General features: G+C 68.7%; 53 protein-coding genes and 1 tRNA gene (2 of these 54 only partly in view). 20 read left to right on the top strand and 34 right to left on the bottom strand.

Going from position 1 to position 55,868, the window contains the following annotated elements; genetic code table 11:
* Positions 1-100, bottom strand: the 5' end (the start) of a protein-coding gene (locus MARPU_RS02680; protein WP_005222630.1) for a hypothetical protein. It extends 407 nt beyond the left edge of the window; 100 of the gene's 507 nt are visible here — the first part of the coding sequence; the start codon lies at positions 98-100; the stop codon falls past the left edge of the window.
* 123 nt (positions 101-223) lie between these two features.
* On the opposite strand from MARPU_RS02680, the gene MARPU_RS18065 reads away from it, so the two are divergent.
* Positions 224-355, top strand: a complete 132-nt coding sequence (locus MARPU_RS18065; RefSeq protein ID WP_005222628.1) for a hypothetical protein — start codon at positions 224-226, stop codon at positions 353-355.
* Between the two features lie 4 nt (positions 356-359).
* Here MARPU_RS18065 and MARPU_RS02675 read toward each other — a convergent pair whose 3' ends face one another.
* Genes MARPU_RS02675 through cbiM form a run of 5 tightly spaced genes read right to left on the bottom strand, consistent with a single transcriptional unit; the run spans position 360 to position 4,667 of the window.
* A complete protein-coding gene (locus MARPU_RS02675) occupies positions 360-1,394 on the bottom strand; it encodes an MlaD family protein (protein ID WP_005222620.1) in 1,035 nt (344 codons plus the stop codon).
* Positions 1,391-2,131, bottom strand: a complete 741-nt coding sequence (locus MARPU_RS02670) for an ABC transporter ATP-binding protein (protein ID WP_232229489.1) — start codon at positions 2,129-2,131, stop codon at positions 1,391-1,393. Before MARPU_RS02670 ends, MARPU_RS02675 begins: the two co-directional genes overlap by 4 nt.
* An 8-nt stretch (positions 2,132-2,139) precedes the next feature.
* Positions 2,140-3,303 (bottom strand): ABC transporter permease, encoded by a 1,164-nt coding sequence (locus MARPU_RS02665; protein WP_005222616.1) that lies wholly within the window; start codon positions 3,301-3,303, stop codon positions 2,140-2,142.
* Positions 3,296-4,036 carry a cobalt ECF transporter T component CbiQ gene (cbiQ, locus tag MARPU_RS02660; protein WP_005222614.1) on the bottom strand — a complete coding sequence of 247 codons (741 nt, stop codon included), beginning with the start codon at positions 4,034-4,036 and terminating at the stop codon, positions 3,296-3,298. Before cbiQ ends, MARPU_RS02665 begins: the two co-directional genes overlap by 8 nt.
* Before the next feature lie 4 nt (positions 4,037-4,040).
* Positions 4,041-4,667: a cobalt transporter CbiM gene (cbiM, locus tag MARPU_RS02655; protein ID WP_005222613.1), complete on the bottom strand. Its 627-nt coding sequence runs from the start codon at positions 4,665-4,667 to the stop codon at positions 4,041-4,043.
* Between the two features lie 266 nt (positions 4,668-4,933).
* Here cbiM and MARPU_RS02650 point away from each other — a divergent pair, with 266 nt between their 5' ends.
* From MARPU_RS02650 to MARPU_RS02640, 3 genes are read left to right on the top strand one after another with little or no spacing between them, the layout of a single operon-like run.
* Positions 4,934-6,925 (top strand): ATP-binding protein, encoded by a 1,992-nt coding sequence (locus MARPU_RS02650; RefSeq protein WP_232229488.1) that lies wholly within the window; start codon positions 4,934-4,936, stop codon positions 6,923-6,925.
* Complete coding sequence (locus MARPU_RS02645; RefSeq protein ID WP_005222610.1) at positions 6,922-7,353, top strand: response regulator; 432 nt, start codon at positions 6,922-6,924, stop codon at positions 7,351-7,353. Before MARPU_RS02650 ends, MARPU_RS02645 begins: the two co-directional genes overlap by 4 nt.
* Positions 7,354-7,357: 4 nt before the next feature.
* Positions 7,358-10,705 (top strand): EAL domain-containing protein, encoded by a 3,348-nt coding sequence (locus MARPU_RS02640; RefSeq protein WP_005222608.1) that lies wholly within the window; start codon positions 7,358-7,360, stop codon positions 10,703-10,705.
* Here MARPU_RS02640 and truD read toward each other — a convergent pair.
* From truD to MARPU_RS02605, 7 genes are all read right to left on the bottom strand, one after another.
* Positions 10,702-11,763 (bottom strand): tRNA pseudouridine(13) synthase TruD, encoded by a 1,062-nt coding sequence (gene truD / locus MARPU_RS02635; RefSeq protein ID WP_005222607.1) that lies wholly within the window; start codon positions 11,761-11,763, stop codon positions 10,702-10,704. The two genes, MARPU_RS02640 and truD, sit on opposite strands and share 4 nt — an antisense overlap.
* Entirely contained in the window at positions 11,760-12,230 is a 471-nt protein-coding gene (gene ispF, locus MARPU_RS02630; RefSeq protein WP_005222606.1) for a 2-C-methyl-D-erythritol 2,4-cyclodiphosphate synthase, read from the bottom strand. The genes truD and ispF overlap by 4 nt, the downstream gene beginning before the upstream one ends.
* A 70-nt stretch (positions 12,231-12,300) precedes the next feature.
* Positions 12,301-13,011, bottom strand: coding sequence for a 2-C-methyl-D-erythritol 4-phosphate cytidylyltransferase (gene ispD, locus MARPU_RS02625; RefSeq protein WP_005222605.1), 711 nt, complete (start codon positions 13,009-13,011; stop codon positions 12,301-12,303).
* Positions 13,008-13,304 (bottom strand): cell division protein FtsB, encoded by a 297-nt coding sequence (gene ftsB, locus MARPU_RS02620; protein WP_005222604.1) that lies wholly within the window; start codon positions 13,302-13,304, stop codon positions 13,008-13,010. The genes ispD and ftsB overlap by 4 nt, the downstream gene beginning before the upstream one ends.
* Positions 13,305-13,363: 59 nt before the next feature.
* The gene (gene eno / locus MARPU_RS02615; RefSeq protein ID WP_005222603.1) at positions 13,364-14,641 is read right to left on the bottom strand and encodes a phosphopyruvate hydratase; all 1,278 of its coding nucleotides are present in this window, start codon (positions 14,639-14,641) and stop codon (positions 13,364-13,366) included.
* 88 nt (positions 14,642-14,729) lie between these two features.
* Positions 14,730-15,575, bottom strand: a complete 846-nt coding sequence (kdsA, locus tag MARPU_RS02610; protein ID WP_005222601.1) for a 3-deoxy-8-phosphooctulonate synthase — start codon at positions 15,573-15,575, stop codon at positions 14,730-14,732.
* Positions 15,575-17,218: a CTP synthase gene (locus MARPU_RS02605; RefSeq protein ID WP_025275074.1), complete on the bottom strand. Its 1,644-nt coding sequence runs from the start codon at positions 17,216-17,218 to the stop codon at positions 15,575-15,577. Before MARPU_RS02605 ends, kdsA begins: the two co-directional genes overlap by 1 nt.
* A gap of 260 nt (positions 17,219-17,478) precedes the next feature.
* On the opposite strand from MARPU_RS02605, the gene MARPU_RS02600 reads away from it, so the two are divergent.
* Both MARPU_RS02600 and fnr read left to right on the top strand, forming a co-directional pair.
* A complete protein-coding gene (locus MARPU_RS02600) occupies positions 17,479-17,892 on the top strand; it encodes a sulfur globule family protein (protein WP_005222597.1) in 414 nt (137 codons plus the stop codon).
* Between the two features lie 203 nt (positions 17,893-18,095).
* Positions 18,096-18,854 (top strand): fumarate/nitrate reduction transcriptional regulator Fnr, encoded by a 759-nt coding sequence (gene fnr / locus MARPU_RS02595; protein ID WP_005222595.1) that lies wholly within the window; start codon positions 18,096-18,098, stop codon positions 18,852-18,854.
* 99 nt (positions 18,855-18,953) lie between these two features.
* Here fnr and dnaQ read toward each other — a convergent pair whose 3' ends face one another.
* Genes dnaQ through MARPU_RS02580 form a run of 3 tightly spaced genes read right to left on the bottom strand, consistent with a single transcriptional unit; the run spans position 18,954 to position 20,877 of the window.
* A complete protein-coding gene (gene dnaQ / locus MARPU_RS02590) occupies positions 18,954-19,685 on the bottom strand; it encodes a DNA polymerase III subunit epsilon (RefSeq protein ID WP_005222594.1) in 732 nt (243 codons plus the stop codon).
* Between the two features lie 6 nt (positions 19,686-19,691).
* On the bottom strand, positions 19,692-20,123 hold the full coding sequence (gene rnhA, locus MARPU_RS02585; RefSeq protein WP_005222591.1) for a ribonuclease HI: 432 nt from the start codon (positions 20,121-20,123) through the stop codon (positions 19,692-19,694).
* Positions 20,116-20,877 carry a class I SAM-dependent methyltransferase gene (locus MARPU_RS02580; RefSeq protein WP_005222588.1) on the bottom strand — a complete coding sequence of 254 codons (762 nt, stop codon included), beginning with the start codon at positions 20,875-20,877 and terminating at the stop codon, positions 20,116-20,118. The genes rnhA and MARPU_RS02580 overlap by 8 nt, the downstream gene beginning before the upstream one ends.
* Positions 20,878-21,054: 177 nt before the next feature.
* Between MARPU_RS02580 and MARPU_RS02575 the strand changes: the two genes are divergently transcribed.
* The 5 genes from MARPU_RS02575 (at position 21,055) to MARPU_RS02555 (ending at position 25,898) form a co-directional block, all read left to right on the top strand.
* Positions 21,055-22,506, top strand: a complete 1,452-nt coding sequence (locus tag MARPU_RS02575) for a LysM peptidoglycan-binding domain-containing protein (protein ID WP_005222586.1) — start codon at positions 21,055-21,057, stop codon at positions 22,504-22,506.
* A gap of 20 nt (positions 22,507-22,526) precedes the next feature.
* Entirely contained in the window at positions 22,527-23,114 is a 588-nt protein-coding gene (locus MARPU_RS02570; protein WP_005222583.1) for a L,D-transpeptidase family protein, read from the top strand.
* Between the two features lie 126 nt (positions 23,115-23,240).
* Positions 23,241-23,330: transfer RNA gene (locus tag MARPU_RS02565), tRNA-Ser, on the top strand.
* A 187-nt stretch (positions 23,331-23,517) separates the two neighbouring features.
* Positions 23,518-24,825: a tRNA (N(6)-L-threonylcarbamoyladenosine(37)-C(2))-methylthiotransferase MtaB gene (gene mtaB, locus MARPU_RS02560; protein WP_005222582.1), complete on the top strand. Its 1,308-nt coding sequence runs from the start codon at positions 23,518-23,520 to the stop codon at positions 24,823-24,825.
* Between the two features lie 710 nt (positions 24,826-25,535).
* Complete coding sequence (locus MARPU_RS02555; protein WP_005222581.1) at positions 25,536-25,898, top strand: endonuclease domain-containing protein; 363 nt, start codon at positions 25,536-25,538, stop codon at positions 25,896-25,898.
* A gap of 87 nt (positions 25,899-25,985) precedes the next feature.
* On the opposite strand, the gene murI is transcribed toward MARPU_RS02555, so the two are convergent.
* From murI to MARPU_RS02540, 3 genes are all read right to left on the bottom strand, one after another.
* Entirely contained in the window at positions 25,986-26,819 is an 834-nt protein-coding gene (murI, locus tag MARPU_RS02550; RefSeq protein WP_005222580.1) for a glutamate racemase, read from the bottom strand.
* A 421-nt stretch (positions 26,820-27,240) separates the two neighbouring features.
* Complete coding sequence (xthA, locus tag MARPU_RS02545) at positions 27,241-28,059, bottom strand: exodeoxyribonuclease III (protein ID WP_005222578.1); 819 nt, start codon at positions 28,057-28,059, stop codon at positions 27,241-27,243.
* Between the two features lies 1 nt (position 28,060).
* Entirely contained in the window at positions 28,061-28,378 is a 318-nt protein-coding gene (locus MARPU_RS02540) for a hypothetical protein (RefSeq protein ID WP_005222576.1), read from the bottom strand.
* A 224-nt stretch (positions 28,379-28,602) separates the two neighbouring features.
* On the opposite strand from MARPU_RS02540, the gene MARPU_RS02535 reads away from it, so the two are divergent.
* A complete protein-coding gene (locus MARPU_RS02535) occupies positions 28,603-30,360 on the top strand; it encodes a SulP family inorganic anion transporter (RefSeq protein WP_005222575.1) in 1,758 nt (585 codons plus the stop codon).
* On the top strand, positions 30,357-31,022 hold the full coding sequence (murU, locus tag MARPU_RS02530; protein WP_005222574.1) for an N-acetylmuramate alpha-1-phosphate uridylyltransferase MurU: 666 nt from the start codon (positions 30,357-30,359) through the stop codon (positions 31,020-31,022). The genes MARPU_RS02535 and murU overlap by 4 nt, the downstream gene beginning before the upstream one ends.
* Before the next feature lie 57 nt (positions 31,023-31,079).
* On the opposite strand, the gene MARPU_RS02525 is transcribed toward murU, so the two are convergent.
* The 3 genes from MARPU_RS02525 to MARPU_RS02515 form a co-directional block, all read right to left on the bottom strand.
* A complete protein-coding gene (locus tag MARPU_RS02525; RefSeq protein ID WP_005222573.1) occupies positions 31,080-32,705 on the bottom strand; it encodes a c-type cytochrome in 1,626 nt (541 codons plus the stop codon).
* Between the two features lie 34 nt (positions 32,706-32,739).
* Entirely contained in the window at positions 32,740-33,285 is a 546-nt protein-coding gene (locus MARPU_RS02520) for a cytochrome b (protein ID WP_005222571.1), read from the bottom strand.
* A gap of 171 nt (positions 33,286-33,456) precedes the next feature.
* Complete coding sequence (locus MARPU_RS02515) at positions 33,457-34,473, bottom strand: extracellular catalytic domain type 1 short-chain-length polyhydroxyalkanoate depolymerase (protein ID WP_005222570.1); 1,017 nt, start codon at positions 34,471-34,473, stop codon at positions 33,457-33,459.
* Between the two features lie 297 nt (positions 34,474-34,770).
* On the opposite strand from MARPU_RS02515, the gene moaA reads away from it, so the two are divergent.
* Positions 34,771-35,793, top strand: coding sequence for a GTP 3',8-cyclase MoaA (moaA, locus tag MARPU_RS02510; RefSeq protein WP_005222569.1), 1,023 nt, complete (start codon positions 34,771-34,773; stop codon positions 35,791-35,793).
* A gap of 14 nt (positions 35,794-35,807) precedes the next feature.
* Here the strand turns inward: moaA and MARPU_RS02505 are convergent, their stop codons facing one another.
* Positions 35,808-38,228 (bottom strand): diguanylate cyclase, encoded by a 2,421-nt coding sequence (locus MARPU_RS02505; RefSeq protein WP_005222568.1) that lies wholly within the window; start codon positions 38,226-38,228, stop codon positions 35,808-35,810.
* A gap of 133 nt (positions 38,229-38,361) precedes the next feature.
* Between MARPU_RS02505 and mobA the strand changes: the two genes are divergently transcribed.
* From mobA to MARPU_RS02475, 6 genes are all read left to right on the top strand, one after another.
* On the top strand, positions 38,362-39,000 hold the full coding sequence (gene mobA, locus MARPU_RS02500) for a molybdenum cofactor guanylyltransferase MobA (RefSeq protein ID WP_005222550.1): 639 nt from the start codon (positions 38,362-38,364) through the stop codon (positions 38,998-39,000).
* A gap of 340 nt (positions 39,001-39,340) precedes the next feature.
* A complete protein-coding gene (locus tag MARPU_RS02495) occupies positions 39,341-40,255 on the top strand; it encodes a PEP-CTERM sorting domain-containing protein (protein WP_005222549.1) in 915 nt (304 codons plus the stop codon).
* 292 nt (positions 40,256-40,547) lie between these two features.
* Positions 40,548-41,021, top strand: a complete 474-nt coding sequence (locus MARPU_RS02490; protein ID WP_005222548.1) for an Hsp20 family protein — start codon at positions 40,548-40,550, stop codon at positions 41,019-41,021.
* A gap of 139 nt (positions 41,022-41,160) precedes the next feature.
* Positions 41,161-42,519, top strand: coding sequence for a Do family serine endopeptidase (locus MARPU_RS02485; protein WP_005222547.1), 1,359 nt, complete (start codon positions 41,161-41,163; stop codon positions 42,517-42,519).
* Between the two features lie 4 nt (positions 42,520-42,523).
* Positions 42,524-43,486 (top strand): DUF72 domain-containing protein, encoded by a 963-nt coding sequence (locus tag MARPU_RS02480; protein ID WP_005222546.1) that lies wholly within the window; start codon positions 42,524-42,526, stop codon positions 43,484-43,486.
* Positions 43,483-43,743, top strand: coding sequence for a hypothetical protein (locus MARPU_RS02475; protein WP_005222542.1), 261 nt, complete (start codon positions 43,483-43,485; stop codon positions 43,741-43,743). Before MARPU_RS02480 ends, MARPU_RS02475 begins: the two co-directional genes overlap by 4 nt.
* A 6-nt stretch (positions 43,744-43,749) precedes the next feature.
* On the opposite strand, the gene galE is transcribed toward MARPU_RS02475, so the two are convergent.
* From galE to MARPU_RS02420, 11 genes are all read right to left on the bottom strand, one after another.
* On the bottom strand, positions 43,750-44,763 hold the full coding sequence (galE, locus tag MARPU_RS02470) for a UDP-glucose 4-epimerase GalE (protein WP_005222539.1): 1,014 nt from the start codon (positions 44,761-44,763) through the stop codon (positions 43,750-43,752).
* 50 nt (positions 44,764-44,813) lie between these two features.
* Complete coding sequence (locus MARPU_RS02465) at positions 44,814-45,272, bottom strand: protein YgfX (protein ID WP_005222537.1); 459 nt, start codon at positions 45,270-45,272, stop codon at positions 44,814-44,816.
* Between the two features lie 76 nt (positions 45,273-45,348).
* Positions 45,349-45,618: an FAD assembly factor SdhE gene (locus MARPU_RS02460; RefSeq protein WP_005222535.1), complete on the bottom strand. Its 270-nt coding sequence runs from the start codon at positions 45,616-45,618 to the stop codon at positions 45,349-45,351.
* Between the two features lie 84 nt (positions 45,619-45,702).
* The gene (locus MARPU_RS02455) at positions 45,703-46,395 is read right to left on the bottom strand and encodes a succinate dehydrogenase iron-sulfur subunit (protein ID WP_005222533.1); all 693 of its coding nucleotides are present in this window, start codon (positions 46,393-46,395) and stop codon (positions 45,703-45,705) included.
* A 127-nt stretch (positions 46,396-46,522) separates the two neighbouring features.
* Complete coding sequence (sdhA, locus tag MARPU_RS02450) at positions 46,523-48,286, bottom strand: succinate dehydrogenase flavoprotein subunit (RefSeq protein ID WP_005222531.1); 1,764 nt, start codon at positions 48,284-48,286, stop codon at positions 46,523-46,525.
* A gap of 8 nt (positions 48,287-48,294) precedes the next feature.
* Positions 48,295-48,639 carry a succinate dehydrogenase, hydrophobic membrane anchor protein gene (gene sdhD, locus MARPU_RS02445; RefSeq protein ID WP_005222529.1) on the bottom strand — a complete coding sequence of 115 codons (345 nt, stop codon included), beginning with the start codon at positions 48,637-48,639 and terminating at the stop codon, positions 48,295-48,297.
* Positions 48,636-49,019, bottom strand: coding sequence for a succinate dehydrogenase, cytochrome b556 subunit (gene sdhC, locus MARPU_RS02440; protein ID WP_005222528.1), 384 nt, complete (start codon positions 49,017-49,019; stop codon positions 48,636-48,638). The genes sdhD and sdhC overlap by 4 nt, the downstream gene beginning before the upstream one ends.
* Positions 49,020-49,195: 176 nt before the next feature.
* Complete coding sequence (locus tag MARPU_RS02435) at positions 49,196-50,128, bottom strand: lysylphosphatidylglycerol synthase transmembrane domain-containing protein (RefSeq protein ID WP_005222527.1); 933 nt, start codon at positions 50,126-50,128, stop codon at positions 49,196-49,198.
* Complete coding sequence (locus MARPU_RS02430; RefSeq protein ID WP_005222526.1) at positions 50,125-51,051, bottom strand: lysophospholipid acyltransferase family protein; 927 nt, start codon at positions 51,049-51,051, stop codon at positions 50,125-50,127. Before MARPU_RS02430 ends, MARPU_RS02435 begins: the two co-directional genes overlap by 4 nt.
* Positions 51,051-55,052 (bottom strand): translocation/assembly module TamB domain-containing protein, encoded by a 4,002-nt coding sequence (locus tag MARPU_RS02425; RefSeq protein WP_005222525.1) that lies wholly within the window; start codon positions 55,050-55,052, stop codon positions 51,051-51,053. Before MARPU_RS02425 ends, MARPU_RS02430 begins: the two co-directional genes overlap by 1 nt.
* Positions 55,049-55,868, bottom strand: partial view of an autotransporter assembly complex protein TamA gene (locus tag MARPU_RS02420; RefSeq protein ID WP_232229487.1) — the 3' portion only. The gene runs 884 nt beyond the window's last position; the window shows 820 of its 1,704 coding nt (coding positions 885-1,704); its start codon lies beyond the right edge, outside the window; its stop codon occupies positions 55,049-55,051. Before MARPU_RS02420 ends, MARPU_RS02425 begins: the two co-directional genes overlap by 4 nt.

The raw sequence follows: 55,868 nt of genomic DNA, 5'->3' as shown, positions 1-55,868 counted from the left end.
GCCAGGCGGCCGGCAGCGCAACCAGCACCGCGACGATCGTCCAGATCAGGATCGGGCGGGCGCGCCGGCGTCCATCCCTGGTACTCCCGGAATCGGTCATGGCAAGCCTCCATCGAGACGGGTTCAAAATATTAGATTTCTCTTATATTATTGATTCGACCGATCCGCGCCAGGGACGGTGAGATTCTTCGATTCGATCCACCACCAACCCAGGAGCCGTAACATGGGTATTCTCGGAGCCCTGGCACTCGCCGCTGTCCTCTTCGGCGGGGTCCAGACCACACTCGCACCCCAGTCACCCCAGACCCAGGACATCCAGGCGCAGACCGTCACCACGCCCGTGTCACCGGACTGAGCACTCACTTGCCGCGGAGCAATGCCTCGGGGTGGCGCTCCAGATAGTCGGCCAGCTCGCGCAGCGCACGCACCGAGCGCGTCAGCTCGGCGAGCGCGCGGTCGAGTCGCACGCGGGTGCCATGCCCATCCTCGACCAGTCCATCGAGATGGCGCAACGTCTGGCTGGCCTGCCCCAGGGTGCTGCGCGCGGCACCGGAGAGCGGTCCGACCTCGGCCTCGAGCGTCTCGGCCAGCCGGGTCAGGGCCGCGCTGGTCTCACCGATACGGGTGGCGACCGGCACCACCTCACCATCGATACGCCGCGCCAGGCGCTCATAGGCGACCAGGGTCTGGTCGAGCCGTCCGACAAGCGGCGGCAGCCGCCGCTCCAGGGTCTCGGCCAGGGCGCGGATTCCGGTCAGGGTGGCGTCGAGATTGCCCATCAGTGCGCCGGCCTCGTCCGAGCCGAGCAAGGTGCCGAGACCGCGCAAGGCAGCGCTCGCCTCATCGACCAGCTCGTCCAGACGCAGGTTCCCCAGCATCTCGCCGAGCTGGTCGCGGATCGCCGGCAGCGCCGGCACCACCACATCCCCCCCGTCCTCGACGACAGGCACCGTGGGGGCCTCGCCGACCAACGTCGGATCCAGGTTCAGCGCGACCACGTACTGACCGGTGACGAAACTCAGCGACTCGAGCCGAGCGCGCAGCCCACGCCGGGCCACCAGCTCGCGCAGCACCACGCGCGCATCGCGTGGTTCGGCGCCCTGGCTGATCCGCACCCGCTCGGGCCAGACCTCATAGCGCACCGGGATGCGTACCGCACCGTCGGCGGGCGAGAAGTCCAACTCGATGGCGGTCACCTGGCCCACCGCGACCCCCTGGAACTGCACCTCGGCGCCGACCGACAAGCCCTGCACCGAGCCGGGGAAATAGGTCAGCAGGCCAACCCGCTCACGAAACAGCGCCCCGCCACCGAACAGGATCAGCGAGAGCACGAACAGCGCCAATGCGCCGAGCACGAAGGCGCCGATCAGCGAGGGACTGGCGCGACGACTCATGCCGCCCCCCGACGCAGGAAGGCGCGCACCCGCGCATCGGCGGCATGATCGCGCAACCAGCGCGGATCGCCGGTGGTGAGCATGGTGCCACGCTCGGCATCGAGGAAGACCGCCTCGTCGGCGATGGCGAAGATGCTCGCCAGATCATGGGTGACCACCACCATGGTGGCGCCGAGGCTGTGCTTGAGTTCGACGATCAGCTCGTCGAGCAGGCACGCGCTCAGTGGATCGAGCCCGGCCGAGGGTTCGTCGAAGAACAGCACCTCGGGGTCGAGCGCCATCGCCCGCGCCACCCCGGCGCGCTTGCGCATGCCGCCGCTGATCTCGGCCGGATAGAGCGCCCCGCACCCGCCCAGCCCGACCAGCGCGAGCTTGTAGTCGACCAGCTCACACACCTGGCGCGGCCCGAGGTCGGTGTACTGCTGCAACGGCAAGGCCACATTCTCCTCCAGCGTCATCGAACTCCACAGCGCCCCGCCCTGATACATCACCCCGTGACGGCGGATGCGCCGCTCGCGCGCCGCCGGCGAGGCCTCCCAGAACGACTCGTCGTCGAACAGGATACGCCCGGCCAGCGGCGCCAACAGCCCGGTCATGGCGCGCATCAGCGTGCTCTTGCCGCAGCCGCTCCCGCCCATGATCACGAAGATGTCGCCGCGCCGGATCTCCAGATCGAGATCGCGCTGCACCGCGCGCGCGCCATAGCCGACGCTCAGCCCCTCGAGACGGATCTGCACCGCTCCGCTCACAGCCCCACCGCGTCGAACAGCACCGTCAGCACCGCCGCGGCGATGACGATGTGGAGGATCGCGGTGACCACCGCCGAGGTGGTGGTAGCGCCCACCGCCGCCGCGTCGCGCCCGCTCTGCATCCCCCGCAGACAGCCAGAGACGGCGACCACCGCGCCATAGACCCCGGCGCTGATCAGACCCTGGACGAAGTGGTTCCAGCCCACCGCCTGGACGGTCTGCACCGCGTACTCGGTCGGGTTGATGCCACCGACCACGGCGGCGGCGAAGGCGCCGCCGAGGATGCCCATGAGATCGGCATAGAGCGCGAGCAGCGGGGTCATCGCGATCAGCGCCAGCAGCCGGGGCAGCACCAGGAACTCGACCGGGTCGATCCCCAGGGTGCGCAGCGCGTCGATCTCCTCGTTGGCCTGCATGCTGCCGAGCTGGGCGGCGAAGGCCGCGCCGGTGCGCCCGGCGAGCACGATGGCGGTGACCAGGGCGCCGATCTGCATCACCACCGCCAGTCCCACCAGGTCGGCGACATAGATGCGCGCGCCGAAGCGCGCCAGCTGCTGGTCGCCGATATAGCCGAGGATCAACCCCACCAGGAAGCTCACCAGGCTGACGATCGGCAACGCCTCGGCGCCGACCTGCTGGACGATCAGCCAGAACTCGGCGCGTCTGAAGCGCGCCCGCCCCCGCGCCAGCCGCCCCAGCGCCAGCACCACCTCGCCGACGAAGGCGAAGAGCGCGCCGCTCGCGCGCGCCGCGTCGATCACCCGCGCGCCGAAACGGGCCAGCAGGCGCGGGCGCGGGCCTGTCTCGATGGGAGGAGCGGACTGCAGGGGCACCGCCTCGGCCAGCGTCAGCAGCGTGACCACGCCCTCGGGCAATCCTGCGAGCGCCAGTTCGATGTCGTGCGCCCGGCAGTGCGCGCGCACCGCCAGCAGCAGACTCGGCAGACTCGAGTCCCAGCCCCCGAGACCTGTGGTGTCGAAGGCCAGCTCGTCCACCTGCTCGCGCGCGAGACGTACCACCACCGTCTCGGCCGACGGCGGGGCGTTGGTCAGACGCCACTCGCCGGAGAGACGCAACACCGCGCCCGCACCCGTCCTCATCAGTTCGACGCGGGCCGGCGACGAGCCGGCGCGCGCGCTCACCCCATCCCCTTCAACCATGCTCCAGCACCATCAACACCGCGAGCAGCAACGCGAACCCGACCGCGAACCCGAGATCAGCGCCACGCAGCGGCGCCAGCTCGGGTAGCGGCATGCGCCCGGCATAACCTCGACAGCGCATCGCCGCCCCCACCCGCTCGGCGCGCTCGAGCGCGCGCACCAACAGCATCCCGACGAGGAAACCATAGCTGGTCAAAGTATGAAGATCGCTGCGTGGGCGAAAGGCACGGACACGCATCGCAGCACGCAACCGCGCCTGTTCGCGCTCGAGCACATCGAGATAACGCGCGCTAAGCAGCAGCAACTCGACCAGCGCACCGGGCACCCGCAGCGCGCGCAACGCGGCACCGAGCCCGCCCGCGCCGACCCCGGCGAGCAGCGCCAGCGTCACCAGCGCCACCGCGCTGGCGCGCGCGGCGATCACCGCGGCGAGGACCAGCCCCTGCTCGCTCAGCACTAATCCACCGCCCTGCCACAGCGGCTGGCCCGCAACGGTGAAGGGCAGCAGGCCGAGGGTGAGCAGCATCAAACCCTCGAAGACCAGCAGCAGACGCGCCAGACGGCGCGGCGCGATGCCCGCCCACCGTGTCAGCAGCACGCCGGCGAGCAAGGCAGCAGACAGCGCCGTCCCGCCCTCCAGCCCCACCACCACCAGCGCCCAGCCCAGGCAGCAGAGTAGCCGCACCCGAGGATCGAGCCCGTGCGACGCGACTCCGGCACGCCCCCCCGGCATCGCCTCAACAGGCACGCGCCGAACGCGCCAACAGCTCGGGCCGGACCGTCCACAGCAGTCGCAGTGCCGCGGCCGTCACCACCGCCTCGATCAGTGCCACCGGCAGCTGCGCGATCAGCGCCAGACGGGCCGCCGCCCACAACCCCTCGCCACTGGCCGCCAGCGACCCGGCCACCAGCAGTGCCGAACCGGCGAAGGCACCCGCGCCCACCAAGGCGCCGAGCGCAACCAGCAGCCAGGACGACAGGCCGGGGCGCAGCCGCGCCAGCACCATGCGTGCAGCCAGCCCGACGAGCAGCGCCGGCAACGCCAGATTGAGGGTATTGGCCCCGAGCACCGTCAGCCCGCCATAGCCGAAAAACAATGCCTGCAACAGCAGACCGACACAGATCGCAGGGAACACCGCCCAGCCGAGCAATATGCCCATCAGCCCGCTCAGCAAGAGATGCGCACTGGTCGGTCCCAGCGGGATGTGGATCAGGGAGACGGAGAAGAAGGCGGCGGTGAGCAAGCCGGCACGCGGGATGCTGGACGCGTCGAGCGCGCGCAGCCCGAAACCGACCCCGGCGAGCGCCAGGGCAGCGGAGCCGAGCAGGACCGGCATGGAGAGGACGCCATCGACGATATGCATGGGTGCGGGCAGCCCCGTAGACATCGGGTGGAGGCAGCGGGATAGTCGCGACCGTATCACCCCCGCCGCGCGCCAGTCCAGCCGAGTAAGGGACGGAGGTTGGATTATGCTAGATAGGTCGTCCCAGTCCCGAGACATCTCATGTCCGTCGAGTCCCGTCACCGTCTCCAGATCTCACCCGCAACCGGAGTCGGTCCCGAGCACTGCAGCCCCGACCCCACGGATCGAGCGGTCACGGCGCGATCAGCCACATCACACGCTGACCGATGAACCGGCGTTCATTCCCTCGGATCCATCGCTGGCATCACCCGCTGGCGGTCGTTCTGGTGATGGCGCTGATCCTGGCGATCACCGGGCTGCTCGAGCACTTCGCCACCGCCCACCAGCAGGAGTTGAAACGCAACGCGGTGGCCGATCATGTCTCGGTGCTGCGCAGCCGACTCGATGGCGTGGTGCAACACGACCTGCGCCTCGCCCGCACACTGAGTGCATTGATCGCCTCCCGTCCCGATCTCGACCAGACAGGATTCGCCCGGATCGTCGACGATCTCACCAGACGCCAGCAACTGCTGCGCAACATCAGCGCCGCCCCCGGGCTGATCGTCGGCATGGTCCACCCGTCCACCTCCGACGAAACGATACTGGGACTCGACTATCGCGAGCACCCCGCACAGCGCCAGGCTGCGCTGCAGGCGGTCGAGCGCGGCGAGACCATCATCGATGGACCATCGCCGCTGATCCAGGGCGGGGTCGGACTGGTCATCCACGCCCCGGTCTTCGTCGCCACCGATCAGGGCCCGCGGGTCTGGGGACTGGTCTCCACCGTGCTCGACATCGAGCAGCTCTATCGCATCAGCGGCCTGACCACGGCCAATACCGAGCTGCGGCTGGGACTGCGCGCCCGGCCGGACGATACCACCTCACCGCGGGTACTCTTCGGTGACCCCGAGGTCTTTCGGCGCGCGCCGGTGAGCGCAACGGTGGCGCTGCCCAATCTCACCTGGGAACTTGCGGCCATTCCCCGCGAGGGCTGGAACCCGGCCTCGCCGGCCCGCTGGCTGATCCGTCTCGGCGGCCTCGTTACCGCACTCGTCACCGGTGGACTGCTGCACCTGCTGCTGCAGAGCACGCGACGCCGCATCAACAGTGAGGGGCGGTTGCGTGCATTGCTCGACAACCTCCCCGACCTGGTGTGGCTGAAGGACCCGCACGGCGTCTATCTGGTCTGCAACCCCCGGTTCGAGTCCTTCTTCGGCGCCTCCGAGCACGAGATCATCGGCCGTACCGATGCCGATTTCGTCGCCCCGGAGCTGGCGCGATTCTTCCGCGAGCAGGATCAGGCCGCACTCGTCGCCGGTCGCGCCAGACGCAACGACGAGTGGATCACCTTCGCCAGCGACGGTCACCGAGAACTCGCCGAAACCATCAAGACCCCAGTCTACGATGCCGCCGGGCAGCTCCTCGGCGTCCTCGGCATCGCCCGCGACATCACCGAGCGCCAACGCCAGCAAGACGAGATCCGCCGGCTCAACGCCGAACTCGAGTCACGGGTGGCAGCCCGCACCGAGGAGTTGGCCGCGCTCAACCGTGAACTCGAGACCTTCACCTACTCCGTCTCCCACGACCTCAAGGCGCCGCTGCGCGGCATCGACGGTTACAGCCAGCTGCTCATCGAGCAACATGGCACCGAACTCTCGCCCGAGGCCGCCACCTTCACCGCCAACATCCGCCGTGGCGTCGAGCAGATGCGCGCGCTCATCGACGATCTGCTGACCTACTCGCGGATGGAGCGTCAGGCACTGGCCGGACGCCGCGTCGAACTCAGCGCGGTGATCGAGACGGTGCTCGCCGAGCGACACGCTCTGATCGTCGAGCGCGACATCGAACTCGCGGTCGATGTCTCCGAACTCACCGTCAGGGCCGACCCCGACGGGCTGCGGATCATCCTCCGCAACCTCGTCGACAACGCCATCAAGTTCAGCCGCGACGCCACCCCACGACCACGCCTCCGGATTCTCGCCAAGGATCAGGGCAGACGGGTCATAATGGCAGTCTCGGACAACGGCATCGGCTTCGACATGCGTTTCCACGACCGACTGTTCGAGGTCTTCCAGCGCCTGCACCGCGCCGAGGACTATCCGGGCACCGGAGTCGGTCTGGGGATCGTGCTCAAGGCCGCGCAACGCATGGGCGTGCGGGTCTGGGCCGAGAGCAGTCCCGGGCATGGTGCAACCTTCTATCTGGAGCTGTCACGATGAGTGCCGGACCGCACTGCTCGATGCTGCTGGTCGAGGACGACCCGGTCGATCTCGATCTCATCCTGCGCGCGCTCGCCCCCCACATCGAATCCGACGGGATCGGCATCGCGCGCGACGGCGAGCAGGTGCTGGCCTGGGTCGAACACTGGGAGCACGGCACCCATCCCCCGCCACAGCTGATCCTGCTCGATCTCAAGCTGCCGGGGATCGGCGGGCTCGAAGTCCTGAGACGACTGCGGGGCAGCGAGCCCGGGCGCCTGATCCCGGTGGTGGTGCTCACCTCGTCGGACGAACCACGCGATATCCAGGCCGCCTACGACCTCGGCGCCAACTCCTATATCGTCAAGCCGATCAACTACGAGCGCTTTCTCGAAGGCCTGCATCAGATCAACCGCTATTGGTGCCGCACCAATAGACCCCCAAGCTAGGATCATGGATATCCTCTATGTCGAAGACGACGTCACCGACCTCGAACTGACACGCCAGCAGCTGGCCTGTACAGCCCCCCAGGTCGGGGTCGATCATGCGGCAACGCTCGCCGAAGCCAGGGAACGGCTGTACCACCCGGAGCGCTACCAGCTGGTACTGCTCGACCTCGGGCTGCCGGATGGCTCGGGGCTGGAGCTGCTCGACTGGATCCGTGAACGGCGCCTCCCCCTGGCCGTGGTCGTGCTCACCGGCGCGGGCGATGCCGGCAGCGCGGCCGACGCACTCCAGGCCGGCGCCGACGACTACCTGATCAAGGATGAGATCGAGGCGGACGAACTCCCCGCTCGGCTCGCCCGTGCCTGGCGCCGCTTCCGCAGCGCCGAGGCGCGCCACGGGCACGGACTGCGCGTCCTCTATGCCGAGCGCAACACCGACGACGCCGACCTCACCGTCCGCCATCTCACCCGTCACGCCCCCCACATCCATCTGACTCTGGTCGGCAGCGCCGAGGAGGCACTCGATCACCTGCCGGGCACCGCCGAGGACACCTCGACCTTCGACGTACTGCTGCTCGACTACCGTCTTCCCGGTCTGGACGCCCTGGAGGCACTCAAGCAACTGCGCGACGACCGCAACCTCGCGCTGCCGGTGGTGATCGTCTCCGGGCAGGGGGGCGAGCGCGTGGTCGCGCGCGCGCTGCAGCTCGGGGTCGACGCCTATGTCCTCAAGCAGCCCGGCTATCTCCATCAGCTCACCGCCACGCTCGAGCGCATCGCCCACCAGGCCGAGCTGGCCCGCGAACGCGCCGCGCTGCGCCAGACCTCGACCCATCTCGGGTTGATGCTCGAGGCCAGCCCGGTGGTGCTCTATACCCTGCGCATCGAGCAGCACCGCCCTCGTCCGACCTGGGTCAGCGACAACATCACCGCCCTGCTCGGGTTCACGCGCGACGAGACGATGCGCCCCGACTGGTGGCTGCGCCAGATCCATCACGACGACCGCGAGTCGGTCGAGCGCGCCCTCGGTCAGCTCGTCAACCGCGGACAGCTCAGGCAGCAGTACCGGCTGTTCGACCGTGACGGTGGCATGCGCTGGATCGAGGACGAACTGCGCATTCTCGGACACGAGAGCCCGGCGCACACCGAGGCGATCGGCGCCTGGCGCGATATCAGCGACAGCAAGCATGCCGAGCACTTCCACGAGACCCGCATGGCGGTACTCGACGGCCTGCTCGACGACCGCGCGCTCCCCGAACTGCTCGGCGAGATCGCCACCCGGCTCGAGCAGGCCGAACCCAGACTGCGGGTCTCGGTGGTGGTACGCGACCCCGTCAACAAACGGCTGCGCAGCTTCGCCGCGCCGCACCTCGCACCGGTACTCAATGCCGCGCTCGAGGACTGTGCGCCCGAACGAACCCCGTTCGCCCCCACGCTGCGTGACACCACCCCGGCACTGGTCGCCGACATCGCCAAACATCCCGCCTGGCAGCAGTACCTCGAACAACATCAGGCGGCCGGACTCCGCGCCTGCTGGTCCTTTCCCTTTCACGACGACACTGGCGAGGCGCTGGGCATACTCGTCGTCTATCGCACCACTCCCGGTCTCCCCGACGCCGCCACCCAGGCGCATATCGCCGAGTTCGGCCAGCTCGCCGCGCTGGCGGTGACCCGGGCGCGCACCACCAACGCACTGCGCCAATCGGCCGCGGTCCTGGCGAGCGCCCGCGAGGGCGTGGTGGTCACCGACCTCAGACCCCGAATCCTGTCGATCAACCCTGCCTACACCCAGATCACCGGCTACAGCGCCGAGGAGGTCATCGGTCGCAACCCCAACCTGTTGCGCTCCGAGCGCCAGGGTCGCGCCTTCTATCAGCAATTGTGGGCCTGCCTGCTCGAACAGGGACACTGGCAAGGCGAGATCTGGAACCGCATCAAGAGCGGCGAGGTGCGCCCGGTACTGCTGTCGATCAGCCTGGTCACCGATACCGCCGGCAATCCCGAGCGCTATGTCGGGGTGATGACCGACCTCAGCCAACTCAGACACTCGGAGGCGGCGCGCGAACGTCTGGCGCACTTCGACCCACTCACCGGACTGCCCAATCGACTGCTGCTGCAGTCGCGACTCAGCCACGCCCTCGAGCGCGCTCAGCGTCACGGTCACTACATCGCCGTGCTGCTGATCGATCTCGACCGCTTCAAGCACATCAACAACAGCCTCGGTCACCCTGCCGGCGACAACCTGCTCGAACTCCTGGCGCACCGTTTCGCGACCCGGCTGCGCGAGGGCGACACCCTCGGGCGACTCGGCGGCGACGAGTTCCTGGTGGTGCTCGAGCGGCTGCACCAGCCACGTCAGGCCGCGGGCGTCGCCCGCGACTTGCTCGAGCTGTTGCGACGACCGATCACCCTGCCCGGCGATCACGAGATCCATGTCGGCGCCAGTATCGGCATCGGGGTCTACCCGCAGGACGGCAGCTCGGCCAGCGAGCTGATCCAGCACGCCGAGGTCGCGCTCTATCAGGTCAAGGCGCAGGGACGCGGCAACTATGGCTTCCATACCCCGGAGTTGAGCGCCCAGGCCGCCGAGCGACTCGAGCTGGAGGCACGGCTGCGTCAGGCCCTGGGAAACGAGGAGTTCCTGCTCCACTTCCAGCCACAGTTCGACTGTGTCAGCGGCGCGTTGATCGGCTGCGAGGCACTGGTGCGCTGGAACACGCCCGACCAGGGGTTGGTACCACCGACGCGCTTCATTCCCCTGGCCGAGGAGACCGGACTGATCCTGCCCCTCGGCGACTGGGTGCTGCGCACCGCCTGCCGTCAGGGAATGTGCTGGCTCGACGCCGGGCTGGTCCTCGAGACCATCGCGGTCAACCTCTCGGCGCGCCAGCTGCTGCAACCCGACTGTGTCGATTGCATCGAGCAGGCGCTCACCGCGACCGGCTGGCCGGCGCACCGGCTCAAGCTCGAACTCACCGAGAGCATGCTGATGGGGGAAGGCGACGAGGTCGAGCAGCGTCTCCAGGCACTACGCGCGCTCGGCATCCGTCTGTCGATCGACGACTTCGGCACCGGCTACTCGTCGCTGGCCTATCTGCGTCGCTTCGCCATCGACGAACTCAAGATCGACCGCAGCTTCGTGCGCGACATCCCGGCACAGCGCGACGACATGGAGATCGCCGCCACCATCATCGCGATGGCGCGCAACCTGAAACTGCGGGTGATCGCCGAAGGCGTCGAAACCGAGGCGCAGCTGGAATTCCTGCGCGAGCGGGGATGCGAGGCCTATCAGGGCTATCTGTGTGCCCCGCCGCTCACCCCGGAGGCCTTCGCCGCACGCTTCGGGCCGCGCTAGTCGACGGTGGCCCAATCATCGAGCAGTTCGCGCAACACCGCCGTGGCATAGGCCCCGGCGGGCAGCTCGAAGGTGAGGCGCACACCGCCGTCGAGCTGTTCGGCGACGAGGTCGAACACCGGCAGACGCAGCGCGCGCCGCTCCTGCGCCAGCCCCGCCGCCGCCAGCCCCTCGGGCCAGCCGGGGAAGGCGGTGGCCACCGCTTGCTCACGCGCCAACACCTCGCCCCGGCTCGGCGGCGCGCCCTCGCCCCACAGCGGGCCGGTGGGGTGGACGTCGAGTCGGGCACAGCGCGTCAGCAGCGTTTCATCGACGGTCTCGACGGCGAAGTGCGAGTTGCAGCCATCGAGCTGCAGACGATCCCCATCGAGCGGTCGATCCCAGCAGTCGTCGGCCACCCGCCCGGCGAGCGTCTCGTTGAACAGCTGCGAGCGTGCCGCCGACAGCCACAGCCCGCGCACATGACGCGACACCCGAGGCACCGGCGCGCCGCTGAACAGCGCATGGGCCTGGGCGAGGTTGCCACCGTCGCGCCCGAAGCGCTGCTCACCGAAGTAGTTGGGCACGCCGCGCGCGCCGATCGCCGCGACCCGCTCGGCCAGGGCCTCGGGGTCGGGGGCGAGGTCGCGCATCAGGAGACGGAAGCGGTTGCCGACCAGCGCGCCGCGCCGCAGCTTGCGCCGATGGGCGTGGACCTCCAGCACCTCGATGCCGTCGGTGGCAAGCGCCGACCAGTCCGGCTCGCCGGCACGCGGGCGCGGCAGCGAGAACCACTGCCAGGTGACCGCGTGACGGTCCTTGAGCCCGGCATAGCCGACCGCCGAGACCGCCACCCCGGCGCAGGCGGCCAGCCGCCGCGCCACCCACTCGGTATTAGCCTCGCGCTTGCGCACCCACAGCAGCAGGTGCTCGCCGTCACCGTCGGGCTCGAAGGCGAGCCGCTCCTCGACCTGGAAGTCCTCCGGTTCGACCCGCAGCCGACCGCGCCCGAGCGGCGCGCCATAGGCGCGCGGCAACTGCGCGAAGGGGGTGTGCCCGGGCAGCGGCGGCTGGCTCATTCGACCAGCAGCACCGAGGCCGAGGCGGCGATGCCCTCGCCGCGACCGGTGAAGCCCATCTGCTCCATGGTGGTGGCCTTGACGTTGACCCGCGCCGGTTCACACTGCAGGTCCCCGGCGAGCACCTCGCGCATGGTGTCGATATAGGGCGCGAGCTTGGGCTGCTGGGCGATCAGCGTCATGTCGGCGTTGTGCACCCGCAGGCCGCGCTCGTGCAGGCTGGCGATCACCCGGCGCAGCAGGATGCGGCTGTCGATCCCGGCATAGGCCTGATCGTTGTCGGGGAAATGACGACCGATGTCGCCGAGCCCGGCGGCGCCGAGCAGGGCATCGCACAGCGCATGAATCAGCACGTCGCCGTCGGAGTGGGCGGTCAGTCCCAGCTCGTGGGGAATCTCCACACCACCGAGCACCAGTCGGCATCCGGGGGCGAAACGATGGGCATCGAAACCCTGACCAATCAACATGGAACGCATTCTCCGAAGGCAGGTTGAAGGAAGCCGGGGCCTATCCGTCGCCCCGGTACAGCGGTTGTTCTCAGTCGAGACGCCCCTGCTGCTGCAGATGGAAACGGGCCAGCGCCAGATCCTCGGGACGGGTGATCTTGAGGTTGTCCGACTGGCCCTCGAGCAGCCGCGGGGCCTGCCCCAGGCGCTCGATCGCCGAGGCCTCGTCGGTGACCAGCGCGCCCTCGGCGAGCGCCTGACGCAGTGCCTGACGCAGCGTCCCGAGGCGGAACATCTGCGGGGTGAAGGCGTGCCACAGGGCGCTGCGCTCAACGGTGGTCTCGATCCGACCCTCCGCACCGGCGCGCTTCATGGTGTCGCGCACCTGCACCGCGAGAATGCCGCCGACCGGATCATCGGCCAGCCCCTCGAGCATGGCGTCGAGATCCGAGCGGCGCAGACAGGGGCGCGCGGCATCGTGCACCAGCACCCAGTCGTCTTCGGCGGCCTGTCCGCTCAGCGCCTCGAGCCCGTTGAGCACCGAATTGCAGCGCTCCGCGCCACCCGGCGCGCGGATCACCCGGGGATGGGTGGCGTAACGGGTCTCGGGCCAATAGGGGTCGGCGGGATCGACGGCGACCACCACACCGGCGATGGCGGGGTGCTCGACGAAGCACTCGAGGGTGTGTTCGATCACCGTCCGGTCGGCGAGATCGAGATATTGCTTGGGGATGGCGCTCCCCATCCGTCGGCCGACGCCGGCGGCGGGGATCACTGCCCAGAAGGCGGGTTTGGCGGTCAATGCGGGGGCTCCACGGAGGGGCGAGGTTCGATCACCTGCAGGAAGGTCTCCCCGGGCCTGATCATGCCGAGTTCGGCGCGGGCGCGCTCCTCGAGCGCTTCGAGCCCGCTGCCGAGATCGACCACCTCGGCGCGCAGCTTGGCGTTGCGTGCGCCGAGGCGCTCGAGTTCGACACGCTGCGCGGCGATCTCCTGGCGCAGCGCGGCGAGTTCGGCCTGGCTCCCGTCACCGACCCACAGCCGGTAGTGGAGCGCCAACAGCACGAACACCAGCAACGCGATCAGCAGGCGCATGGATGAGGTGCTCGAGAACGGCGGCCCGGGGCAGGCTCAGCGACGACCGGGGGCGTCGTTCACAGCCATTTGAAGGCGTCGCGACCGGCGTAAGCGGCCTCGTCGCCGAGCTGGTCCTCGATGCGCATCAGCTGGTTGTACTTGGCGATGCGATCGGAGCGCGACAGCGAGCCGGTCTTGATCTGACCGGTGCCGGCGGCGACCACCAGGTCGGCGATGGTGGTGTCCTCGGTCTCGCCGGAGCGGTGCGAGACCACGGCGGTATAACCGGCGGCGTGCGCCATGGCGATCGCCTCGAGGGTCTCGGTGAGGGTGCCGATCTGGTTGACCTTGATCAGGATCGAGTTGGCGATGCCCTTGTCGATGCCCTCGCGCAGGATCTTGGTGTTGGTGACGAAGAGGTCGTCGCCGACGATCTGCACCCGCGCGCCGAGCCGCTCGGTGAGCGTCTTCCAGCCGTCCCAGTCGCCCTCGGCGAGACCGTCCTCGATGCTGAGGATCGGGTAACGATCGACCCAGGACTCGAGCAGGTCGACCATGCCCTCGGCATCGAGGGTGCGGCCCTCGCCCTTGAGGTGGTACTGGCCGTCCTCGTAGAACTCGGAGGCGGCGACGTCGAGCGCCAGGAAGATGTCCTCGCCGGCCTTGTAGCCGGCCTTCTCGATCGCCTCGAGGATGACCTCGATGGCCGCCTCGTTGGACGCCAGGTCGGGGGCGAAGCCGCCCTCGTCGCCGACGCTGGTGGCCAGACCACGGGCATGCAGCACCGACTTGAGCGCGTGGAAGATCTCGGCGCCGTAGCGCACCGCCTCGCGGATGCTCGTGGCACCCACCGGCATGATCATGAACTCCTGGAAATCGACGCTGTTGTCGGCGTGCTCACCGCCGTTGATGATGTTCATCATCGGCACCGGCAGCCGGTAGGGACCGCTCGAGATCGAGCGGAACAGCGCCACCGCCTTCTCCTGCGCGGCGGCATGGGCATTGGCCAGCGACACACCGAGCAGGGCATTGGCGCCGAGCCGGCCCTTGTTGTCGGTACCGTCGAGCGCGAGCATGCGGCGATCGAGCGCCTGCTGATCGAGCACGTCCATGCCGATCAGCGCCTCGCGCAGCTCGCCCTGGATGTTGGCCACTGCGGTCAACACGCCCTTGCCGCAGAAGCGATCGGTCTCGCCGTCGCGCAGCTCCAAGGCCTCGCGCGAGCCGGTGGAAGCACCCGAGGGCACGATGGCGCGACCGATGGCGCCGTCGGCGGTGATCACATCGGCCTCGACGGTCGGATTGCCTCGGGAGTCCATTACCTCGCGGGCACGGACGTCGACGATCTCGGACATGCTTCGATTCTCCTGAGAAATTGGGGTCGATGGTGAATTCTGGGCTGTCGCGCCACAAAGGGGAAGGGCCGCACGCACGGCCCTGCCCTCAGCTCGACGGGGATTCGGCACACTCGATCAGACCGGCACGCTTGACCACGCCGTCGAGTTCGACCAGGGTCTCGAGCAACGCCTGCATGCGTTCCAGCGGCCAGGCATTGGGGCCGTCGCTGAGCGCCTGATCGGGGTCCGGGTGGGTCTCCATGAACAGCCCGGAGACGCCGGCGGCCACCGCCGCGCGCGCCAGCACCGGCACGAACTCGCGCTGACCGCCGGAACTCGTGCCCTGACCACCGGGAAGCTGCACCGAGTGGGTGGCATCGAACACCACCGGACACCCGGTCTCGCGCATCACCGCCAGGGCCCGCATGTCCGAGACCAGGTTGTTGTAGCCGAAGGAGACGCCGCGCTCGCAGACCATGATCTGCTGGTTACCGGTGTCACGGGCCTTGTCGACCACGTGCTTCATGTCCCAGGGGGCGAGGAACTGCCCCTTCTTGAGATTGACCGGCTTGCCCTGCGCGGCCACGGCGCGGATGAAGTTGGTCTGACGGCAGAGGAAGGCGGGGGTCTGGAGCACGTCGACCACCGCCGCGACCTCGTCGAGCGGGGTGTCCTCATGCACGTCGGTGAGCACCGCCACGCCGATACGCTGGCGCACCGCCTCGAGGATCTGCAACCCCCGTTCGATGCCCGGCCCACGGAAGCTGCCGAGCGAGGAGCGGTTGGCCTTGTCGAACGAAGACTTGTAGACGAAGGGGATACCGAGCGCGTCGGTGATCTCCTTGAGCCGTCCGGCCGTCTCCTCGGCCAGCCCCGCGCTCTCGATCACGCAGGGGCCGGCGATGAGGAACAGCGGCCGATCCGCTCCGACCTCGAAGTGCGCCAGGCGCATCAGTCGTCCCGCCCGCCGGTGAGCTGGCGCTGCTTGAGCGCCGCCTCGACGAAGCCACGGAACAGCGGGTGGCCGTCACGCGGGGTCGAGGTGAACTCGGGGTGGAACTGACAGGCGATGAACCAGGGGTGGTCGGGGATCTCGACGATCTCGACCAGCCGGTTGTCGAGCGACCAGCCGGAGAAGCGCATCCCCGCGTCCTTCATCTGGTTGAGGTAGCGGTTGTTGAACTCGTAGCGATGACGATGACGCTCGCGCACCTGCGGCTCACCGTAGACGCTGCGCGCCAGGCTGCCCGGCTCGAGCCGACAGTTCTGCCCGCCGAGACGCATGGTGCCGCCGAGATCGCCGTCGGCGTCGCGGGTCTCGACCCGCCCCTGGTCGTCGCGCCACTCGGTGATCAGGCCGATCACCGGGTGCGGGGTCTTGGGATCGAACTCGGTGCTGTGCGCATCCTCGAGACCGACCAGGTCGCGAGCGTACTCGATCACCGCCACCTGCATGCCGAGACAGATGCCGAGATAGGGCACGCGGTTCTCGCGGGCATAGCGCACCGTGGCGATCTTGCCCTCGACGCCGCGCTCGCCGAAGCCGCCCGGCACCAGGATGGCGTCGAGCCCCTCGAGACATTCGGTGCCCTCGCGCTCGACCCGCTCGGAGTCGACATAGACCACCTCGACCTTGGTCGAGGTGTGGACCCCGGCGTGGGCCAGCGACTCGGAGAGCGACTTGTAGGCCTCGGTCAGGTCCATGTACTTGCCGACCATGCCGATACGCACCGCGTGCTCGGGCTTGTCGAAGCCGTCGAGTACCCGATCCCACTCGCCGAGATCGGCCTCGGGCACGTCGAGCCGGAACTGGCGCACCACCAGGGTGTCGAGTTCCTGGGCGTGGAGCAGACGCGGGATGCGGTAGATGTTGTCGGCGTCCACCGCCGAGATCACCGCCGCCACGTCGACGTTGGTGAACAGCGCGATCTTGCGCCGCTCGTCCTCGGGCAGCAGGTGCTCGGCGCGACACAGCAGGATGTCGGGCTGGATGCCGATCGAGCGCAGTTCCTTGACCGAGTGCTGGGTCGGCTTGGTCTTGATCTCGCCGGCGGTGCGGATGTAGGGCACCAGGGTGAGATGCATGAACAGCGCGTTCTCGCGTCCCTCTTCGACGCGCATCTGACGAATCGCCTCGAGGAAGGGCAGCGACTCGATGTCGCCCACGGTACCGCCGATCTCGACCATCGCGATATCGGCACCCTCGGCGCCGAGCCGGATGCTCTGCTTGATCTCGTCGGTGATGTGCGGGATGACCTGCACGGTGCGGCCCAGATACTCGCCGCGGCGCTCCTTGCGCAGCACGCTCTCGTAGATCTGGCCGGTGGTGAAGTTGTTGTTGCGCCCCATGCGGGTGCGCAGGAAACGCTCGTAATGGCCCAGATCGAGATCGGTCTCGGCCCCATCGTCGGTCACATAGACCTCACCGTGCTGAAACGGGCTCATGGTGCCCGGATCGACGTTGATGTAGGGGTCGAGCTTGATCATCGTGACCTTCAGGCCACGCGCCTCGAGGAGTGCGCCGAGCGATGCCGAGGAAATGCCTTTTCCCAGCGATGAGACGACACCGCCGGTGATGAAAATATACTTTGTCATATGGAAGCAGGAGGGAGTCGAGGGCGGTCGCCCGAATGCCCGCACAAACTACCAAAATCGCGTCCTCGGCTCAATCCGAGGCGTGTCATGGGTTGCCGGCCCCGACTCAACGTACACGATTCGCCGCCCCGCTCACCTTCACAAAGCCAAGCGTGCCGCGTATATTCCGCTTGCGCCTCGTCTCGGAGACCGACGCGCCCCTCCGCCCAAGCGGGCGGACCACACACGGCTGAAGCATTTCAATAGTCAGGAGTGGCAATATGCATAAGCTTGCGAAAGTGATCGGTATCGCCGCCATCAGCGGTACCGCTGCCTTCTCGATGAACACCGCCCAGGCATGGTGGGGCGGCCCCGGTTGGGGTGGCTACGGGCCGGGCTACGGCTCCGGCTGGGGCGACTGGTTCAACGACATGTTCGGAGACGGCTGGGGCGACTTCAACATGAACATGAGCGGCGGCGGACGTGGCTGGGGTCGTGGGCGCGGCTGGGGCCGTGGCTACGGCTACGGCTATGACCACCCCTACTACGGCGGGTACGGTCCCTACGGCTATGGCGCGCCTTACGGCTACGGCGCCCCTTACGGCTATGGCGCGCCCTACTACGGCGGCGCCCCCTATGCGCCCTACGGCGCACCGGCCGCGCCGGCGGCCCCCGCGGAGAGCAGCGCCAAGTAATCCGCGGCTGCGCCCAGCGCAGCGCCGACAAGAAGCCGCGCCAGTCCTGGCGCGGCTTTTTTGTGGGCAATCGTCGCCATTACGGGTACGCCGAGACGTTAACCGGCTTGTAATCCGAGATGGTTCCGGTTAAAAAGAGGATATTTGATCCAGATCAATACGGTCACCCAATCAGAGGGCGGCCGGCGGAAAGGTGTGTTGTCGTGAGCCAGCGAAAAGTGGTTTCGTTAGAGACGATTCGAGTCGCATGCAAGAATTGCACACTCTCATCCCTGTGCCTGCCCGTTGGGCTGACACAGGAGGACGTCGAGCGCCTCGACGACATCGTCAAGCGCACGCGTCCGCTGCATCGGGGTGACTTCCTGTTTCGCGACGGCGACCGTTTCCGTTCGCTCTACGTGGTCAAGACCGGCTCGGTGAAGACCTTCGCCCCCAGCCCCGAGGGCGGCGAACAGGTGCTCGGCTTTCACCTGCCCGGCGAGATCATCGGTCTCGACGCCATCGACAAGGACGAGCACGCTTGCTCGGCCAAGGTGCTCGAGACCTCGGCGATCTGCGAGATCCCCTTCCAGCGGCTCGAGGAACTCACCTGCTCCATCCCCAGCCTGCAGCATCAGATGTACCGGCTGCTGAGCAAGGAGATCGGGCACGATACCGACATGCTGCTGCTGCTCGGCAAGAAGAACGCCGAGGAGCGTCTCGCCGCCTTCCTGCTCAGCCTCTCGCAACGCCTGCACAAGCGCGGACTGTCGCCTTCCGACTTCTATCTCAGCATGTCGCGCCACGAGATCGGCAACTATCTCGGACTCGCGGTGGAGACCGTCAGCCGGCTGTTCACCCGCTTCCAGGACGACGGCCTGATGCGCGTCGACCGCAAGCACATCGAATTGCTCGACCTGCCCGCGCTCGAGGCCCTGGTCGGCGGCAACGGTCAGGGCCGACGCCAGAACCAGCAGCGCTGAGCGCACCGCATCGCTGCATCCTCAGGGGCGCGCAGGTCGCCTCCCCCGAGACGCGAGGGGCGAACACGGCTCACGCCCCAGCATTCGGCACACCGCAGCTCAACCCGGCTCGCGCAACCACAGACAGCCCTCGGCGCTGGCCTTGTCGATCGCCTCGAGCCGGGCCGCGTGCGCCCCGAGCGCGCGCCCATCGGCTCGCACCACTCGCAACGGCGGACGCTCGGCGCTGATCCGGCCATGCTCGCCGGTCGCGCCCTGGGCGCCCTCGCCCACCGTCTCGACCTCACCGAGCCCGAGTTTCACCTGTCCACCAGTCATCGCCAGATAGACATCGGCGAGGATCTCGGCGTCGAGCAGGGCGCCGTGCAGGTCGCGCTGCGAGTTGTCGACGTCGTAGCGCTTGCACAGCGCATCGAGGCTGTTGCGCTGCCCCGGATGGAGGCGGCGCGCCATCATCAGGGTGTCGGTGACCGAGCACAGCGCTTCGATGCGCGGCGCCTCCGGCTGCCACAGCCGCAGCTCGTGGTCGAGGAAGCCGACATCGAAGGCGGCGTTGTGGATGATCAGCTCGGCGCCGCGCACGTAATCGAGAAAGGCCTCGGCCAGCTCGCCGAAGCGTGGCTTGTCGGCGAGGAAGTCGTTGGTGATGCCGTGCACCTCGACCGCACCGGCATCGATCTCGCGATCGGGCTGGAGATAGCGATGGAAGTTGTTGCGGGTCAGGCGTCGGTCGATCAGCTCCACACAGCCGATCTCGATGATGCGATGCCCGTCCTGCGGATCGAGACCCGTAGTCTCGGTATCGAGCACGATTTGACGTGTCTGCTGCATGGCCGGCTACCTCGGAATGCCCTGATTGGCGAGCTGATCGGCGCGCTCGTTGCCCGGGTGCCCGGCATGCCCCTTGACCCAGTGCCAGCGCACCTGATGATCGGCGAGCGCGGCGTCGAGCCGCTCCCACAGGTCGCGGTTCTTCACCGGCTGGCGACTGGCGGTGCGCCAGCCGTTGCGCTTCCAGCGCGGCATCCACTCGCCCACCCCGCGCTTGACGTACTGCGAGTCGGTGGTGATCTCGATCTCGCTCGACCGCTTGAGCGACTCCAGCGCCATGATCACCGCCATCAACTCCATGCGATTGTTGGTGGTCTCGCGCTCGCCGCCGCAGAGGCTCTTCTCGGCCTCGCCCCAGCACAGCAGCACCCCCCAGCCACCAGGGCCGGGATTGCCCTTGCAGGCACCATCGGTATAGGCGTGCACCGCCTCAGACATTTGGATTCCTCCGCGCGGTCGGCTCGACCCGTCCCGGCAACAATTGTCGACGGCCACGCCACGACGAGCGCAGCGGAATGAGTGTCGATACCCGCTTGACCGCTCGCAGCACATAGACCCCGCCGAGCGTTGGCATCAGGCGTCGCCCCAGGGCCTCGATGCGTGGTCCACCGGGGCCGAGCGCGCCGGTCAGGGGGGGACGGAACATCAGGAACTCGCGCCGCTCGAGCGCAAAACCGAGATCGGACAACCAGGCCTCCATCTGATAGTTGGTACGAAAGCGTCCGCACCAGGGCGCCGGCCCCCGCGAGCCTCGCAACAGGCCGCGCAGGCCCCAGGTGCTGATGGCATTGAAGCCGATGACGATGAGTCGCCCCTCGGGGATCAGGATGCGCTCGGCCTCGCGCAGCACCGCCTGCGGCTCGGGCGAGAAATCGAGGGTATGGGGCAGGAAGAGCGCATCGATACTGTCCGAAGCCAGTGGCAACTGCGAGGCCAGACCGACGATCGCCGGGGCCCGGGCCAGCGGCGGCGGATCGCAGGGCATGGCGATGCGATGCCGGATCCGACTGGTGGCGAGCGCGTCACGGAAGCTCTCGGTGACCCCGACCTGCACCAGATAATAGCCGAAGGTGTCATGCAGCAGCTGCTGCACGCAGGCACACTCGAGCCGCGCCAGCTCGGTGCCGAGCGGCGAGCGATACCAGCGCTGGAGTTGGGCGAGCGGGGAATCCGGCCCCTTGCAAGCAGTCATGCGGCAGCCTCTTCGAGGCGGCCATGTTAACCGCAGCGACCCCGCGCTGTCGTCTACTCAGGCTCACGCAATTCCCGACGCCGGACCTGGAAATCGACCCCGGGTTTGACTTATGATGTCGCGCGAGAATTCAAAAAATCCTTCTTTACAAACACTTAACGCCTCCCCGGGGATTCAATGCCTGATGTTTCACGTCTGGCACGCACGCTGTGCGCGCTGCCCCTGTTGCTCGCGCCCGTTCTCTCGGGCTGCGTCAAGGACTCACCCCTCACTCGCGCCGAACAGGACTCGGACGCACGCCCCCAGATCGTCTCGGCCCGCGAATACGGCTTCGTCCGACCTGCGGTCGACATCAGCGGCCTGGAGACCACCAGCGGCGGCCAGGGTCTCGCAACCACCACCGGCGGTGGCGACCTGTGGACCCGGGTACGCACCGGCATGCGACTGCAAGACCAGCACAACCCGCGGGTCGAGGCGGTCATCGCACGCTTCAAGCGCGACCCGCGCTATCTCACCCGGCTCAATGATCGCGCTCGCCCCTACCTGCGCCTAATCGTCGACGAGATCGCACGGCGCGGCCTACCGATGGAGCTGGCGCTGCTGCCCCAGGTCGAGAGTCGCTACAACCCCGGCGCCACCTCGTCCAAGGCCGCCGCCGGGATCTGGCAGTTCATGCCTTACACCGGACGCGCCATGGGACTGCGTCAGGACCAGTGGTGCGACGAGCGACGCGACGTGCTCGCCTCGACTCGCGCCGCGCTCGACTATCTCGAGCAGCTCAACGCCCAGTTCGACGGCGACTGGGCACTCACCATGGCCGCCTACAACTGTGGCCCCGGCTGCGTAGCCAACGCCGTCGAGCGCAATCGTCGCCAGGGCCAGCCAACCGACTTCTGGTCGCTGCAACTGCCCGCCGAGACCCGCGACTATGTACCGCAGATCCTCGCCACCGCGCGTCTGGTGGCGACCCCCGGGCAGTACGGCCTGGCCCTGCCGCCGCTCCCCGATCGCCCCCAGCTCGAGTTGATCCGCACCCCGGGCGCGGTCGAACTGGCCAAGCTCGCCAACGCCAGCGGCGTCGAGCTGGCCACCCTCAAGCGACTCAACCCCGGTCTCAAGCGCGCGCGCACCGCCCCCGGCGCCCAGGCCAACCTGCTGGTGCCGGCCGGCAGCGGCGCGCTGCTGCGCAAGGCGCTGGCCCAGACCGAGGTGGTCACGCCCGCGGCCTACAGCGCCTCGAGCCGTGTCCATATCCGCGAGCGCGCCACCCCGCAGGCACGCCCGGCGGTCGCCGTCGCCAAGCCCGCGCGCACGACGCCCAAGGCACTGGTCCACGTGGTCAAACGCGGCGAGACCCTCAGCGCCATCGCCCGCCGTCACGACCTCGGGGTGCGCACACTCGCCGAGAGCAATCATCTCGATCTCGACGACACCCTGCGCCCGGGGCAGAAGCTGCGCATCCCCGGCAGCGATGCGCTGGTCACCTATCGGGTGCGCAGCGGCGACTCGATGAGCGTGATCGCCCACCGCTACGGCGTCACCGTCGACGACCTCCAGCGCTGGAACGCCCTCTCCGACTCGCGTCTCGACATCGGCGACACCCTGCGCATCTATCGGCACAAGAGCTGAACCGCCCCGAGGATGACCCGGTGCCCCGCGTCATCCACGCCACCGAGCAACGTCCATCGTCCACACCCGGGCGACGGGCGCTGCTCGGCGCGCTGCTCGGGCTGACGCTCCCGCCATCGGCACGCGCGATGTCGCTGCTCGCCCTCCCCCAACCACTGCGCCCGACCAGCGCGCCCGACGACTTCCGCCCCCCGCGTCCAGGCATGGCCGACCGCGTCCTCGTGCGCAAGGCCGAGCGCCGACTCTATCTGCTGCGCGACGGCGCGGTGTTGCAAAGCTACGCCATCGCGCTCGGCTTCCAGCCGCTCGGCCACAAACGCCGCGAGGGCGATGGCCGCACCCCCGAGGGACGCTATCGCATCGACTGGCGCAACCCCGCCAGCCGCTTCCACCGCGCCCTGCACATCTCCTACCCCGGTCCCGGCGACCGGCTGCGCGCGCGTCTCCACGGTGATGACCCCGGCGGCGCCATCATGGTCCACGGCACCGGTCCCGACACCAACCGCAACGGCGACTGGACCGCCGGCTGCATCGCCGTCGACAACGCCGAGATCGAGCAGATCTGGTCGCTGGTGGCCGACGGCACCCCGATCGAGATCCTGCCCTGAGCGGTCCCGGCGCGCCCCGAGACGCAGGACGGAGACACCAACCCGCAAAACAGGGGTAGACAAGCCGGGACGACACCATTAATATTCCCGACTCGCTGCCGCGCCATGCGCGGACCGCCAGCACTTGGAGAGGTGCCGGAGTGGTCGAACGGGCTTGACTCGAAATCAAGTGACTCGCTTGCGGGTCCGTGGGTTCGAATCCCACCCTCTCCGCCATCTTCCCCCCTGGAATCGTCCGATTCCAGCACGACCCAAATCCTGATAGCCATCGCGTCGATCGAGCACCGCTCTTGTGTTCCGCTCGAGGTTTATCTGCTCACGGGCCAAACGGATGCCGCCCATGCCGGCAACCCCCTATACTTCCCCTCCCCGAAACCCAGTCCCATCGCAGTCCCGACCGATCATGCACCGCGCCAACGCCCCCACCATTCGTCTGCACAGCCTCGGCTGCCGTCTCAACGAGGCCGAACTCGAGGAATGGGCCGAGCAGTTCCGCCGCGCCGGGATCCAGCTCGCCGCCGACGGCGAGGGCGCCGATCTGGTGGTGATCAACACCTGCGCCGTCACCCAGGAGGCGGTGCGCAAGTCGCGCAAGCTGCTGCGTCGCGCCCAGCGCGACAACCCGCGCGCGCGGCTGATCGTCAGCGGCTGTCTGGCCGCGCTCGAGGCCGAGGCGCTGGCCGGCGAGTCCGGCGTCGACCTGGTGGTGAGCAACGCCGACAAGGATCGGCTGGTGGAGATCGCGCGCGCCACCCTGACGCTGCCGCTGATGCCCGAGAGCGCCACTGCCGGCGGCGCCGAGGCGCTGTTCGCGCGTGGGCGCCAACGCGCCTTCGTCAAGGTGCAGGACGGCTGTCGCTACAACTGCACCTTCTGCATCACCACCCGCGCCCGCGGCGAGGAGCGCAGCCGTCCGATCGCGCAGGTGGTGAGTGTGATCGACCGTCTGACGCGCCAGGGGGTGCGCGAGGTCGCCCTCACCGGCGTCCACCTCGGCGGCTACGGCCATGACCGAGGCAGTGACCTCGGCGAGCTGATCGCCGCAGTGCTCGCCGATACCGGCATCGAGCGCCTGCGGCTCGGCTCGCTCGAACCCTGGGACCTGCCGGATGACTTCTGGGGATTGTTCGCCGATTCACGCCTGATGCCGCACCTGCACCTGCCGGTACAGAGCGGCTCGGACCGGGTGCTGCGCCGCATGGCCCGACGCTGCAAGCGCGAGGCCTTCATCGAACTGGTCACCGCAGGCCGCGCCGCGCGCCCCGAACTCAACGTCACCACCGACGTCATCGTCGGCTTCCCCGGCGAGGACGAGGACGACTGGCGCGAGACCCTGTCGCTGGTCGAGACCGTCGGCTTCGGCCACATCCACGCCTTCGCCTACTCGCCCCGCGCCGGCACCCTGGCCGCCACCCTGCCCGGGCGCGTCGACAGCGCCACCAAGCGCGCGCGCAGCCAGGCGCTGCAACAGCTCGCCGCAACCACTCGCACCGAACTGCTGCGCCAGCAGCACGGCAGCCGCGTCGAGGTGCTCTGCGAGCAGGCCCCCGACCCGGCACGCAACCTACCGGGCCAGGGCTACACCCCCAACTACCTGCCGGTCCGCTTCACTGCCCTGCCCGACCCGATCGACACCAACGCCCTGGTCGAGGTCGAGATCACCGACGACGACGGCGAACACCTGCTCGGACAAGCGATCCGAGCGCGTTGACCAGACGAGTGACGCCCAGTCCAGCGAGGACCAATCCCCCCCTACCCCCCCTTTGTCAAAGGGGGGAACTGCGTTGGATACGTTTAATGAGGGATGAGGTTCCCCCCCTGCGTCGGAGGGGGGAGCTGGGCTAGACAAGTCAATGAGGGAATGCCCCCTCCTGCGTCAGAGGAAGATCTGGGTTGGACACGTCAATGGGGGGATGCCCCCTCCTGCGTCAGAGAAAGATCTGGGTTGGAGACGTCAATGGGAGGATGCTCCCTCCTGCGCCAAAGGAAAAACTGCGTTGGAGACGTCAATGGGGGGATGCTCCCTCCTGCGTCAGAGGAAGATCTGGGTTGGAGACATCAATGGGAGGATGCTCCCTCCTGCGTCAGAGGAAGATCTGGGTTGGAGACGTTACTCACCAGTACGCCAGCCGCGCCTTCCAGCAACCTGCGCCGCTACGCCATGCGTTGCGCGATGAGCCGGTGCAGCAACTGCAGGGACCTCACGCTGAGGCTCCCCCTTTGAACACCCTGAGGCCCCCCCTTTGGAAAAGGGGGGCTAGGGGGGATTGACCATCAAAAAAGCAAGATAAAAGGAGACCCCCGACCATCCCCCAACCTTCGAGCATCAACACAAAACTGGACTTCACGCGACGAGCAACCACCTTCTCCACAGACCATGAACTGACACCTTATTCCAGCCAAGGGGCAGGGAGGTCGAACTTGCAACCCTACAACAAGTCGCTCAAGCCCTTCTCCCGTCACCTTCGCAGCAACATGACCAAGGCCGAACAGGCGCTCTGGCAGCGGCTGCGTCGCAAACAGGTCCACGGTCTGCAGTTCTATCGACAAAAACCGCTGCTCGGCTTCATCGTCGATTTCTACTGCCCCAAGGCCGCACTGGTGATCGAGATCGACGGCGGTCAGCACCGAGTCCCCGAGCACAGGGCCAAGGACGCGAGACGCGATCAGGCGCTGGCCGATATCAGTCTGACCGTGCTGCGATTCGACAACCGTCAGGCCCTGAACGAGACCGACGTCGTGTTGGAGACGATCCATCGCGCCATCGACCATGGCCCAACCTGAAGGGCCAGAAGCACAGGATTCAACATCCAGAAAGGAAGAACCCGACACAACCCCCATTGAAACAATGGGTTGGTTGATTCGTCGCGCTCAAGCCCCCTCGCGCAGCAGCGAGACACCCGACTCAATCGGCTCCGGCAGCACGGCCAACGACGGCGCACCCGGCCACAGACGCGCGATCAGGGGAGCGACCTGCGCCTGCTCGCCACTGGTCCAGAAGCGCTCGCCGCCGACCCGACCGAGCGGGGCGAGCAGACCGGCCTCGGCGAGCCGGCGGCGCACCTGACGGGCGACGCCAGCCCCGGAGTCGAGCACCACGACCTCCGGCCCGGCGAGCCGTTCGATCAGCGGGCGCAGGTGCGGGTAGTGGGTGCAGCCAAGCACCAGGGTATCGACCTCTCGTTCGAGCAGCGGCGTCAGATAACCCTCGAGCAGAGCGTGGGTCAGCGGGCCGTCGAGATCCCCCTGCTCGATGCGCTCGACCAACCCGGGACAGGGCTGGGCAAGGACCTCGGCCTGTCCGGCGACACGGGTACGCAGGCGCGCGAAGTTGGCGCTGGCCAGCGTCTGACGAGTAGCGAGCACGCCGACACGACCACTACGGGTGCGCGCGGCGGCGGGCTTGACCGCCGGCTCCATCGCCACCACCGGCAGCGCGTGACGCGCCCGCAGCACTCGCGCCGCCACCCCGGTGGCGGTGTTACAGGCAATCACGATCGCCTTGGCGCCCCGCCCGATCAGGAACTCGGCGACCGCCAGCGAGCGCGTCTCGATCGCCTCGGTCGGCTTGTCGCCATAGGGGGCGTGGGCGGAGTCGGCGACATAGAGCAGGTCCTCCCCGGGCAGCTCGCGCCGGATCTCGCGCAGCACCGACAGCCCGCCGACGCCGGAGTCGAATACGCCGATCGGTTGCTGTCGGATCATCCTGGAGTGGCCTGAGACGCGAGAGGTGGGTCGGAACAACCAGCACGAGTGTAGGCCGCACCCGGCGGCCTGACAATCGGCCGCGACGTCGGCCGCCGGGGGATTGAACCACGCAGGGGCGGCCAGCGGCCAGCGGCCAGCGGCCAGCGGCCAGCGGCCAGCGGCCAGCGGCCAGCGGCCAGCGGCCAGCGGCCAGCGGCCAGCGGCCAGCGGCCAGCGGCCAAGATTGAACCGCAAAGCCGCGAAGCGCGCAAAGTGAATGCTGTGTGATGTCGGCGTGAGGCCACAGACGGCGCGAGTCCGCACCCTCTGGTGGCTGATCGCTGACGGCTGGCGGCTTATTCCCCTTTGCGCCCTTCGCGGCTTCGCGGTTCAAATTCCTGGCGGCTGACAGCTGCCGGCTGAAAGCGACTGACCGTCTCTAGCCCTCGAAGCTCGCCCACACCGGGCAGTGGTCGGAGGGCTTCTCCATGGCGCGGATCTCGTAGTCGATGCCGGTCTCGATCAGGCGTTCGCGCAAGGGCGCGGTCACCAGCAGCTGGTCGATGCGCAGTCCGCGCCTGGGCTCGCGCTCGAAGCCGCGCGAGCGGTAATCGAACCAACTGAAGGCATCGGCGCTGTCGGGGTGGAGCACGCGATGGGCGTCACAGAGCCCCCAGTCGGTCAGCGCGCGGTGCCACTCGCGCTCCTCGGGCAGGAAGCTGCACTTGCCGCTGCGCAGCCAGCGCCGGGCGTTGTCGGTACCGATGCCGATGTCGAGATCCGAGGGGGCGACGTTCATGTCGCCGAGCACCACTACCAGGTCAGCGGGCGAGAACTGGCCGCGCAGATACTCCAGCAGCCCGGCGTAGAAGCGCTGCTTGGCCGGAAACTTCAGCGGGTGGTCGCGCGACTCGCCCTGCGGGAAATAGCCGTTGATGACCGTGATCGGGGTGCCGTCGGACAGCGCGTAACGCCCGGTGATCAGCCGCCGCTGGGCGTCCGGTGGGTCGTCCGGCAGCCCCTTGAGCACTGACAGCGGCTCGGCCTTGCTGAGCAGGGCGACGCCATAGTGTCCCTTCTGACCGTGAAAGCGGGCGTGATACCCCAGCCCCTCGACCGCCGCGCGCGGGAACTGCTCGTCGGCGACCTTGCACTCCTGCACCCCGACGATGTCGGGGTCGTGCGCGTCCCTGAGTGCCTCGAGCTGGTGCTGACGGGCACGGATGCCATTGATGTTGAAGGAGACGATCTTGAACATCTCAGACACCTCCCAGCACGTCGCGGGTCTCGCGCCCGCCGACCTCGACCCCGTGGGCATGGGCACGCCCCCAGGGCGTCACCCGCTCGGTCGGCGCCAGCGGCTCGATCTCGGGCAACGGGCGGGCGGCGAGCGCCGCACCGTGACCGAGTGCGGCGAGCGCCGCGCGCATGCCGTCGGCATAGCCACGGTCGTACCAGCACTGGGCCTCGTCGCGGCGCGCGCGATAGTCGGCGGTGTCGCGATAGAGCCGTTCGAGCAGCGCCAGCAAACGGTCGAGGAGCTGGTCGGACGGCAGGGCAGGAGCTGGACTGGACATGGAATCGGGGTCTCTCGCTGGTCGATAGTGACGGAAAGCGCTGGCCGGGCGCCATCGTCGCGAGGCTAGCATGTGTCGATCGGGCACCCAAGCGCCGCGCCGACGTCCGCCGCACCGGTGGAGGATTTTTCATCGTCCCGTCGCTCACTTAGAATGCAGCGTCCGCTGCCCGCCAACGGGGACACCCGCACCCACTCCGCCAACCATCACCCGAGGTCTCGCCGATGCAGTCGTCCCCGCCCTCCCGCTGGTCCTGGTTGACGCCCTTCATGGCCTGGCTCCCCGGCGTCGGCCCCGCCGAGCTGCGCGCCGATGTCGTCGCCGCGCTCACCGGTGCCATCGTCGTGCTCCCCCAGGGCGTGGCCTTCGCCACCATCGCCGGGATGCCGCCCGAATACGGGCTCTACGCCGGCATGGTGCCGGCGATCATCGCCGCGCTGTTCGGTTCCTCGCGCCACCTGGTCTCGGGACCGACCACCGCCGCCTCGGTGGTGGTGTTCTCCTCGCTCTCGGTGATGGCGATACCGGGCACACCGGACTATGTCGCCCTGGCGCTGACCCTGACCTTCATGGTCGGGGTGCTGGAGCTGGCGCTCGGGCTGGTGCGCATGGGCGCGCTGGTCAACTTCATCTCGCACGCCGTGGTGGTCGGCTTCACCGCCGCCGCCGCGGTACTGATCGCCGCCAAGCAGCTCAAGCACTTCTTCGGCATCGAGATGGACAGCAGCGGCCACCTCCACGAGATCCTCTTCGAGTTCGTCAAGCACCTCCCCGAGATCAACCCGGCCGCCGCCCTGGTCGGGCTCGCCACCGTGCTGCTCGGTCTGGCCTGCCGGCGCTGGCTGCCACGCATCCCCTTCATGATCGTCGCCATGCTCGGCGGCAGCCTGGTGGCGCTGGGACTCGATCAGCTGTTCGGTGCGGCGCGCACCGGCATCGTCACCGTCGGCGCCCTGCCCTCGACCCTACCGCCGCTCTCGGCGCCCTCGCTCACCCTCGATCACATCCGCGAACTCGCGCCGGTGGCCCTGGCGGTGACCCTGTTCGCGCTCACCGAGGCGGTATCGATCGGTCGCGCACTGGCCGCGCGCGGCGGTTATCGCATCGACGGCAACCAGGAATTCATCGGTCAGGGGCTGTCGAACCTCGCCGGTTCCTTCTTCTCCGGGTATGTCGCCACCGGCTCGTTCAACCGCAGCGCGGTCAACTACGAGGCCGGCGCCCGCACCCCGCTGGCGGCGATCCTCGCCGGGGTGCTGCTGATGGTGATCGTGCTACTGGTCGCGCCGCTGGCGAGCTATCTGCCCAAGGCGGCGATGGCCGGGGTGCTGTTCCTGGTCGCCTGGGGGCTGATCGATCGCGCCGAGATCCGTCACATCCTCCACGCCTCCAAGCGCGAGACCGCGGTGCTCGCCGTCACCTTCTTCTCGGCGATCCTGCTCGAGCTGGAGTTCGCGATCTTCGCCGGGGTGCTGCTCTCGCTGGTGCTCTATCTCGATCGCACCTCCAAGCCGCTGATCCACACCCGAGCACCCGACCCGCGCCTCGCCCATCGCGCCTTCTCCAGCGACCCGGAGCTGCCGCGCTGTCCGCAGCTGCACATCATGCGGGTCGACGGCTCGCTGTTCTTCGGCTCGGTGCCCCATGTCGAGCAGGCCTTCGACCAGCTGCGCCACCAGCACCCGGAGCGCAAACACCTTGCGTTGGTGTGCACCGGCATCAATTTCGTCGACTATCAGGGTGGCCAGGCGCTGTTGCAGGAGGAGCGCCGTCGGCGCCTCGATGGCGGCGGCATGTATCTGATCCACGTCAAGCAGGGGCTGTGGGACGCGCTCGAGCGTTACGGCTGTTTCGACGAGACCGAGGCGCGCAACGTCTTCCAGTCCAAGACCGCGGCCATCCGCGCCATCTACCAGAAGCTCGACAAACGGGTCTGCGCCGGCTGCGAGCAACGTATCTTCCAGGAGTGCCAGCAATCATGAAGGCGATGATCCTCGCCGCCGGGCGCGGCACCCGCATGCGCCCGCTCACCGACCACACCCCCAAGCCGTTGCTCGAGGCCGGCGGCCGGTCGCTGATCGTCCATCACATCGAGCGGTTGGCCACGGCGGGTATCCGCGAACTGGTGATCAATCACGCCCATCTCGGCGAGCAGATCGAGCACGCGCTCGGCGACGGTGCCGACCTCGGGGTGGAGATCCGCTACTCGCCCGAGGCCGCCGCGCTGGAGACCGGCGGCGGCATCCGTCGCGCCCTGCCGCTGCTCGGCGAGGCGCCCTTCCTGGTGGTCAACGGCGATGTCTGGTGCGACCTCGACCCGGGCGCGCTGCACCTCGCCCCGGGCGATCTGGCGCAGCTCGCGCTGGTCGACAACCCGCTGCACCACCCCGAGGGCGATTTCTCGCTGGATGACGGTCGGGTGCGCGATGGCGGCGCGCCGCGCCTGACCTTCACCGGGATCGGCCTCTATCACCCGGCGCTGTTCGCCGAGCAGCCCGAGGGCGCCTTCCGTCTCGCGCCCCTGCTGCGCGCGGCGATGGCCGACGACCGGGTGGGCGGGTTGCACCATCGCGGACGCTGGTTCGACATCGGTACCCCGGAGCGCCTCGCCGCGCTCGACGCCTTGTTGCGCGAGCGCAGCTGAACCGACGGCAGCCGCAGGAATCGAACCCGCCGCCGCACGCCCGTACGCGACCTGGTCTCAATCCTTGGCCACCCCCTGGCCGAGCACGGCGCCGTCGACGCCGAGCGGCTCGCCGTAGAGGTCGAAGGGGCTGGCGTGGAAGCGCGCGGCGGTCCGTTCGACCGAGCCGTCGAAGCGCGGGTCCTGCGGACGCTCGTGAGCATTGATGTAGGCGGCAACGTCCCAGGCCTCCTGGGGAGTGAGTCGCACCGTATCGAGCAGCGGCATGTTGGCGGCGATGAACGCCGCGGCGGTATCGACGCGATGCATGCCGGCACCCCAGTTGTAGGAGCGTGGCCCCCACAACGGCGGGAACACCACCTCACCGTCGACCAGCAGCCCCTCACCCTCGGCGCCGTGACAGAGCGCACAGTGCTCGGCGTAGAGCGCCGCGCCACGGGTGCGGTCGAAGCCCTCGGCGGGCGGCTGCAGACGCGGATAGCCACGCCCGGACATCGCGGTGTCGCCGGTCGGGGCGCCAGTAGCGAGCCAGAAGATGTAGCTCTGCAGGGCATCGAGCACCAGGCCGTTGGTCTCCGGCACCTGGCCGCTGACGCTGTCCTGGGCGTTCATCGAGTAGCGGAAGCAGCCCTGGATGCGCTCGGCCATGGTATCGACGCGCTGGTTCTTGCCACGATAGGCCGGATAGGCCACCCAGGCGGCCCACATCGGTGAGGCGTCGGCGCGACGGCCATTGTCGAGATGACAACCGGCGCAGGTCTGGTCGTTGCCGACATGGGGCGCCGAGCGCGGGTCGGTGTTGGTGTGACGGAACAGCCGCGCGCCGAGTCGCACCATCTCGCCGAGCGGACCCTCGGGCAGCGCATCACGACTCGGCGGGGTGAAGCGCGACGCGGCCTCGGCGCGCCCGGCGGGCACCGCCCCGAGGTGTTCGGGCACGACGGCGTTCGCGCCAGCCACCGTCATCGCAGGCGTGCTGACGCTGGCGGTCGCGGGCGGCGGCGACGGATCGGGGAGGTCGTCGGCGGGATCGGCGACGGCCAGCGGGCGGGTCGCGAAATAGGCCGCGAGCGCACGTTGCTCGTCGGCATCGAGTCGCCCGGCGACGGCGCCCATCAGCGCCATCGGCTCCCCGTGGCGCCGCCCCGTACCCCAGGCCTGGAGCTGGGCGAGCAGATAGCTGTAGGGCTGCCCCGCCAATGGCGGGAAGACCGCGCCCGCACCCACCCCGCCGGGACCGTGACAGCGCACGCAGGCCGGCAGGTCGCGCTCCGGCCAGTCGCCGGTCTCGGCCAGTGCCCGGCCGGCGGCGGCATCGACATCGCTCGGCGCCCTGGCGTTGGAGGCCGGCGCCAGCGCACCGTAATAGGCGCTCACCGCAGCGATGTCAACCGGCGTCAGCCGCTCGGCCCAGGGGCTCATCACCGGGTGGCTGCGCTGGCCGGCGCGGAAGCGCTCGATCTGGGTGGCGAGATAGGCCGGTTCCAGACCAGCCAGACGCGCCGCGCCCAACGCCTCGTCACCGCCCCCGTCGGCACGGTGGCATCCGGCGCAGGCGACGATACCGCGCGCGGCATCGCCCTGCTCGGCGAGCGTGCGGCCACGCTCGAACGGCGCCGCGCCGGAAGCGGGCACCGACACGATCAGGAGCGCCGTCGCCATGACGGCGGCGAGATGCGTCATCACAGGATCCCTCCGCTCGAAGTGGCGCACACCCCTACCAGGGCAGCATGCGGTGCAGACCGTTGTCGCGACGGATGTACTGGTGCCAGAGCGCGGCGAGCACATGCACCCCGATGAGGGCGTAGAAGAACAGCTCCATCGGCTCACCGTGCGGCCAGGCCTTGACGAACGCGTGCAGCCCCGGCATCTCACCGAGGATCGAGGGTATCTGGGTACCGAAGAAATCGGCGGGGATGTCCTTGGAGGCGATGCGCAGATAGCCCGAGATCGGCACCAGCAGGGTGGCGAGGTTGAGCAGCAGGTGGCCGAGATTGGCGGCGAGACGGCTCCAGGCCGGGGCGTCGAGCAGCGCGGGCGGCGGCACCAGCCGACGCCAGGCGATACGCGCCAGGGTCAGACCGAAGACCAGGAAGCCGAGCGACATGTGCAGGTTCAGCCAGAGCATCCGCAGCTCGGACTCGCGCGGGGTGATCTCGCGCATGGCGTTGCTGAGGAAGAGACCGAGCAGCAGGATGGCGATGGCCCAGTGAAAGGCCTGAGCAACCAGGCCATAGCGCTTGAAGTCGGATGATGGGGTCAAGGTCGAGATCCTCTTGCGGGTTTGCGGGGCGGGCATCGGAGAGTGACGAGCGACGCCGACCTGGCGATGGCCGGTGCGCCGCCACGCGCGGCGACCGACGCGAGGAATTCTGTCATGGCCGAGGGCGCAAGACCATGGAAACGCGGTGGAATCGCGCTGGCGTGATGAGGTTCAGCGCGCGTGTCGGAGAAAGAAGCGCAGCATCTCGTGCGAGGCATCGGGCCCGCGCGGCTCGGTATAGCTGGCCTCGGCCACACCGCCGGACCAGCCGTGCCCGGCACCATGCACCAGCCACAGCTCGGCCTCGGCACGCCCGGCGACCTGCGGATAACAGGTACGGCTGAAGGCGAGTCCGGTCGGCGCGCGCCCACGCTCGACCTCGACGGCGCCCTGCACCGCCCCGGCACGCGCCTGGGCGATCAGCGCCAACGCACTGGTCGGATTGACTCGGGTGTCGCGATCCCCGTGGAAGACGATGGTCGGACAGGTCGGCAGTGGTCCATGCACCGGCGGCGAGGCACCCTGGCGCATCACCGTCATCGCCGAGATCAGGTCATGGGCGCAGCCGGCGGGCAGTCCAGAGTGCACCCCGAGCGCGACATAGCGCTCGGGATAGGCCGCCGCCAGGGTCGCGGCCATCGCCCCGCCGGCGGAGAGTCCGGCGACATAGATGCGCCGGTCGTCGAGCCCATGGGCCATCATCACCGCCTCGGTCATGCCGGCGAGGATGGCGCACTCACCGCGATCGCGGCCCTGGTCGGCCGGCTCGTACCAATTCCAGCAACCGGCGCCATTGGCCTCGGACGACTGTGCCGGATAGAGCGTGGCCAGCCCCTGGACGGCGGCGCACAGGTGCATCCGCGTCGCGGTAGCGAAGTCCTCGGGTCCCTGGCCGCAGCCGTGCAGCATCACCACCAGCCCATCGGCGCGCTCGGGCAGATAGAGCCGATAGCGACGCGCGCCGGCGGTATTGGCAAAGGTGTCCCCGATCCAGCGTCCGGGCTCGACCTCATCTCCGGGGGAGACGGGATCGACCCGCCGACACTCACCCTCGATCACCGCGGCATCGCCATCGACACCACCGCTCAACCCCATGGCACGCTGCACCAGTGCGGTTGCCTCGGCCACACGCCCGGCCTGGGTGAGCCGCGCGGCCTCCTGCATCGCCGACTTGAAGAAATCTGCCATAAGGTCCTCTGTCTCCCGCGATCGATGCGCCCTTGTCGTGGACGGACACGAACCTTGTCCGGGGCACCAATCTATCGAGGCTAGAGTAAGGCCGGCGTGGCCGTCAACGCGGGCCGGCGCGAGCACCTTGGCTCTCAGGGCACCGGGGAACTCGTCGATACCGGGGTGACCGACGCAGCCGCTGGCCACCTGCGCGGGTTTTCAATACCCCAAAGGGCCGGGTTGCCGTACACGCCATGGGCTGAGACAGTGTTCACTGCCCTGGTTCGGGCTATCGCATCCACGAGGAGGGCCTGCATGACTCGATCGCACTCGCCCCTGGCTGTCGACCGCGCCACACTCGTCGACCCCTTCGGCCGACGCATCGACTATGTGCGGATCTCGATCACCGATCGCTGCGACCTGCGCTGCGTCTACTGCATGCCCGAGCGCCAACAGTTCCTGCCGCGTGCGCAGTTGCTCACCCTCGAGGAGATCGCCCGACTCGGACGCTGTTTCAGCGAGCTGGGGGTGACCCGGATGCGCATCACCGGCGGCGAACCACTGATGCGGCGCAACGCGCTGTGGCTGTTCGAGCGTCTCGGCGCCCTGCGCGGCATCAACGATCTCACCCTCACCACCAACGCCAGCCAGCTCGCGCGATACGCCCCGGCGCTGGTGCGCGCCGGGGTGCGCCGGGTCAACATCAGTCTCGACACCCTGCGCCCGGCGCGCTTTCGCGCACTCACCCGGCGTGGTGAGCTCGCCCCCACGCTGGCCGGAATCGAGGCGGCACTGGCCGCCGGCTTTCGCCGGGTGAGCCTCAACAGCGTGATCCTCAGGGGGCGCAACGATGACGAGGTCTGCAATCTGGTGGCTTTCGCCATCGAGCGCGGCCTCGACATCCGCTTCATCGAGGAGATGCCGCTCGGTGCGATCACCGAACACGATCGTGCCGCGCTCCATTATCCGAGCGAGGCGATCCGCGCCGATCTGACGCGACACCACGAGCTGATCCCCAGCACCGCCCACGAAGGCGGCCCGGCGCGCTATTTCATCATTCCCGGCACCGCCACCCGGGTCGGCTTCATCTCGCCGCACAGCCATAACTTCTGCGCCGACTGCAACCGCGTACGCGTCACCACCGAGGGCCGGCTGCTGCTCTGTCTCGGCCAGGAGCACTCGGTCGATCTGCGCCGGGTGCTGCGCGCCCACCCCGACGACGATCAACCGCTCCGGCACGCGATCGTCGCGGCGATGGCGCTCAAACCGCGCGGCCACGACTTCTCGCTGGTCGCGCCACCGCGCATCCAGCGCCACATGAATCATACCGGGGGCTGAGTGATGCCCGGGGCTCAGCCGACCAGCCCCTCGGATTCGATCGCGGGGTCGGCGACCACCACCCGGTCGCGGCCGGCGCGCTTGGCCCGATAGAGCGCAGCGTCGGCCTGGGCGATCAGTGCCGCCTGCTCGGTGGCGTGGAGCGGAAAGACGGCGAGACCGATCGAGATGGTGATCTGCTCGCGCCGATCGCCCAGGGCGATGCGCTGCGCGGCGAAATAGCGGCGCACCGACTCGGCGCGAGCCTGCCCCTGCTCGAGACCGGTCCCCGGCAGCACCACCAGGAACTCCTCCCCACCATAGCGACAGATCAGATCGAACTCGCGGAAGTGATCGCGCAGCGTAGCGGCGAGCGAGCGCAATACTCCATCGCCGACCGGATGGCCCCAGCCATCGTTGATGCGCTTGAAATGATCGATATCGGCCATCAGGACCACCAGCGTGGATGCCTCGCGCCGCATCCGTGCCAGCTCGCGCGCCAGCGCATCGTCGAGATGGCGTCTGTTGTAGAGCCCGGTGAGCGGGTCGCGCACCGCCTGCTCGGCCAGCTCCTGTTGCAGCTCGCTGATCTCGTCGAGATTCTCGCGCAGACGCTGATTGGCCGTGCGCAGCGCCCGCTCCATCGCTCGCTGCACGCTGATGTCGCGCTTGATGGCGATGAAGCGCTCGATCTCGCCGCGCTCGTTGGCCACCGGGGAGATGGTCATCTCCTCTTCGTAGAGTTCGCCGTCACGACGACGGTTGATCAGCTCGCCACGCCACACCCGCCCGGCGAGGATGGTCTGCCACATCTCAGCATAGAATTCACTGTCGTGACGACCGCTCTTGAGCACCCGCGAATGCAACCGTCGCCCCGGCTCCAGTCGGTAGCCGGTCTGACGGGTGAAGGCCGGGTTGGCATAGAGCAGATAACCCTCGGCATCGGTGATGATGATGGCGTCGGCGGCGGCCTCGATCGCGGCGGCACGGATCCGCAGCTTAGCCTCCAGCGCCTTGCGCACGGTGATGTCGCGAGTGATCCCGAGCACCTTGGAGGGCCGACCTGAGCCATCGACCAGCAGCGAGGTCACCACCTCCGTCTGTACCGTGCCGCCGCCCTTGCACGGCTGCTCGATCTCGGTGAGGGCGAACAGCCCCTCGTGGTCCCCGGCGGCGACCCGCATCGCCCCCTCCAGCAGCTGCTGGCGCAGGCGTACCGCCGACTCGGTGGTGAGCGAGACATCGATCGGCCCGGCCATCACCTCCTCTGGACTGAAGCCACGCAGTCGCTGCACCGAGGGGCTGACATAGTCGAAACACCAGCGATCGAGATCGAGCATCCAGATCACATCGCCACTGTTCTCGGTGAGCAGGCGATGCAGTGCCTCGCTCTCGGCGAGTCGACGATGATCGCGCTCACGCTGCACGATCTCGCGACGCAGCCGCTGATTGAGACTATGCACGCGCCAGCTCAGCAGCCCCAGCAGCACGGCGATCAGCAGTGCCACGATCAGCGCCAGCACCACCCGTGGAGCGATCTCGACCGGCCCGGGGTCATAGACGAAACCGTCGAGCGAGACCGCCTCCGGCAGCATGCCGAGCCCGGCGTAGACCTCGGCGATATGGCGCCAGCGACCGGGATTGACGTGCCCGATCTCGATCACCTCGGGCTGGATCAACCGTCGGGTCTCGACCGCCTCGAAGCGGTAGAACGCGGCCTCGAGTCCCTGGGTGTTGTAGTCGGCCAGGATCAGTGCGATCGCCTGCTCGGGATCGCGCAACGCCGCCTTCCAGCCGGCCAGGCTGGCAGCGACGAAATCACGCACCAGGGTGGGATGATCGCGCAGCAGTGCCTTGCTGGTGAACAACATGTCACCATAGAGATCGATACCATGATCGCGCGCCGAGAACATCCGCGGAGTGACCCCGGCCCGGCGCAGCCAATAGGGCTCGGTGGTGGAATAGGCCGCGATCGCCCCGACCTCACCGGCGAGCAATGCCGCCACCCCGTCCCGGTAGTCGCGGATGGTGAGCGCATCGGTGGGAATCCCGACCTTCAGCAACAGTGCGCGAATCTCGGCGGCACCGCGATCGAGCATCACCTGTTCACCATCGAGCATTGCCAGATCGGCCGTCCCGTCCAGGGTCAGCAGCACATAGGGCGAGTGTTGGAAGATCGGCGCCAGGGCAACGACCGGCGCATACTGAGCGGCGAGCAGCAGATCACTCGCGGCAATCCCGAACTCGGCCTCGCCAGAAACCACGGCGGTGACCACGTCGGTCTCGGGACCACCCTCGCGAAAGCGCACCTCGATGCCGTGGTCACGATAGAATCCGAGGCGCTCGGCCATGTAATAGCCGGCGAACTGGAACTGATGGCGCCACTTCAGTTGCAACGTCACCGACGATTCGCGCGCCGGGGCTGGGGCCGGGGCGATCAGCAGCACGGCCACCATCAGGCCCGCTATCGGCAACCAGGGACTTCGAGGGCGATCCGCGGCTGATCGGCTGCTGGTCATGATCACCTCACGATTGTCGTCCGGAGCACCGACCACGGGACCGCCCACCAGACCACCGAGAGTCGACAGGATGCATCCACTCCACGCTCATGACGCAATCACCGGCGTCATTCTCGCCGGTGGGCGCGCCAGGCGCATGGACGGTATGGACAAGGGGTTGGTTGCGGTCGCCGGACGACCGCTGATCGAGTGGGTACTGGCGGCCCTGCGCCCCCAGGTCGACAACATACTGATCAGCGCCAATCGCAACCTCGCACGCTACTCAGACTACGGTTACCCGGTGATTCGCGATCCCCTACCCGACTACCCGGGACCGCTCGCTGGCATTCTCGGCGCACTGCGCGCGGCACCAACCGGCTGGATCCTCACCCTGCCCTGTGACGACCCCACCCCGCCTCGCGACCTGCTCGCGCGGCTACGCGCCGCGCTGAACGAACAGGGTGGCGTCATTGCCTGCGCGCATGACGGCGAACGCCCCCAACCACTGCATGCGTTGCTGCCAACCGCGCTGGCCCCCGACCTGGCGGACTACCTCGCCGACGGAGAACGTCGATTGTGGACATGGCTGACGCGGTATCGCCTTGCACACGCCTTCTACAATGCCTCCACCTGGCCCGATCTCAACCTCAATACCCCCGAGCAGCGCCGTCACGCCGAACTCAAGCTCTTGACCAGCAAAGACCTCGACTCGCCATCACCCCCCCTGTAACAACGCTCGACACCACCAACCTCAATCTATCCGCTTGATTTCACTACAACCCAGGCCGCCAATCCCGCCTCGTGTAACACGCAGGGCGTCGAGTTATTTGACACTTCCCTATCAATCTTAGACCGGTCACCTATAAGCAATTGATCCAAAACAAACATAACAAGCCATACCAAAAGGCACGGTTCCTGCTTCATCGACCATGACCCGCTGACGGATCCCCGGCCGAAACGCCTGTTGCAAGACCTGGATTCCAACGGATTCCAACGCGCGCAGCTGTCCAGCAGATCTCAGGGGTCGCGGAATCGATAAACAAAAGAAACGGAACATGGAGTAACGCACGATGCAGTACACACCCAAACTGCTGAGCCTCGCCTTGCTGGCCGGGCTTGGCATGAGCGGCCTGGCACAAGCCGGCAAGATCGCCGATGTCGCCATCATCATCGACGAGTCGGGTTCAATGGGGGGAGAACAGGCCTGGCTGCCAAGTGCCATCAGCTCGCTCGAGAATCAGCTCGTTACCCACGGCATCGGTGACGGCACCGACGGCAACAACCGCTATGCGCTGATCGGATTCGGCTCCCGTTACTCGGGACAGACCGGCGGGGTGGGCATCGATGACCAGGCGCGCGAGAACGATACCTGGATGTCGGCCGGCACCTTCGGCTCGGCCACCGGCAACCTGGTGGCCTCGGGCAGCAGGGAGGACGGCTATTCGGCCATCGACTACTTCCTCGACCATTACACACCACGCAAGGACGCCGCGCTCAACGTCATCCTGATCACCGACGAGGATCGCGACAACACCAACAACACGCTCGACTACAACAGCATCCTCGGCGACCTCAACAGTGTCGACGCCATGCTCAATGTCGTCGTCAATGCCGAGTTCGGCTCCCAGGGCATCGACGACCTGCTCGGTCTCGATAGTCAGGGTACCGGTTACCAGGCCGACGGTAACGGCGGCTTCACCACGCTTAGCGGCGCTTCGGCATCGAGCGGCGACGGCACCACCATCGCCGACTATGTCGATCTCGCGCTCGCCACCAAGGGCGCGGCCTGGGATCTCAACCAGCTGCGTGCCGGCGGCCTGATGGCCGACTCCTTCAGTACCGCCTTCGTCAACATCAAGGCCACCGAAATCCAGCAACAGGTCTCTACCCCGGCAACCGTCCCCCTGCCGGGAACCCTGCTGCTCGCAGCAGTGGGCGCACTCGGTCTGGTTGCAACCAGCAAGCGCCGCAATCCTCACCGCTGAGCCCGTCGCCGCGCGCCGCCCGCCCCGGGCAGTCCGGCGCGCGTCCCAGCAGCAGCCTCCCTCACCTTCCCTGACCTCCACACCCATCTTGCAACCCGCGCATCAGTCCCCAGCTAAGGGTGCCGAGGCCGAGCGATCGACTTGACATAAAAACCCCCCATCCCCCTCTTGACATCCCTTGTCGCCACCCCTAATTTACATAATGCGGGCGCTCATCAGAGGTCCGCAGACTGAAACCGGGCGGTTCCACGGAACGCTCGCTCCCATATTGCTCAATGAAGAGGATATGCACATGACGACCATCGACTTCTCCCCGCTGCTGCGTTCCATGATCGGCTTCGATCGCATGACCTCCGCGCTCGAGAACGCCTATCACACCGAGCCCGGCGGCTATCCCCCCTACAACATCGAGCGGCGCGGCGAGAACGACTACCGCATCACCATGGCGGTGGCCGGCTTCTCCGAGCAGGACCTCGGGCTCGAGGTCAAGGAGAACATCCTCACCGTCTCGGGCTCGCGACCGGAGCAGGCCGAGGAGCCCGGCGAGTATCTCTATCGCGGGATCGCCAACCGCAGCTTCGAGCGCAAGTTCCAGCTCGCCGAGTACGTCCGGGTGCTGGATGCGCGACTGGAGAACGGCCTGCTGCACATCGAGCTGCGCCGTGAGATCCCCGAGGCGATGAAGCCGCGCAAGATCGCCATCCGCGGCGCCGACGGCGAGCACTACCTCGCCGACCAGGGGACCGGCAAGGTCGAGGCCGCCTGAGACCGGTGACGGTCCTCCCGGACCATCGGTCGCACCACGGGCCGGGCGCACGCCCGGTCCGTGCCGCATGCTCGGGACCTGTCCGGCCCGACCGGATATGTCACTCGTTTCGTGTATTCCAAGAGTATCGAGACAACCGATGAGGCGCTTCTCCGTACTCCCCCGTCTCACGCTCGCGCTCGCGCTGCTCTGCACCGCGCCGCTCCCCCAGGCCGCGCTCCCGCTGGCCGTCGACGGCCAACCGCTGCCGAGCCTGGCGCCGATGCTCGAACGGGTGCTGCCGGCGGTGGTCAACATCTCCACCGTCACCGCGATCGAGACCGCCGACCACCCGCTGCTGCGCGACCCCTTCTTCCGTCGCTTCTTCGACCTGCCGCGCGAACGCAAGCGCGAGAGCAACAGTCTCGGCTCGGGGGTGATCGTCGACGCCCGCTGCGGACTGGTGCTGACCAACCATCACGTCATCGACAAGGCCGACCAGATCCGCGTCACCCTGCAGGACGGGCGCGCGCTCGAGGCCAGCCTGATCGGCACCGACCCCGAGACCGACATCGCGGTGCTGCAGATCCCCGCCGAGGGGCTCAGCGCCCTGCCCTTCGCTGCCGCCGACGCACTCGCCGTCGGCGATTTCGTGGTCGCCATCGGCAATCCCTTCGGGCTGCGCCAGACGGTGACCTCGGGGATCGTCAGCGGGCTGGGGCGCTCCGGGCTCGGCATCGAGGGCTACGAGAACTTCATCCAGACCGACGCCTCGATCAACCCCGGCAACTCCGGCGGCCCCCTGGTCAACCTGCGTGGCGAGCTGATCGGCATCAACACCGCCATCCTCGCCCCCGGCGGCGGTAACATCGGCATCGGCTTCGCCATCCCGGTGGACATGGCGCGCGCGATCATGACCCAGCTCGTCGAGCACGGCGAGATGCGCCGCGGCCAATTCGGCGCAGCGGTGCAGAACATCGATCACGCCCTGGCCGCCGCGCTCGGACTCGAGCGCCGTGCCGGCGCCGTGGTCACCCGCATCGACCCCGACTCGGCCGCCGCCGCGGCCGGGCTGCAGGTCGGCGACGTCATCCTCGGCGTCAACGACGAGCCGATCGCCAACGCCAGCGACGTCCGCAACCGCTTCGGCGTGCTGCGGGTCGGCAGCCGGGTCGCGCTCGACATCGTCCGCGACGGGCAGGCGCTGCGCCTGAGCGGGGTAATCGCCGATCCCTACCGCGACTACCTCCCCGGCGCGCGCATCGACGAGGCCCTCGCCGGCGCGCTGATCGGTGCCTTCGATCGCAGCGGCGGCGTCCCCGGGCTGCCGGTGGGCAGGGTCGAGCCCGACTCGCCGGCCTGGATGGCGGGGCTGCGCGAGGGCGATCGCATCCTCAACGCCAACGGCGTGCGCATCGATGGGTTGCAGACCCTGGCGCGGGCGCTGCGCCGCGCCGGCGGGCTCTACAGTCTCAGCCTGCAACGCGGCGACGAGCTGGTGCGCCTGGCGCGGCGCTGAGACCATGACCGAGCAGCTCGACCTGTTCGGCGCCCCGAGCGCGGCCGAGAGCGTCGCCCCGGCCGCCCGGCCCCGACCCGCGCGGCCACTGCCGGCGGGGTTGCGCCTCGGCACCTCGTCCTGGTCCTTCCCCGGCTGGGACGGACTGGTCTATGCCGGCGCCCACCCCAGCAGCCGGCTCTCGCGCCACGGGCTCGGCGCCTATGCCGCCCACCCCTGGCATCGCACCGTCGGCGTCGACAGCGGCTATCACGCGCCACTGCCGAATACGCGACTGGCCGGTTATGCCGAGCAGGTACCCGCGGACTTCCGCTTCCTGGTCAAGGCCCCGGCACTGGTCACCGACCCCTTCGAGCGTGGCGGCGGCGGGGTCCCCCAGGCCAACAACCCCGGCTTCCTCGACCCGGCGCGCGCCACCGAGTTGGCCGTCGTCCCCTTCGTTGAGGGGCTCGGCGACCGCGCCGGGGTGCTGCTGTTCCAGTTCCCACCGCTCGGGCGCGCCCTCGCCGAGCAACCACGCCGCTTCGCCGAGGCGCTCTACCGCTTCCTCCACCGCCTGCCGCAGGGCCCCCGCTATGCCGTCGAGGTGCGCGATCGCGGCCTGCTCACCCGCGATCTGGCCGAGGCGCTGCGTCACGGCGGCGCCCGTCCGGTCCATGCCCTGCACCCGCGCCTCCCCGACCTCGCCGCGCAACAGCAATGCTTCGCCGACCAACCGCCAGGCCCGGTGGTGATCCGCTGGATGCTCCACGCCGGATTCGGCTATGAAGCGGCGCGCCGGCGCTACGCCCCGTTCGACCGCCTGCATGATCCCGACCCGGCCCGCCGTGCCGCGATCGCCCGGCTGGCGCGCGCGGCACTCGACGCCGGCGAGTCGGTCTATGTGATCGTCAACAACAAGGCCGAGGGTTGCGCCCCGCTGAGCCTGGAGGCGCTGGGGGCGGAGATCCTGGGAGGGGAAGGATGAGACGGCGACGTCACCCGATATTGCTATTGGCGCTCGGTCTCGGCGCCCCCGGCGCGATCGCCGGGGTGGACCCGCTGCTCGAGGACGCGCCGGCGCCGCGGCAGGACAAGCACTACAGCACCCGCCCGAGCCAGCGCCAGCCGGCACCGCCGCCGCTGATCATGCCGCCGCCGCAGATTGAGGTGCTGGTGCCGATGCGCCCACCGCAGCGACCACTGCCGCCGCCACACCCCAGGCCCTGGCCGCCCCGACGCTGACGCCCCTCAGGCGTAGCCCTCGGGGTTATCCGACTGCCAGCGCCAGGCATCCCCGACCATGGCGTCGATATCGAGCGCGGCCTCCCAGTCGAGCAGCGCACGGGCGCGGCCGGGGTCGGCGTAACAGGTGGCGATGTCGCCGGGACGGCGGGCGACGATCTCATAGGGCACCGCACGCCCGCTGACCCGCTCGAAGGCGGCGACCATCTCCAGCACGCTGTAGCCGCGTCCGGTGCCGAGGTTGATCGCCTCGACCCCGGGGCGCACCTCGCGCAACCGGCGCAGCGCGGCGAGATGACCGCGCGCGAGGTCGACGACATGGATGTAGTCGCGCACCCCGGTGCCATCGGCGGTGGGGTAATCGTCGCCGAACACTTGCAGTCGGGGCCGCCGCCCGATCGCGACCTGGGCGACATAGGGCATGAGGTTGTTGGGGATGCCGCGCGGGTCCTCGCCGATACGCCCGCTCGGGTGCGCCCCGACCGGGTTGAAGTAGCGCAGCAACGCCAGATTCCAGCGCGGGTCGGCACGATGCAGGTCGCCGAGCATCTGCTCGATGAAGAGCTTGGAGCGCCCATAGGGGTTGGTCGCCGAGCGCGGGAAGTCCTCGGTGATCGGCACCCGCGCCGGATCGCCGTAGACGGTGGCCGAGGAGCTGAACACCAGATCGCGCACCCCGGCCTCGGCCATCACCTCACAGAGCGTGAGGGTGGCACCGAGGTTGTTGTCGTAGTAGCGCAGCGGCTGCTCGACCGACTCGCCGACGGCCTTGAGCCCGGCGAAATGGATCACCGCGTCGATCGGCGCGGCGGCGAACACCGCAGCGAGCGCGGCGCGATCACGCAGATCGATGGCGTGGAACGCGACTGCGCGGCCGGTGATCTCCCGCACCCGCTGCAGCGACACCTCGCTGCTGTTGCTGAGGTTGTCGATGACCACCACCTCGTTGCCCGCCTCGAGCAGTTCGACACAGGTGTGGCTGCCGATATAACCGGCACCGCCGGTGACCAGAACACGCATCGACTCTCTCCTCTCGATCAGTGGACGCCCCCTCTCCGAGCGCCCGCAGTCTAACCCAATCCCCCGGCGTCCTCAGCCACGCCCTGATGGCGCAGCCGCACCCGCAACCGGCGCAGGGTGTCGGCATCGAGCGCGTCGGCGAACAGCACCAGGGCGCAGCGACGCAACCGGCCGATGCGCCAGTGCAACACCACCAGCCGCGGCGCGACGAAGCTCGCCGCACTGAGTCGTGCGTTCAGCTCGCGCCCATCACGCAACCACAGCCGCCAGCCGCCGTCGGCCTCCCAGCGCGCCGCCACGATCGACCAGGGCAGCCGGGCGTGGACGCGGTCGAGCAGCGTGACGCCGGCGGCGAGCAGGATCAGCGCGGCCAGCGCCCAACGCCAGTGGCCCAGCGGCAGGGCCAGGGCCACCGCAACGGCGAACGCGTGCACGAGGAGGACCCAGCGCAGCAGACGGGACGAGCGACGGGGACGGATCGACAGTGGCGGGAAGTGGGTGGCGGACATCGGCGGACTCCATGAGGCTGGAGACGACGCCCGCGGAACCGGCACGCGGGGCAGAGACGCGTGCCGGAGGACGGCGTCAGTCGCGCTGCACGCTGACCACCGCGAGGATCCGCTCCACCAGGGCGGCGATCTCGGTATCGGGCGCCTCGACGCCCATCATGAACCAGTCGTTGAGCACCTGATCCTGCTCGCCGAGCAGACGCTGGAAGGCCACGCGCCCGGCGGCATCGAGGTCATCGTAGCCGAGTTCGAGAAAGCGAGAGAACAGGTGGTCGAGTTCCAGCAGGCCACGGCGACACTGCCAGGCCAGGCGTTGACGCTCGGACGCGGGGGTGGAATCGGTCATGGACGAGGTTCCTGTGAAGCGGCATCGGTCGGACGCCCCGGCCCGACGCGATAGACGACGGGCCGGGAACATGGTCGCGCAGACCTAGATCCCCTTGTCGAGCATCAGGTCCTTGATGTGACCGATGGCGCGGGTCGGGTTCAGGCCCTTGGGGCAGACCTCGACGCAGTTCATGATGGTGTGGCAGCGGAACAGCTTGTAAGGCCCGGTGAGGGCGTCGAGCCGCTCCTCGGTGGCCTGGTCGCGACTGTCGGCGAGGAAGCGCCAGGACTGCAGCAGCGCCGCCGGGCCGTGGAACTTCTCCGGGTTCCACCAGAACGACGGGCAGGCCGTCGAGCAGCAGCCGCAGAGGATGCACTCGTAGAGCCCGTCGAGCTTGTCGCGATCGGCCGGCGACTGCAGGATCTCCTGCTCCGGCAGCGGATCGTTGCGCACCAGATAGGGCTTGACCGCGCGATACTGCTCGTAGAACTGGGTCATGTCGACGACCAGGTCACGGATGATCGGGCGACCCGGCAGCGGGCGCACCTTGATCGACCTGCCCAGCTCGGCGACCGGGGTGACACAGGCCAACATGTTGCGCCCGTTGACGTTGACGGCGTCCGATCCGCACACCCCCTCGCCGCAGGAGTGACGGAAGCTGAAGCTCTCGTCCTGCTTCTTGATCTCCAGCAGGGCGTCGCGAAGCATCATGCCCTGGAAGGGCTCGACCTCGAAGTCCTGCATCCGCGGGCGTTCGTCGATGTCCGGATTGTAGCGATAGACGCTGATTTTCATGCTCGGTACCTGATGGGGTCGGGACGACGCACGCACGCGGCGCCGCCCCGACCGGAATGGAGTTCAACCAGCGCCGCGCCCGACGGCCCGGCAAGCGGGCCCTGGACGCGGCAGCGCGGGACTGGGCTCAGTACACCCGTTCCTTCGGCGGGAAGGACTCGACAGTCAGCGGCTTGGTGCGCACCGGCTTGTAGTCCATGCGATCGCCCTCGCGATAGTAGAGGCTGTGCTTGAGCCAGCTCTGGTCGTCGCGATCGGGGTAGTCGGGGCGCGAGTGGGCGCCGCGGCTCTCCTGACGCTTGAGCGCGGAGACGGCGATCGACATGCCCACGTCCATCATGTTCTCGAGTTCGAGCGCCTCGATGCGCGCGGTGTTGAACACCTTGGAGTGATCGTGCAGGCGCACCTCGGGCAGCCGCTCGCGCAGCTCGCAGAGACGCTCGTAGCCCTCGGTCATGATCTCCTCGGTGCGGAACACTCCGGCGTGGTCCTCCATGCACTTGCGGAACTCGGCGCGCAGTTGCGACACCGGGATGCCCTCGCCCTTCTGCTCCCAGCGGGTCAGGCGCGACATCGCCTGCTCCAGGCTGGCCGAATCGGTGGTGCGCTGATAGGGGTTCTCGCGCACGTAGTCGATGATGTTCTTGCCCGCCAGGCGGCCGAACACCAGGATATCGAGCAACGAGTTGCCACCGAGACGGTTGGCACCGTGCACCGAGGCACAGGCGCACTCGCCGGCGGCGTAGAGCCCGGGAACGATTTCCTCGGCGCCGTGACCGGCAGGCACCGCTACCCGACCGAAGCGATCGGTGGGGATGCCGCCCATCGCGTAGTGCGCGGTGGGGAAGACCGGGATCGGCTCGCGCACCGGGTCGGCGCCGGCGAAGATCTTGCTCGACTCGCGGATGCTCGGCAGCCGCTTGGAGATGATGTCCTCGCCGAGGTGGTCGACCTTGAGCAGCACGTGATCGCCGTTGGGACCGCAGCCGCGACCCTCCTTGACCTCGGTGACGATGGCGCGCGAGACCACGTCGCGGCTGGCGAGGTCCTTGGCACGCGGGGCATAGCGCTCCATGAAGCGCTCGCCGTCCTTGTTGATCAGATAGCCGCCCTCGCCACGCACGCCCTCGGTGATCAGCATGCCCTTGCCGGCGATGCCGGTGGGGTGGAACTGGAAGAACTCCATGTCCATCAGCGGGATGTCGGCGCGCAGCGCCATCGCCACGCCGTCACCGGTATTGATGTGGGCGTTGGAGGTGGTGCGGAACACCTGACCGAAGCCGCCGGTGGCGAGCAGCGTCGCCTTGGCCTCGATCAGCATCGGCTCGCCGGTCTCGATCTCGAGCACCAACGCACCGCAGATCACGCCCTCGGCGTCGCGCACCAGATCGAGCGCGAAGAACTCGTCGAAGAAGTGGGTGCGCGAGCGGATGTTCTGCTGATAGAGGGTGTGGAGGATGGCGTGACCGGTGCGGTCGGCCGCGGCACAGGTGCGCGCGGCCTGGTCGCCACCGAAGTTCTGGCTCTGGCCACCGAACGGACGCTGGTAGATCTTGCCGTTGTCGAGCCGCGAGAAGGGCACGCCGGCGTGCTCCAGCTCATAGACGGTGGGGATGGCCTCGCGACACATGAACTCGATGGCATCCTGGTCGCCGAGATAGTCCGAGCCCTTGACGGTATCGAACATGTGCCAGTGCCAGGAGTCGGGCAGCACATTGGCCAGCGCGGCGTTGACGCCACCCTGCGCGGCGACGGTGTGCGAGCGTGTCGGGAAGACCTTGGAGACCACGGCGACGCGCACGTCGGCACTGGCCAGCTGCAGCGCGGCGTTGAGGCCGGCGCCACCGGCTCCGATGATCAGCGCGTCGAAATGGCGTGTTGGGATACTCATGCGTGACCTTACTCCCCGAGACCGGCGGTAATGATCGCCTTGAAGGCCCACAGGCCGGAGGCGACGAAGATGAAAGCAAACAGGGTCAGCAGCGCGAGACGAGCGCCGAGATGATGGACATAGTCGATCAGCACGTCACGGATGCCGACCCAGGCGTGCGCGAGCAGCAGCGGCAGGAACAGCAGCCAGCCGGCGGTGACCCAGGGGGTGGTGACCCAGTCGACCAGCGCGGCGTGATCGGCCGGCGCGGCGAAGCTGAAGAGCACCAGGACATAGCCCAGGAACAGGGCGAGATAGACGGCCGAGGCGCGCTGGATCAGCCAGGCCATGAGACCGGAAGCTTGTCGACTCATCGGAAGGTTCCTCCCAGTGCGATCACGGCGACCAGCGCGGCCAGGGCGGCGATCAGCGCGGTCCAGGCAGTGGCGCGGGCCACCGGACGGTCGAGCCCCAGGCCCAGGTCGAGCACCAGGAAGCGGATACCGGCGATCAGATGGTGGAGCAGGCTCCAGATCATCAGTACGAGCGCCGCCTTGATGAACCAGGAATCGAACAGCGCCGCGGCGAGGGCAAAGCCCTCGGGACCGGACAGCGCGCGATCGAAGAGGACGGCGGCGACCGGGATCGCCAGGATCATCAGCACCCCGCTGACACGATGCAGGATGGAGACGAATGCTGGAATCGGCAGCTTGATCCGCCACAGATCCAGAAAGACAGGTCTAGTGATGTGCATTCTCGAACCTTTGGTGATGCGCAGGGTGCACGCCGATCATTCGACCACCGGCGTTTGCGCGGTTCTGGTAAGTTGTTAGCAAACGAAGAGGTCCCACCGGCGGGCCAGCGCGGGTCGGCGATCTACCGCATCCGGTTCGTGGTCCGCAACAGGATATCGGGGCCTCTTCGGCACCATCAATCGTTTTCGTCGATACTCGCTCTCGGCAGCAGCAGCGCGAGCGCTCCGAACAGCAGCGTCGACCCGAGCAGGAACAGGTGCAGGTTCACCGCACCGCTCAACGCCAGCCGCGGATCCACGCCAAGGGGTACCAAGGCGGCCACGGCGGCGAATTCATAACTGCCACTGCCAGCGATGCCATGGAGCGGCAATACGCTCGAGAGTTCCGCCCCCATCACGCCGGCCAGCACGCGCCAGAAGTCGACCGCCATGAAATGCTGGAGCACGCCGGCGAAGGCAGCGAACTTCAGCGACCAGCTCGCGGCGGTCCACAGATAGACGCGCACAACCACGCCGAGATCGCGCGGCGCGGCCTCGGCCACCCGCGCCAGCGCACGGCCCGGTCGCGAACGCGGCGACCAGCGCGCGCCGCCACGGCCCACCCAGGCGAGTGCCACCAGCATGGCTAGCCAGCACCCGGCAAGTCCCCACCAGATCCAGGATGGATGACGCAGCGACAGGATCCACAGCCCGATCAACCCCAGAAAGTGCAGGTCGAGCACGCGGATCCACACCAGCGAGAAGGCGGCCCCGAGGAAATCGTGACCGAAATAGCGCCGCATCAGCCAGGGAAAGACCAGCTCACCGGCGCGCATCGGCAACAGATTGTTCGCGACATTGTGCAGCACGCTCAGGCGCAGCACCAACACGAAACGCTCTTCGAGGCGCCTGACATAATACTCGTAGACGCGTACTGCGCGCAGCACATAGCTCAATGCCAGCAGCGAGACCAGCCAGATCAGGGTCAGCGGCGGGAAGCTCGACCAGGGCGCGAGCAGGGTCGACCAGCCCACCGCCAGCTCGACCGTGACCAGCAGCGCGACCAGCAACAGCACGCCGATCAGCCAGTCGCGCGGCCGCCCGAGGCGTAACGACAGCGCGCGATTCATCGACGCTTGCGCTTGCGTCTGCGCTTCGGAGGATAGATCGGCGCCTCGCCCGGAGGGCGGGTCTTGAAGCGTCGGTGCACCCAAAAGTACTGCTCCGGCATCGCCCGCACCTCGGTCTCGATCGCCCGATTCATGTGCGCGGCATCGGCCTCGCGGTCGCCCGTCGGAAAATCCTCCAGCGGCGGCGCGAAACGCAGCTCAAGCCCCCGCCCCCAGGGCAGATAGCGCGCGAAGGTCGGAATCACCAGGGCATCGGACATCGCCGCGAAACGCCCGAGCATGGGCACGGTCGAGGCGCTCACCCCGCAGAAGGGTACGAACACCCCGTTGCGTCCGCCGTCCTGATCGGGCAGATAGAAGAAGGGGATACCCTCGCGCAACGCGCGGATCAGGCCGCGCAGGTCGTCGTGACGCTCGATCGAGCGGCTGCCGTACTGACGCCGGGCACGACGCACCTGCCAGTCGACGACCGGGTTGCGGATCTTCTGGTACATGTAGACGCCGGGATGGACCAGCGCGGTGAAGGCCGCGCCGCCGAGTTCCAGCCCGACGAAGTGCGGCACCAGCACGATCGTCGCGCCCCCCTCGGCCACCGCATCATCGATCCGCTCGCGCCCCTCGATGCGCACCAGCCGCTGCAGCCGCGCGCGCGAGATGCCCCAGCCGACGCCCTGACTGAGTGCGGCCACGCCGAGCCAGCCGAAGTGGGCGCGCAGCACCCGCTCACGCTCGGCCGGGGTGCGATCGGCGAGACAGATGGCGAGATTACGGCGGGCCACCTCGCGCCGTTCGCGCGCGAGCAGGTAACCGAGCCGACCGGCCAGCGAGCCGAGTGCCCAGAGCACGGGGAAGGGAAGACGCCCGAGGGCGTGGATCAGCCCCAGCAGCAACCAGCTGGGCCAGTGTTTCGGGTGCGCAAGCATCAGTTCTCGAACTTGAAGAAGATATCCGCACCCTGGCTCTCACCGGTCTCGGTCTGCAGCTCGATGCGACGCGAGAGATCGTACCGCAATCTGACCTTGTTCGGCTCGTCGCCGAGACCGCTCTCGTATTCCATGTAGACCTTGGGCGCGACATAGGTCCCGACCGCGAGGCCGGTGTCGTTGATCCGGTCATTGTCCTGCGGCACGATGCCGGTGACCAGATACTTGATGATCTCCGACTGGCTCATCTCCGGGTCGGTGTCGGAGAAAAAGGCCAGTCGCGGGTCGCGCAGGGTACCGAGCACACGCACTCCGGCCGAAGTGTCACCGCCCTCGCGCTGCGCCTGGAGCAACAGCCCGGGGTTGTCGATCAGGCTCTTGGCATAGATCAGCCGCCCCTGCTCGATGGTCAGCGGCACCCCCAGCTCGGCGCCGAATCCGAAGCCGGCAGAGAAGCGGTACTGACCGTCGATGATCTGCAGCTGGCCGTCGCCGAGCATGTCGCGCCCGGGACGCTGGCTCACCCCGAGCGCGCCGGCGAGCCGGCCATTGACGCCGAAGGCATCGATCGTCACCTCGTCACCGAGCACCAGCCGCAGATCGATGTCGAGCGGATAGGGCGGACTGGTCTCGCTGCCGGCGAGCACCACGTCGCTCGACGGCGAGACCGTGCCTGCGGGCAGGGCGCGGGTGCGGATACGCGCCTCCGGCACGCGGATCTCACCGCGCAGCCGCGCCCCACTCGTACCCGCCTCGAGGCGCAGCTCGGGCGAGACCAGGGCGAAGTACTCGACGGTATCGGCCACCGTCAGTCGCTCGCCGGCGAGACTCACCCAGCCATCCAGGGCGCCGAGATCGGCGCCACCCTCGATCTCGAGCAACCCCTCGCCGAGCCGGGCCGAGCCATCGAGCGTCAGCCGCTCGCGCGAGCGCGCCTCCAGCGTCAGGCCCAGGTCATCGACCTCGAGTCCGATCAGCGGCACCTCGAAGCCGACCCCGGCCAGCCGCGCCGCGCCCGTCACCCCGGGCGCGCCCAGGGTACCGGCGAGCGCGAGACGCCCGCGCAGGGTGCCACGCATCGAGGCGATATCCGGCAACAGGTCGGGAACACGCGAGAAGTCGTCGAGATCGACGCGCAACTCGCCGCGCAAGGGCTGATCCGACCGAGCCGGGGCGTCGAGCCGCCAGTCCGGCAGACGCACCTCGCCGGCGAGGGCGCCGAGCCCGCGCAACGGCAGCTCGAGCCGTGCGACGAGCGCAGCCGGACCGGCCTCGAGACGCAGCGCGCTGCCCGAGAACTCGACCAGCGCCTCCTCCCCCCGGGTCATCAGGGTACGCAGCCGCCCGTCCTCGACCCGGGCCACCAGCCCGCCGTCGAGCACCGTCGACTCGGCGCGCAGCCGGCCGTCGACGGCGAGCGTCCCGGCGAGATCGAGCGTGTCGTCGAGCGCCTGCTCGACCAGCCCGAGATCGAGCCTCAGTCCGTCGATCCCAGCCTCCCAGCCGGTCTCATGGAGCGCCGCGTCAAGACAGCCGCCCGAGCCGCCGCGCTCGCGCAGACACAGCGGCCCCACCCCACCCTCGGGCAGGGCCAGGCGCAGCGGCGCCGGACGCGTCAGCGACCAGTCGCCGAGTGCCTCGCCGGCCACCCGCAGCGCCGCCAGACGCCCATCGTAGCGACCCTCGGCATCGAGTCCACCGGCAAGGCCGAGACGGGCCTCGAGCAGCTCACCGGCGAGTTCGGCATCGAGCCGGTGCGCGGCGGTGGTCCCGCTCCCGGCGAGCGTCAGCCGCGACCAGGCACCGCCGAGGCTGAGATCACGGGCATCGAGCCGGATCTCCAGCGGCGCGGCGGGGTCGAGCCCGAGCGCGCCGTCGAGTTCGAGCCGCGCCACCCCCTGCCCCGCCACCAGCACATCACGCGCCAGCGCACGCAGCTTGAGGCGCGGGTCGGCGACGCTGCCGCCGAGCCGAGCGGAGACGCGCAGCTGGCCGCGCGCCTCCGGCAGCAGGCTGCCGAGATCGGGCGAGTCGAAGCCGAGATCGAGCGCCAGTTGGTCGCGCGCCAGGCTGCCGACGAGGCTGACGCGGGTCGGCCCGGAGTCGAGCCGCAACCCGTCGATCTGCAGCACCTCGCCGGCGAGCGCGAGCCGGCCGGCAAGCGCCACCGGATAACCGCGCAGGGTGCCGGCGATCCGCTCGAGCCGGGCATCGAGGCGCAGCCCGTCCGCACCCAGCCCGCCGTCGAGATCGATGGCGCCATCGAGCCGACCGCGCCAGGCCGGGTCGAGCACCCCGGGGTCGATCCCGGCGATCCGTACCGCGCCCTGCCATGCCGTCTCGGGCGCGAGCATCACCTCGGCCTCGCCACTGACCCGGCCATCGAGCCCGTCGAGGGTGAGCTGCTCGAGCGCGATCCGCTCGGCACTGCCGGCACCCTCGGCGTGCAGCGCCAGTACCGGCAGACCCGGCCCCCGGGTGCTCGCCTCCAGCCGGTAGTCGAAGGCGGCGAGGTCGCCGGTGCTGGCCAGCGACAGCGCGACCCGATCGTCGAGCCCGTCGATCCATTGCCCCGGGTCCAGCCCCTCGCCGTCGAGCGCCAGACGCCAGCGCAACCCCGGCGCCCAGGCCAGCTCGCCCTCGCCGCTGATCGTCCCGTCGAGCGTCTCCAGACGCAGACTGTCGAGCGCGACCTGGCTCGAACTCCCCTGCCCCGACGCCCGCAGCTCAAGCGCGGGGAAGGACTCCCCCTCGATCGCCGCGGCGAGGCGGTAGGCGAAGTCCTCCAGGGTGCCGTCGAGACGCAGCGAGCCCTCGGGGGCGCGCACCAGCGCCGCGCCGCTCAGCGGCCAGCGCAGTCGCGACCAGTCGGCCTCGAGCTGCAGCGCCGGCGGCACCGGGTCGAGCACCACCCGACCGCTGGCGGCAAGCCGCGCCCCGGAGACCTGCTCGGTGATCTCGAGCGCGCGCAGCTCCAGCGCCGGGGCCTGCCAGTCAGCGTCGAGCCGCAGCGCCAGGTGACCGAAGTCGGGCAGCCCCGGAGCGCGGGCGTCGAGCTGGCCATCGAGGGTGGCGCGGTCGAGATCGCCGGCGCTGCGCAGGCTGGCGCTGAGTTCGACCGCCGGCGCGTCGGGCTGGATGTCGGCCAGACGCACCCCGGCCAGCTCCAGCGTCGCCGACCAGCGCGGCGCCTCCAGCAAGTGCTCGAGGTCGGCCTCGAGCACCGCCTCGACCGTGCCGCTCAGACGCTGCTCGAGGGCGAGCCGGGCGAGATCGCCCCGCGCGAAGCCCTCGCCCCGGAGCACGATCGCGGGGTCCAGCCCGAGGCGCCAGTCGAGGGCAAGATCGAGCGGATAGTCACCACTCAGGGTCGCCCCACCGGCGGCGGTGAGCGCGGCGCGCGGCTCGCTCAGCTCGACCTCCAGCACCTCCAGCGTCAGCGCCCCCCGGGTGAGCGCAGCGCCCAGCTCGGCGCGCTCGAGCACCAGCCAGGGGGCCGTCTCCGGGGCGCGGAGCCGCATCCGCTCGAGGGTCAGCGAGTCGACCTCGACGGCCAGCGGCAGGCTCAGATCGGGCAGGGTCAGCGGTGCCGGGTCGGGCTCCTCGGGGCTCGGCGCGAGCGCGAGGTCGACCCCGGCGACGGTCAGTGCGCGCACCCGCAGCCGACCGCGCAACAGCGCGCCGGGCGACCAGTCGAGCCGGGCGTGCTCGACGTCGAGACTGATACCGTCGAGGCGCAGTGCCAGCCCGGTGAGGTCGAGCGGGCCGAGCACCCGCCCCGCGGCGCGCTCGACCTGCACCACCCCGGGGGCGAGACGCTCGCCCAGCGCGAGCAGGCCGTGCAGCCCGCGCTGGGTGCCGAGCAGCCAGCCGAGCAGCAACACCAGGACGAGCAGCAAGGTGAGCAGCGCGAGCAGCAGCCGGCGCGGCCAGCGGCGGCGCGGCGCGGGGGGCGTCGACGGCTCGGCGGGCGGCGCGGCGCGGGCGGCGTCGTCGTTCATAGGTCGGGACCGATCACGATGTGCAGCCGCGCCGGGGGCCAACCGCCGTTGTCGTTGTCCTTGCTGAGCGCGAAGGCGAGATCGAGCCGGACCTGCCCGATCGGCGAGGCCCAGCGCACCCCGACCCCGGCGCTGTAGGCGATCTGCTGATCGTAGTCGGGATCGAAGGCGTTACCGAAGTCGGTGAACAGCGCCGCGCTCCAGGGGCCGCGGATCTCGCGCTCGAGTTCGAGGCTGCCGACGGCGAGATAGCGCCCGCCGACGGTCTGGTCGGTGACCGGGTCGGTCGGGCCCAGGGCATCGTAGTCCCAGCCCCGGATCGAGGCGTCACCGCCGGCATAGAAGCGGCGGCTCGCCGGCAGGTCGTCGACCGAGTCGGCGAGGGTGGCGCCGAGATCGGTGCGGGCGATCAGCCGATAGCGCTCGGCGAAGCGGCGCACCCACTTGAACTGGATCTGACCGCTCAGGTAGGAGTGCTCGGCGAGCACCCCGCCGAAGGTGCCGAGCAGGGTGTACTTGATGCGATAGCCGCGATTGGTGTTGACCGGGTCGTCGGAGACCGTCTTCGACCAGGAGATGTTGGGCACCAGCTCGCTGGTGCGTTGCGCCGGGGCATCGTTGAGCGCGATGTCCTCGTAGCGGAAGTCGAACCCGCCGGTGCGCCGCCAGCCGCCGCCGGTGAGGCGCGAGTGGGCGAGCTGCACGGTGTGGACCCAGCCCTTGCGACTGGCGGTGTCGTCATAGACCGATTGCGGCCTGATGGTGAGATAGTCGCGGGTCGGGTCCTGGATCGGGATGCGATAGTCGAGATTCCAC

It is taken from the genome of Marichromatium purpuratum 984, from assembly GCF_000224005.2.
In the GTDB taxonomy this organism is placed as follows: domain Bacteria; phylum Pseudomonadota; class Gammaproteobacteria; order Chromatiales; family Chromatiaceae; genus Marichromatium; species Marichromatium purpuratum.
The sequence above is the reverse complement of the archived record's forward strand: the minus strand, read 5'-3'. Positions and strand labels throughout refer to the sequence as shown.

What these genes read in the sequence shown, in the direction of transcription:
- MARPU_RS02600 (WP_005222597.1), top strand. Translation starts at nt 17,479, where the DNA reads ATGCATAAGCTTGCGAAAGTGATCGGTATCGCCGCCATCAGCGGTACC.
- galE (WP_005222539.1), bottom strand. Translation starts at nt 44,763, where the DNA reads ATGCGTGTTCTGGTCACCGGCGGTGCCGGTTATATCGGCAGCCACACC.
- murI (WP_005222580.1), bottom strand. Translation starts at nt 26,819, where the DNA reads ATGATCCGACAGCAACCGATCGGCGTATTCGACTCCGGCGTCGGCGGG.
- MARPU_RS02475 (WP_005222542.1), top strand. Translation starts at nt 43,483, where the DNA reads ATGAGACGGCGACGTCACCCGATATTGCTATTGGCGCTCGGTCTCGGC.
- MARPU_RS18065 (WP_005222628.1), top strand. Translation starts at nt 224, where the DNA reads ATGGGTATTCTCGGAGCCCTGGCACTCGCCGCTGTCCTCTTCGGCGGG.
- MARPU_RS02650 (WP_232229488.1), top strand. Translation starts at nt 4,934, where the DNA reads ATGAACCGGCGTTCATTCCCTCGGATCCATCGCTGGCATCACCCGCTG.
- MARPU_RS02645 (WP_005222610.1), top strand. Translation starts at nt 6,922, where the DNA reads ATGAGTGCCGGACCGCACTGCTCGATGCTGCTGGTCGAGGACGACCCG.
- rnhA (WP_005222591.1), bottom strand. Translation starts at nt 20,123, where the DNA reads ATGTCTGAGGCGGTGCACGCCTATACCGATGGTGCCTGCAAGGGCAAT.
- MARPU_RS02495 (WP_005222549.1), top strand. Translation starts at nt 39,341, where the DNA reads ATGCAGTACACACCCAAACTGCTGAGCCTCGCCTTGCTGGCCGGGCTT.
- MARPU_RS02425 (WP_005222525.1), bottom strand. Translation starts at nt 55,052, where the DNA reads ATGAACGACGACGCCGCCCGCGCCGCGCCGCCCGCCGAGCCGTCGACG.
- dnaQ (WP_005222594.1), bottom strand. Translation starts at nt 19,685, where the DNA reads ATGCAGCAGACACGTCAAATCGTGCTCGATACCGAGACTACGGGTCTC.
- MARPU_RS02640 (WP_005222608.1), top strand. Translation starts at nt 7,358, where the DNA reads ATGGATATCCTCTATGTCGAAGACGACGTCACCGACCTCGAACTGACA.
- xthA (WP_005222578.1), bottom strand. Translation starts at nt 28,059, where the DNA reads ATGTTCAAGATCGTCTCCTTCAACATCAATGGCATCCGTGCCCGTCAG.
- MARPU_RS02490 (WP_005222548.1), top strand. Translation starts at nt 40,548, where the DNA reads ATGACGACCATCGACTTCTCCCCGCTGCTGCGTTCCATGATCGGCTTC.
- MARPU_RS02580 (WP_005222588.1), bottom strand. Translation starts at nt 20,877, where the DNA reads ATGACTGCTTGCAAGGGGCCGGATTCCCCGCTCGCCCAACTCCAGCGC.
- murU (WP_005222574.1), top strand. Translation starts at nt 30,357, where the DNA reads ATGAAGGCGATGATCCTCGCCGCCGGGCGCGGCACCCGCATGCGCCCG.
- mobA (WP_005222550.1), top strand. Translation starts at nt 38,362, where the DNA reads ATGCATCCACTCCACGCTCATGACGCAATCACCGGCGTCATTCTCGCC.
- sdhA (WP_005222531.1), bottom strand. Translation starts at nt 48,286, where the DNA reads ATGAGTATCCCAACACGCCATTTCGACGCGCTGATCATCGGAGCCGGT.
- kdsA (WP_005222601.1), bottom strand. Translation starts at nt 15,575, where the DNA reads ATGCGCCTGGCGCACTTCGAGGTCGGAGCGGATCGGCCGCTGTTCCTC.
- MARPU_RS02675 (WP_005222620.1), bottom strand. Translation starts at nt 1,394, where the DNA reads ATGAGTCGTCGCGCCAGTCCCTCGCTGATCGGCGCCTTCGTGCTCGGC.
- MARPU_RS02515 (WP_005222570.1), bottom strand. Translation starts at nt 34,473, where the DNA reads ATGGCAGATTTCTTCAAGTCGGCGATGCAGGAGGCCGCGCGGCTCACC.
- cbiQ (WP_005222614.1), bottom strand. Translation starts at nt 4,036, where the DNA reads ATGCCGGGGGGGCGTGCCGGAGTCGCGTCGCACGGGCTCGATCCTCGG.
- MARPU_RS02505 (WP_005222568.1), bottom strand. Translation starts at nt 38,228, where the DNA reads ATGGTGGCCGTGCTGCTGATCGCCCCGGCCCCAGCCCCGGCGCGCGAA.
- MARPU_RS02525 (WP_005222573.1), bottom strand. Translation starts at nt 32,705, where the DNA reads ATGACGCATCTCGCCGCCGTCATGGCGACGGCGCTCCTGATCGTGTCG.
- MARPU_RS02435 (WP_005222527.1), bottom strand. Translation starts at nt 50,128, where the DNA reads ATGAATCGCGCGCTGTCGTTACGCCTCGGGCGGCCGCGCGACTGGCTG.
- MARPU_RS02605 (WP_025275074.1), bottom strand. Translation starts at nt 17,218, where the DNA reads ATGACAAAGTATATTTTCATCACCGGCGGTGTCGTCTCATCGCTGGGA.
- cbiM (WP_005222613.1), bottom strand. Translation starts at nt 4,667, where the DNA reads ATGCATATCGTCGATGGCGTCCTCTCCATGCCGGTCCTGCTCGGCTCC.
- MARPU_RS02455 (WP_005222533.1), bottom strand. Translation starts at nt 46,395, where the DNA reads ATGAAAATCAGCGTCTATCGCTACAATCCGGACATCGACGAACGCCCG.
- ispF (WP_005222606.1), bottom strand. Translation starts at nt 12,230, where the DNA reads ATGTTGATTGGTCAGGGTTTCGATGCCCATCGTTTCGCCCCCGGATGC.
- ftsB (WP_005222604.1), bottom strand. Translation starts at nt 13,304, where the DNA reads ATGCGCCTGCTGATCGCGTTGCTGGTGTTCGTGCTGTTGGCGCTCCAC.
- MARPU_RS02430 (WP_005222526.1), bottom strand. Translation starts at nt 51,051, where the DNA reads ATGCTTGCGCACCCGAAACACTGGCCCAGCTGGTTGCTGCTGGGGCTG.
- MARPU_RS02465 (WP_005222537.1), bottom strand. Translation starts at nt 45,272, where the DNA reads ATGTCCGCCACCCACTTCCCGCCACTGTCGATCCGTCCCCGTCGCTCG.
- eno (WP_005222603.1), bottom strand. Translation starts at nt 14,641, where the DNA reads ATGTCCGAGATCGTCGACGTCCGTGCCCGCGAGGTAATGGACTCCCGA.
- MARPU_RS02480 (WP_005222546.1), top strand. Translation starts at nt 42,524, where the DNA reads ATGACCGAGCAGCTCGACCTGTTCGGCGCCCCGAGCGCGGCCGAGAGC.
- MARPU_RS02535 (WP_005222575.1), top strand. Translation starts at nt 28,603, where the DNA reads ATGCAGTCGTCCCCGCCCTCCCGCTGGTCCTGGTTGACGCCCTTCATG.
- truD (WP_005222607.1), bottom strand. Translation starts at nt 11,763, where the DNA reads ATGAGCCAGCCGCCGCTGCCCGGGCACACCCCCTTCGCGCAGTTGCCG.
- mtaB (WP_005222582.1), top strand. Translation starts at nt 23,518, where the DNA reads ATGCACCGCGCCAACGCCCCCACCATTCGTCTGCACAGCCTCGGCTGC.
- moaA (WP_005222569.1), top strand. Translation starts at nt 34,771, where the DNA reads ATGACTCGATCGCACTCGCCCCTGGCTGTCGACCGCGCCACACTCGTC.
- MARPU_RS02575 (WP_005222586.1), top strand. Translation starts at nt 21,055, where the DNA reads ATGCCTGATGTTTCACGTCTGGCACGCACGCTGTGCGCGCTGCCCCTG.
- MARPU_RS02485 (WP_005222547.1), top strand. Translation starts at nt 41,161, where the DNA reads ATGAGGCGCTTCTCCGTACTCCCCCGTCTCACGCTCGCGCTCGCGCTG.
- MARPU_RS02540 (WP_005222576.1), bottom strand. Translation starts at nt 28,378, where the DNA reads ATGTCCAGTCCAGCTCCTGCCCTGCCGTCCGACCAGCTCCTCGACCGT.
- sdhC (WP_005222528.1), bottom strand. Translation starts at nt 49,019, where the DNA reads ATGCACATCACTAGACCTGTCTTTCTGGATCTGTGGCGGATCAAGCTG.
- MARPU_RS02460 (WP_005222535.1), bottom strand. Translation starts at nt 45,618, where the DNA reads ATGACCGATTCCACCCCCGCGTCCGAGCGTCAACGCCTGGCCTGGCAG.
- sdhD (WP_005222529.1), bottom strand. Translation starts at nt 48,639, where the DNA reads ATGAGTCGACAAGCTTCCGGTCTCATGGCCTGGCTGATCCAGCGCGCC.
- MARPU_RS02665 (WP_005222616.1), bottom strand. Translation starts at nt 3,303, where the DNA reads ATGGTTGAAGGGGATGGGGTGAGCGCGCGCGCCGGCTCGTCGCCGGCC.